52 protein-coding genes (2 of these 52 only partly in view) are annotated in these 57,671 nt (G+C 46.5%); 21 read left to right on the forward strand and 31 right to left on the reverse strand.

The window, feature by feature from the left end; all coding sequences use genetic code 11:
- On the reverse strand, positions 1 to 848 hold the 5' portion of the coding sequence (locus DYB02_RS21735) for a bifunctional metallophosphatase/5'-nucleotidase (RefSeq protein WP_029803792.1). Its footprint begins 718 nt before the window's first position; only the first 848 of its 1,566 coding nucleotides appear in the window; the start codon lies at positions 846 to 848; the stop codon falls past the left edge of the window.
- Positions 849 to 1,126: 278 nt separating this feature from the next.
- On the opposite strand from DYB02_RS21735, the gene DYB02_RS21740 reads away from it, so the two are divergent.
- The gene (locus tag DYB02_RS21740; protein ID WP_029803791.1) at positions 1,127 to 2,197 is read left to right on the forward strand and encodes an NAD(P)H-dependent flavin oxidoreductase; all 1,071 of its coding nucleotides are present in this window, start codon (positions 1,127 to 1,129) and stop codon (positions 2,195 to 2,197) included.
- A gap of 31 nt (positions 2,198 to 2,228) precedes the next feature.
- Here DYB02_RS21740 and DYB02_RS21745 read toward each other — a convergent pair whose 3' ends face one another.
- The 9 genes from DYB02_RS21745 to DYB02_RS21785 all read right to left on the reverse strand — a co-directional run bounded on the left by DYB02_RS21745 (position 2,229) and on the right by DYB02_RS21785 (position 18,472).
- Entirely contained in the window at positions 2,229 to 4,709 is a 2,481-nt protein-coding gene (locus DYB02_RS21745; protein ID WP_029852958.1) for a GH92 family glycosyl hydrolase, read from the reverse strand.
- Positions 4,710 to 4,798: 89 nt separating this feature from the next.
- The gene (locus tag DYB02_RS21750; protein ID WP_029803789.1) at positions 4,799 to 7,255 is read right to left on the reverse strand and encodes a GH92 family glycosyl hydrolase; all 2,457 of its coding nucleotides are present in this window, start codon (positions 7,253 to 7,255) and stop codon (positions 4,799 to 4,801) included.
- Between the two features lie 72 nt (positions 7,256 to 7,327).
- Positions 7,328 to 10,033: a GH92 family glycosyl hydrolase gene (locus tag DYB02_RS21755; protein ID WP_029803788.1), complete on the reverse strand. Its 2,706-nt coding sequence runs from the start codon at positions 10,031 to 10,033 to the stop codon at positions 7,328 to 7,330.
- Positions 10,034 to 10,080: 47 nt separating this feature from the next.
- A complete protein-coding gene (locus DYB02_RS21760) occupies positions 10,081 to 12,501 on the reverse strand; it encodes a GH92 family glycosyl hydrolase (RefSeq protein ID WP_029803787.1) in 2,421 nt (806 codons plus the stop codon).
- 133 nt (positions 12,502 to 12,634) lie between these two features.
- A complete protein-coding gene (locus tag DYB02_RS21765) occupies positions 12,635 to 15,466 on the reverse strand; it encodes a GH92 family glycosyl hydrolase (RefSeq protein WP_029803785.1) in 2,832 nt (943 codons plus the stop codon).
- A 121-nt stretch (positions 15,467 to 15,587) separates the two neighbouring features.
- A complete protein-coding gene (locus DYB02_RS21770; RefSeq protein ID WP_029803783.1) occupies positions 15,588 to 16,988 on the reverse strand; it encodes a PTS fructose transporter subunit IIBC in 1,401 nt (466 codons plus the stop codon).
- An 11-nt stretch (positions 16,989 to 16,999) separates the two neighbouring features.
- Positions 17,000 to 17,440, reverse strand: coding sequence for a PTS sugar transporter subunit IIA (locus DYB02_RS21775; RefSeq protein WP_029803781.1), 441 nt, complete (start codon positions 17,438 to 17,440; stop codon positions 17,000 to 17,002).
- A 218-nt stretch (positions 17,441 to 17,658) separates the two neighbouring features.
- Complete coding sequence (locus DYB02_RS21780) at positions 17,659 to 17,925, reverse strand: hypothetical protein (RefSeq protein ID WP_025500198.1); 267 nt, start codon at positions 17,923 to 17,925, stop codon at positions 17,659 to 17,661.
- Positions 17,926 to 17,992: 67 nt separating this feature from the next.
- The gene (locus DYB02_RS21785; protein ID WP_029803780.1) at positions 17,993 to 18,472 is read right to left on the reverse strand and encodes a peptide-methionine (S)-S-oxide reductase; all 480 of its coding nucleotides are present in this window, start codon (positions 18,470 to 18,472) and stop codon (positions 17,993 to 17,995) included.
- Between the two features lie 181 nt (positions 18,473 to 18,653).
- Here DYB02_RS21785 and DYB02_RS21790 point away from each other — a divergent pair, with 181 nt between their 5' ends.
- Positions 18,654 to 19,043, forward strand: a complete 390-nt coding sequence (locus DYB02_RS21790; RefSeq protein ID WP_025533509.1) for a VOC family protein — start codon at positions 18,654 to 18,656, stop codon at positions 19,041 to 19,043.
- A gap of 91 nt (positions 19,044 to 19,134) precedes the next feature.
- A complete protein-coding gene (locus DYB02_RS21795) occupies positions 19,135 to 19,875 on the forward strand; it encodes a DeoR/GlpR family DNA-binding transcription regulator (RefSeq protein WP_005463954.1) in 741 nt (246 codons plus the stop codon).
- 18 nt (positions 19,876 to 19,893) lie between these two features.
- On the opposite strand, the gene DYB02_RS21800 is transcribed toward DYB02_RS21795, so the two are convergent.
- Positions 19,894 to 20,250 carry a VOC family protein gene (locus tag DYB02_RS21800; RefSeq protein WP_029803777.1) on the reverse strand — a complete coding sequence of 119 codons (357 nt, stop codon included), beginning with the start codon at positions 20,248 to 20,250 and terminating at the stop codon, positions 19,894 to 19,896.
- Between the two features lie 256 nt (positions 20,251 to 20,506).
- Between DYB02_RS21800 and katE1 the strand changes: the two genes are divergently transcribed.
- Both katE1 and DYB02_RS21810 read left to right on the forward strand, forming a co-directional pair.
- Positions 20,507 to 22,021 (forward strand): catalase KatE1, encoded by a 1,515-nt coding sequence (gene katE1, locus DYB02_RS21805; protein ID WP_029803775.1) that lies wholly within the window; start codon positions 20,507 to 20,509, stop codon positions 22,019 to 22,021.
- A 101-nt stretch (positions 22,022 to 22,122) separates the two neighbouring features.
- Complete coding sequence (locus DYB02_RS21810; RefSeq protein WP_005490844.1) at positions 22,123 to 22,590, forward strand: ankyrin repeat domain-containing protein; 468 nt, start codon at positions 22,123 to 22,125, stop codon at positions 22,588 to 22,590.
- Positions 22,591 to 22,708: 118 nt separating this feature from the next.
- Here DYB02_RS21810 and DYB02_RS21815 read toward each other — a convergent pair whose 3' ends face one another.
- Both DYB02_RS21815 and DYB02_RS21820 read right to left on the reverse strand, forming a co-directional pair.
- Positions 22,709 to 23,362 (reverse strand): nicotinamidase, encoded by a 654-nt coding sequence (locus DYB02_RS21815; protein ID WP_017447976.1) that lies wholly within the window; start codon positions 23,360 to 23,362, stop codon positions 22,709 to 22,711.
- A gap of 32 nt (positions 23,363 to 23,394) precedes the next feature.
- Positions 23,395 to 24,120 carry an NUDIX domain-containing protein gene (locus DYB02_RS21820; protein WP_005463941.1) on the reverse strand — a complete coding sequence of 242 codons (726 nt, stop codon included), beginning with the start codon at positions 24,118 to 24,120 and terminating at the stop codon, positions 23,395 to 23,397.
- 299 nt (positions 24,121 to 24,419) lie between these two features.
- Between DYB02_RS21820 and pncB the strand changes: the two genes are divergently transcribed.
- From pncB to DYB02_RS21845, 4 genes are all read left to right on the forward strand, one after another.
- The gene (gene pncB / locus DYB02_RS21825) at positions 24,420 to 25,730 is read left to right on the forward strand and encodes a nicotinate phosphoribosyltransferase (RefSeq protein ID WP_021821357.1); all 1,311 of its coding nucleotides are present in this window, start codon (positions 24,420 to 24,422) and stop codon (positions 25,728 to 25,730) included.
- A 293-nt stretch (positions 25,731 to 26,023) separates the two neighbouring features.
- Complete coding sequence (locus DYB02_RS21830; protein WP_005479882.1) at positions 26,024 to 26,383, forward strand: hypothetical protein; 360 nt, start codon at positions 26,024 to 26,026, stop codon at positions 26,381 to 26,383.
- A gap of 252 nt (positions 26,384 to 26,635) precedes the next feature.
- Entirely contained in the window at positions 26,636 to 27,154 is a 519-nt protein-coding gene (locus DYB02_RS21840) for a glycine zipper 2TM domain-containing protein (RefSeq protein WP_005479777.1), read from the forward strand.
- A 170-nt stretch (positions 27,155 to 27,324) separates the two neighbouring features.
- Positions 27,325 to 28,104, forward strand: coding sequence for a class I SAM-dependent methyltransferase (locus tag DYB02_RS21845; protein ID WP_029803773.1), 780 nt, complete (start codon positions 27,325 to 27,327; stop codon positions 28,102 to 28,104).
- 72 nt (positions 28,105 to 28,176) lie between these two features.
- Here DYB02_RS21845 and DYB02_RS21850 read toward each other — a convergent pair whose 3' ends face one another.
- On the reverse strand, positions 28,177 to 29,085 hold the full coding sequence (locus DYB02_RS21850) for a DMT family transporter (protein ID WP_017447972.1): 909 nt from the start codon (positions 29,083 to 29,085) through the stop codon (positions 28,177 to 28,179).
- 91 nt (positions 29,086 to 29,176) lie between these two features.
- Between DYB02_RS21850 and DYB02_RS21855 the strand changes: the two genes are divergently transcribed.
- From DYB02_RS21855 to DYB02_RS21865, 3 genes are all read left to right on the forward strand, one after another.
- The gene (locus tag DYB02_RS21855) at positions 29,177 to 30,061 is read left to right on the forward strand and encodes a LysR family transcriptional regulator (RefSeq protein WP_005464181.1); all 885 of its coding nucleotides are present in this window, start codon (positions 29,177 to 29,179) and stop codon (positions 30,059 to 30,061) included.
- Positions 30,062 to 30,263: 202 nt separating this feature from the next.
- On the forward strand, positions 30,264 to 30,878 hold the full coding sequence (locus tag DYB02_RS21860) for an outer membrane beta-barrel protein (RefSeq protein WP_005464189.1): 615 nt from the start codon (positions 30,264 to 30,266) through the stop codon (positions 30,876 to 30,878).
- A gap of 158 nt (positions 30,879 to 31,036) precedes the next feature.
- On the forward strand, positions 31,037 to 32,695 hold the full coding sequence (locus DYB02_RS21865; RefSeq protein ID WP_029803772.1) for an ABC transporter substrate-binding protein: 1,659 nt from the start codon (positions 31,037 to 31,039) through the stop codon (positions 32,693 to 32,695).
- 89 nt (positions 32,696 to 32,784) lie between these two features.
- Here the strand turns inward: DYB02_RS21865 and ompV are convergent, their stop codons facing one another.
- Complete coding sequence (gene ompV / locus DYB02_RS21870; protein WP_005464165.1) at positions 32,785 to 33,561, reverse strand: outer membrane protein OmpV; 777 nt, start codon at positions 33,559 to 33,561, stop codon at positions 32,785 to 32,787.
- 216 nt (positions 33,562 to 33,777) lie between these two features.
- Positions 33,778 to 34,302: a copper resistance protein NlpE gene (locus DYB02_RS21880; RefSeq protein ID WP_005464155.1), complete on the reverse strand. Its 525-nt coding sequence runs from the start codon at positions 34,300 to 34,302 to the stop codon at positions 33,778 to 33,780.
- Positions 34,303 to 34,678: 376 nt separating this feature from the next.
- Between DYB02_RS21880 and DYB02_RS21890 the strand changes: the two genes are divergently transcribed.
- From DYB02_RS21890 to nqrM, 3 genes are read left to right on the forward strand one after another with little or no spacing between them, the layout of a single operon-like run.
- Positions 34,679 to 34,969 carry a DUF134 domain-containing protein gene (locus tag DYB02_RS21890; protein WP_005464150.1) on the forward strand — a complete coding sequence of 97 codons (291 nt, stop codon included), beginning with the start codon at positions 34,679 to 34,681 and terminating at the stop codon, positions 34,967 to 34,969.
- Complete coding sequence (locus DYB02_RS21895; RefSeq protein ID WP_005479888.1) at positions 34,966 to 35,466, forward strand: NifB/NifX family molybdenum-iron cluster-binding protein; 501 nt, start codon at positions 34,966 to 34,968, stop codon at positions 35,464 to 35,466. Before DYB02_RS21890 ends, DYB02_RS21895 begins: the two co-directional genes overlap by 4 nt.
- A 1-nt stretch (position 35,467) precedes the next feature.
- The gene (gene nqrM, locus DYB02_RS21900; protein WP_005464141.1) at positions 35,468 to 35,677 is read left to right on the forward strand and encodes a (Na+)-NQR maturation NqrM; all 210 of its coding nucleotides are present in this window, start codon (positions 35,468 to 35,470) and stop codon (positions 35,675 to 35,677) included.
- Here nqrM and DYB02_RS21905 read toward each other — a convergent pair.
- Entirely contained in the window at positions 35,655 to 36,467 is an 813-nt protein-coding gene (locus DYB02_RS21905) for a phosphotransferase family protein (RefSeq protein ID WP_041953242.1), read from the reverse strand. The genes nqrM and DYB02_RS21905 overlap by 23 nt on opposite strands.
- A gap of 187 nt (positions 36,468 to 36,654) precedes the next feature.
- Between DYB02_RS21905 and DYB02_RS21910 the strand changes: the two genes are divergently transcribed.
- Positions 36,655 to 36,849, forward strand: a complete 195-nt coding sequence (locus DYB02_RS21910) for a hypothetical protein (RefSeq protein ID WP_005373920.1) — start codon at positions 36,655 to 36,657, stop codon at positions 36,847 to 36,849.
- A 75-nt stretch (positions 36,850 to 36,924) separates the two neighbouring features.
- Here the strand turns inward: DYB02_RS21910 and fusA are convergent, their stop codons facing one another.
- From fusA to DYB02_RS21945, 5 genes are all read right to left on the reverse strand, one after another.
- On the reverse strand, positions 36,925 to 38,949 hold the full coding sequence (fusA, locus tag DYB02_RS21915) for an elongation factor G (RefSeq protein WP_029804731.1): 2,025 nt from the start codon (positions 38,947 to 38,949) through the stop codon (positions 36,925 to 36,927).
- A gap of 293 nt (positions 38,950 to 39,242) precedes the next feature.
- Positions 39,243 to 40,235, reverse strand: coding sequence for an N-acetyl-D-Glu racemase DgcA (gene dgcA / locus DYB02_RS21925; RefSeq protein WP_029804732.1), 993 nt, complete (start codon positions 40,233 to 40,235; stop codon positions 39,243 to 39,245).
- 50 nt (positions 40,236 to 40,285) lie between these two features.
- On the reverse strand, positions 40,286 to 41,290 hold the full coding sequence (gene dgcN, locus DYB02_RS21930) for an N-acetyltransferase DgcN (protein WP_029804733.1): 1,005 nt from the start codon (positions 41,288 to 41,290) through the stop codon (positions 40,286 to 40,288).
- A 101-nt stretch (positions 41,291 to 41,391) separates the two neighbouring features.
- On the reverse strand, positions 41,392 to 42,273 hold the full coding sequence (locus DYB02_RS21935; protein ID WP_029804734.1) for a LysR family transcriptional regulator: 882 nt from the start codon (positions 42,271 to 42,273) through the stop codon (positions 41,392 to 41,394).
- Between the two features lie 154 nt (positions 42,274 to 42,427).
- The gene (locus DYB02_RS21945; protein WP_029804735.1) at positions 42,428 to 43,636 is read right to left on the reverse strand and encodes an MFS transporter; all 1,209 of its coding nucleotides are present in this window, start codon (positions 43,634 to 43,636) and stop codon (positions 42,428 to 42,430) included.
- Positions 43,637 to 43,836: 200 nt separating this feature from the next.
- On the opposite strand from DYB02_RS21945, the gene soxR reads away from it, so the two are divergent.
- Positions 43,837 to 44,274 carry a redox-sensitive transcriptional activator SoxR gene (gene soxR / locus DYB02_RS21955; RefSeq protein ID WP_005464169.1) on the forward strand — a complete coding sequence of 146 codons (438 nt, stop codon included), beginning with the start codon at positions 43,837 to 43,839 and terminating at the stop codon, positions 44,272 to 44,274.
- Positions 44,275 to 44,277: 3 nt separating this feature from the next.
- Here soxR and DYB02_RS21960 read toward each other — a convergent pair whose 3' ends face one another.
- Positions 44,278 to 44,673, reverse strand: coding sequence for a DUF2391 family protein (locus tag DYB02_RS21960; RefSeq protein WP_005464146.1), 396 nt, complete (start codon positions 44,671 to 44,673; stop codon positions 44,278 to 44,280).
- Positions 44,674 to 44,686: 13 nt separating this feature from the next.
- Positions 44,687 to 45,538: a tetratricopeptide repeat protein gene (locus DYB02_RS21965; RefSeq protein ID WP_005464201.1), complete on the reverse strand. Its 852-nt coding sequence runs from the start codon at positions 45,536 to 45,538 to the stop codon at positions 44,687 to 44,689.
- A gap of 238 nt (positions 45,539 to 45,776) precedes the next feature.
- Between DYB02_RS21965 and DYB02_RS21975 the strand changes: the two genes are divergently transcribed.
- Positions 45,777 to 46,247, forward strand: coding sequence for an ASCH domain-containing protein (locus DYB02_RS21975; RefSeq protein ID WP_029804736.1), 471 nt, complete (start codon positions 45,777 to 45,779; stop codon positions 46,245 to 46,247).
- A gap of 67 nt (positions 46,248 to 46,314) precedes the next feature.
- Here the strand turns inward: DYB02_RS21975 and DYB02_RS21980 are convergent, their stop codons facing one another.
- Positions 46,315 to 46,902, reverse strand: coding sequence for a class I SAM-dependent methyltransferase (locus tag DYB02_RS21980; protein WP_029804737.1), 588 nt, complete (start codon positions 46,900 to 46,902; stop codon positions 46,315 to 46,317).
- A gap of 123 nt (positions 46,903 to 47,025) precedes the next feature.
- Positions 47,026 to 48,543, reverse strand: coding sequence for a phospholipase D family protein (locus DYB02_RS21985; RefSeq protein ID WP_029804738.1), 1,518 nt, complete (start codon positions 48,541 to 48,543; stop codon positions 47,026 to 47,028).
- 741 nt (positions 48,544 to 49,284) lie between these two features.
- Between DYB02_RS21985 and DYB02_RS21995 the strand changes: the two genes are divergently transcribed.
- The 3 genes from DYB02_RS21995 (at position 49,285) to DYB02_RS22005 (ending at position 54,219) form a co-directional block, all read left to right on the forward strand.
- Positions 49,285 to 50,442, forward strand: coding sequence for an efflux RND transporter periplasmic adaptor subunit (locus tag DYB02_RS21995; RefSeq protein WP_029804739.1), 1,158 nt, complete (start codon positions 49,285 to 49,287; stop codon positions 50,440 to 50,442).
- Positions 50,443 to 50,455: 13 nt separating this feature from the next.
- The gene (locus DYB02_RS22000; RefSeq protein ID WP_029804740.1) at positions 50,456 to 53,614 is read left to right on the forward strand and encodes an efflux RND transporter permease subunit; all 3,159 of its coding nucleotides are present in this window, start codon (positions 50,456 to 50,458) and stop codon (positions 53,612 to 53,614) included.
- Between the two features lie 338 nt (positions 53,615 to 53,952).
- Complete coding sequence (locus DYB02_RS22005) at positions 53,953 to 54,219, forward strand: hypothetical protein (protein ID WP_005464185.1); 267 nt, start codon at positions 53,953 to 53,955, stop codon at positions 54,217 to 54,219.
- A gap of 26 nt (positions 54,220 to 54,245) precedes the next feature.
- Here the strand turns inward: DYB02_RS22005 and DYB02_RS25780 are convergent, their stop codons facing one another.
- The 5 genes from DYB02_RS25780 to DYB02_RS22030 all read right to left on the reverse strand — a co-directional run.
- Positions 54,246 to 54,389, reverse strand: a complete 144-nt coding sequence (locus DYB02_RS25780; protein WP_005464162.1) for a hypothetical protein — start codon at positions 54,387 to 54,389, stop codon at positions 54,246 to 54,248.
- 525 nt (positions 54,390 to 54,914) lie between these two features.
- On the reverse strand, positions 54,915 to 55,574 hold the full coding sequence (locus DYB02_RS22015) for an HAD family hydrolase (RefSeq protein WP_029803766.1): 660 nt from the start codon (positions 55,572 to 55,574) through the stop codon (positions 54,915 to 54,917).
- Position 55,575: 1 nt separating this feature from the next.
- Positions 55,576 to 56,595 (reverse strand): ABC transporter ATP-binding protein, encoded by a 1,020-nt coding sequence (locus tag DYB02_RS22020; protein ID WP_029803765.1) that lies wholly within the window; start codon positions 56,593 to 56,595, stop codon positions 55,576 to 55,578.
- Positions 56,595 to 57,380, reverse strand: a complete 786-nt coding sequence (locus DYB02_RS22025; RefSeq protein ID WP_029803763.1) for an ABC transporter permease — start codon at positions 57,378 to 57,380, stop codon at positions 56,595 to 56,597. Before DYB02_RS22025 ends, DYB02_RS22020 begins: the two co-directional genes overlap by 1 nt.
- Before the next feature lie 3 nt (positions 57,381 to 57,383).
- Positions 57,384 to 57,671, reverse strand: partial view of an ABC transporter permease gene (locus tag DYB02_RS22030; protein ID WP_025525367.1) — the final stretch only. Its footprint extends 612 nt past the window's final position; only the last 288 of its 900 coding nucleotides appear in the window; its start codon lies beyond the right edge, outside the window — the gene reads right to left on this strand; the stop codon is at positions 57,384 to 57,386.

A 57,671-nucleotide genomic window follows, 5' to 3' on the forward strand; every position in this document is an offset into this window, starting at 1 on the left:
TATTTACCTTGGCCGAAAGTGAGGCCGATAACTGTGCCCGTTTTTGGATGCACGACAGGCTTCCATAAGCCATGGTCAGAGTGGCCGCCAAAAATCACATCGACCCCTTTTAGCTTGCCTGCCATGTCGTAATCTTCATCAAAGCCGCGTTGCACTTCGGGATCGGCTTCTTTGTCGGTTTGCATTGGTGCCGTTTTATTTTGGTGTGTGAGCACGACAACCATGTCCACTTCGTCGCGGATCTTATCAACCCAGAACTGAGTGGTTTTGATTGGATCGTCGATAGTCAAACCTTTGCGATTACCTTTCCACATAGTGTTGTAGAAGGCATCAACGCCCATTACCCCAATTACACCGACACGAATGCCATCGCGTTCAACAATGGTATATGGCGAAGCAAAAGGCGCATTGTTTTGCTCAAACTTGATGTTGGCATTGAGCACGGGGTAGGCGGCTCTTGGCATGTTCTCTTTCAAGGTTTGCCAGCCGTATTCAAATTCGTGGTTACCGAGCGTTATCGCGTCGTAGCCCATCGCGCTGTACAAATCGAAAGAGAGCTTGCCTTGCGTTTTTTTCGCGAGTGACCCAGTGAAAATGTCCCCCGCATCGAACAAGAAACTGGTCTCCTCTTGCGCGCGGGTTTGTTTGATCAGTGTGGCAAGGTAAGGAATACCGCCAATGCGGCTAATGTCTGGATTCCAAAATGCGTCAACGGGCTCATAAACGCTTTCAATGTCGTTGGTGTGCAGCAACGTGACGTTGCGAATTTCCGCAAAGGAAGAAAATGACACGCCGATAGAGAACGCCGCTAACGCATACAGCAACGGCTTTTTAGAAAATGTCTTCATAGTTGATCCGGTAAAAGTTGAGTAAGAAGTAAGGTTTCGCGAAACAGAGCAACTTTAAAAAAGCACGTAACTCAGGCGATTGAATTGGATCACATAAATTCATGTCAGTAATCGCTAATTGACGCGGAATATCATTTTGAGTGGGCGTTGAGTGCACAGAAATAACAACGCAGTTGGGTGAAAATTAGCCGATATGAGATAGTGGACATATTGATGTGCACTAGTGAAAACTCGCATAAAACAACAAAATTTCAGTTGGACGAACTCAAGGAAGAACGATGAAAAACAACGCATTTAATGCACTTTTGGGGACAGAGTTACCGGTTATTCAAGCCCCAATGGCTGGCGTGCAAGATAGCCAAATGGCCATTGCTGTGAGTAATGTTGGCGGGCTTGGCTCGTTACCTTGTGGAATGCTGAATAAAGACGCCATCGTTAAAGAACTCCAACTTATTCAACAGGCGACCAATCGACCGTTCAACCTCAACTTCTTTTGCCATGAAATGCCGAAATACGACGCTAACAAGCACGAAGAGTGGCAAAAAACGCTGCAACCGTATTTTGCTGAAGTTGGTGCAACCGTACAGGCTCAGCCAAACGCTCCGACAAGGATGCCTTTCAATCATGATATTGCTGACGCGATTGAACCATTTGCACCGCCAGTGATCAGTTTCCACTTTGGTTTGCCTGCCGATGACTTGTTAGCGCGAATTAGAGGCTGGGGAGGGAAGATCCTTTCGACAGCGACCACTGTGGATGAAGCACTGTGGTTGGAAGCAAAAGGCGTTGACGGCATTATTGCTCAAGGCTTGGAGGCTGGTGGACACCGAGGCATGTTTTTATCGGATGATTTATCTGCTCAATTAGGCTTGATGGCGTTGTTATCGCAAATCGTCAAGCGCGTGAATTTACCTGTTATTGCAGCAGGAGGAATTGCCGATAGAAACGGTGTACAAGCCGCGCTGAAGTTAGGAGCAAGTGCCGTGCAGGTTGGCAGCGCCTATTTGTTGTGTGATGAGGCAAAAACCTCGTCTTTACATCGATATGCGATTGCCAGTGAGCGCGCGCAGCATACGGCGGTGACCAATGTTTTCTCGGGCAGACCAGCACGAGGCATTGTGAATCGCGCGATGTCGGAGCTAGGCTACATCTGTGAGTCTGCGCCGAAATTCCCATATGCTTCCATTGAAATGACTCAGTTAAGAGCGCTTATGGAGAAGCAAAACCGAGATGAATTTACGCCGTTGTGGTGCGGACAAAATTCGTCGGGTTGCAAAGAAGTTTCGGCAGCAGAAATGACACTGTCATTAGTGGAAGGGATTGATTTGAGCTTATGTTCCTCAGACTGATTTGGCCTGAGGAACACATTTCAAGTGAAGGTTATTGAGGCGCTTTCATCGCTTCTGATTGATCGCCCGTCATCACGAAGTGCAACTCACCACCCGGTTTGAACTCGGAATGGTCGAAGAAGAAACCGTTATCCAAAGCTTTGCCATTGATGGTGACAGACTTGATGTACATGTTGTCATCGGCGTTGTTCTCTGTGGTGATGGTGAACGTGCCGCCTTTCACCGGAATCACCGCTTTGTCGAATAGTGGACGACCCACAGTGTAAATAGGTTCTGCTGCGTTCACTTGGTAGAAGCCTAATGCAGACATCACATACCAAGCGGACATTGCGCCCACGTCTTCGTTACCAATGACGCCTTCTGGCGCAGCGAAATACATGTCATCCAGAATGTGGTCGACGACTTGTTGTGTCTTCCAAGGTTCTGCGGTCCAGTTGAATAGGTAAGGAATGTGGTGCGAAGGTTCGTTACCAAACGCAACTTGACCAATCAAACCAGACATATCCGGTGTTTCTGTACCTTGGCTTTCTGCGGTGAAGGTTGCTTCTAGGTTCTTCTGGAACTCAGCATCGCCACCCATAATGGTCTTCAAGCCTGCGATGTCATGCGGTACAAACCAAGTCCACTGCCACGCGTTACCTTCGGTGTAGTTGCCTGTCTCGTGTTCCGTACCGTATGGGTCGAATGGCGTCATGAAGGTTTCATCAATCATCACTGGGCGCATAAAGCCCGTCACGCCATGTTCTGCGTATTCCGTTGGGTTGTAATCGAAGTACTTCTTGTAGCCTTTCGAGCGTTCAAGGTATTGCTCTTCCGCTTGAGTATCACCGGCTGCTTTGGCGATTTGCGCGATAGCCCAATCGTAGAACGCGTTTTCTAGACCGTAAGAAACAGACTCAACCGTGTAGTCTTCAAATACTGGCTCACCATCGACACGTTGGATAGCTGGCGTGAAGCCGTTTTTCTCAATGTAATCGATGTGCTTGGTTAAAGTGCGATCCAAGACGCCTTGATCCCAATCGGCTTGCAGTGCTGGGTAGTTCTCATAAGTTGAAGAGTCGATCGCGGCTTTCAGCGCCAGCTCTTTCTCTTGCTGAGTAAACTCTTCTGGGAATTTGGTGATCGCATCCGCAATCACTGCTACCGCTGGATAGCCAACCATGGTGCCTGTCTCGTCACCTAAGTGTTCCCATTTCGGCAGCAAGCCGCTTTCAGTGTACTTCTGAACTAGGTTCTTCGCGTATTGCACCGCGCGGGTTGGCTCAGTGATGGTTTTTAGTGGGTGTAATGCACGTTGGGTATCCCATAGAGAGTAAACCGAGAAGTTTGGTTGCTCTTCTGTTGCTTGACCGTAAGCGATGGAATATTCCCCTTCGCCTTCACGAATCGAGCCTTTGCCCATGCCTCGGAATCTACCATCCACGTCTTGATGCACCATAGGCGCAATTTTGGTGTGGTAAAGCGCAGTGTAGAAGATCTCTTTCTGATCTTCTGTGCCCCCTTCAATTGAGAAGTTGAGTGCTTTTGCCCATTTCTCGCGTGCGTTGTTACGCGCAGTATCGAAAGAGACATTCGCTTCGGCATCGTGGTTGTTTTCTGCACCTTGTGGGTCAACCGCAGATAACGCCACTTGCGCATTCAACTCTTGTGAGCCTTCATCTTCAAATTCGATGTAGGCAGTGACGTCCGCTTTGACACGCTTAACTGGATTACCTTGGTCATCGTAAATCAATTCAGAAACGTGCTCTGCCGTTAGGCCGTCAATAGGCTCACCATTGGCAAGGATGTAAACGTTTTTGATCTTCTTATCGAAAGTCGCATAGAAGAAGATTTTTTGGTTTTTCGCCCAACCAGAGAAGTGCGCTGCATCGCGCTCGCCCGTGATGGTATGACCGTCTTCGCTCACCGTCAGTTTGTTGCGCAGAGAGGTCGAACCCCAATCACTGTTAAGGATGGAGTTGAGGTCTATCTTCAGACGTTGTGGTTGACCTTGTGGGTAGGTGTAGCGGTGGAAGCCGACACGTTCAGACGCTGTAAGCTCAGCTTTGATACCGTTCTCAGCAATCTTCACCGAGTAGTAACCCGCTTCTGCCACTTCTGAGGTTTTGTCCATCTTGACTGAAATCGCTTCGCGGTAGTCGTCGCTGTCTTCGATGTATTTAGCTTTATCTTCGGTAAACGGCAGGAACAGAATGTCACCTAAGCCGCCCATACCCGTGCCAGATAGGTGAGTGTGGGAGAAGCCAAACAGGGTCTTTTTATCGAAGTGGTAACCTGATGAAGAGTGCCAGCCGATCAGCTCGGTATCTGGAGAAAGTTGCACCATGCCTTCTGGCACAACAGGACCCGGGAAGGTGTGTCCGTTAAAGCCTGTCCCAATGAATGGGTCGACGTATTTTAGGTTGGAAGTATCGACGCTTGGTGAGGTGTTATCGTCGTTATCGTTGCAGCCAGCCAAACCAATAACACTTGCAATCACTGCGGTGGCGATAGCGGTTTTCGTAAAGTTCATAATCTTGATTCCTTAGGCAGGAAGCGCGTCACTTCCTGCCACTGAGTTAATCTATCTGCTTATTCTTTAAACACGAATTACATAAAACGTTACTGAGCTTGAAGCGCTTCTTGCTTGTCACCGGTCATGACGAAGTGAAGCTCGCCGCCCGCTTTGATTTCGCTGTGCTTGAAGGTGAAGTTGGCATCCAGCGGTTTGCCGTTGATGGTTACGGACTTCACGTACTTGTTGTGTGGGCTGTTGTTGTCTGCGATGACGTTGAACTCGCCGCCTTCCACTGGAATGGTGATTTCATCAAACATAGGGCGACCGATGGTGTAGACCGGATCCGCAGGCGTCACTTGGTAGAAGCCCATTGCCGACATCAAGTACCAAGAGCTCATCTGACCCACGTCTTCGTTACCAATCAAGCCGGTTGGCTCGCTGGTGTACATCTCTGACATGATGCGGTCTAGGTACTCTTGTGCTTTCCATGGCTCATCCGTTAGTGCGTATAGGTAAGGAATGTGGTGCGATGGTTCGTTACCGTGCATGTACTGGCCGATGTAACCCGTTAGGTCTGGCAGCTCTTCACCTGTGTTTGAAGAACGCGCATTGAATAGCTCGTCCAAGTCTTCACGGAAGGCTTTCTCTGGCGTGGTGTCTTTGCCTTGAGCCAAGTCTGCTTGGTAGATTTCTTGTTTCAGACGGTTGAAATCGTGCATTGGTTGGAACTTCCATTGCCACGCGTTCCCTTCGGTGTAGGCAAACTCGTCCACATAGTAAGGGTCGAATGGTAGCAGTGGGCATTTTTCTTTCATCACACCTGAGCCTTCAGGCCATTCAACCATTTCACACTCATCCAAACGCTCTTCATCAATCGGTTGGTTGAACTCCAAAGGCGGTTTGTTTGGTGATGAGCTTAGCGGGTGGTTTTTCGGACGTAAGAAGCCCGTCTCTGCATCCCAATGGTTAAGCCAGTTGTCGGCACGAGTCATAAATTCTTCTTGCAGTTTTACATCGCCAGCCATGCGCGCGATTTCTGCCATTGCCCAGTCGCCATATGCAAACTCAAGCGTGTAAGATGCACTGTTCCAGTAGCCGTGATGAACAAAGCCGTTTTCTTCGTACACCTTCACTTGCACAACGTTTGCTGCGCCGATGTTGTTGTCTTCCGTCCAATCTGGGAATTCAGACGCCTCGTGGTAACGCACCGTAAACTCAGCCGCTTCTTTGGCTAGTTGTGGGTCGATGTCTAAGCCTTTCGCCATCGCGTCAGCAATGATAGAAACCGCAGGGAAACCGATCATAGTGCCCGTGTAATGGCTGTGCAGTTCCCATTTCGGCAAGATGCCACCGTCTTCGTATTTACGAATCAGGTCGTTGGCAAACTCTTCGGCACGTTCTGGGTCGATAATGGTTTTCAGTGGGTGCGCTGCACGGAAAGTATCCCACATGGAGTACACAGAGTAGTTTGGTGTGTCGCCCGCGTCTTTTTGAATGCGAGTACGCATCGCAGGGTATTGACCGTCGACATCTTGGAAAATCATTGGCGCGATAGAAGCGTGGTAAAGCGCGGTGTAGAAGATCTCTTTCTGATCTTCCGTGCCGCCAGATACCATCATGCGGCTAAGCTCTTGGTGCCATGCGTCGTTGGCTTGAGCGCGCGCAGTATCAAATGACACGTCTTTCGCTTCTGCCTCTAGGTTCTTCTCTGCACCTTCTGTGCCTGTTGGTGACAAGCCTACTTGGATTTCTAGCGGTGTTGATGATGGTGCGAATTCTAGGTAAGCGATGGTTTTAACTGCGTCGATGTTGTCGTTGTTTACATCGATTTCCGTTTCTGCGCCATCAACTAGAGCAATAGCTTTGACGATAGGTTGGTTGAAGGTGGCGTAGAAGTACACATGTTGGTTGTTCGCCCAACCGTTCGAGCTACGTAAACCGCGGATGGTGTAAGCGTCGATGAACTCTAAATCACCCTTCATGGTGCGGTTGTTGAAGTGACCTTTGTTGAGGGTGTGGTCTAAATCGAACTTGATGTGTGGCGTGGTGCCTTCTTTGAAGGTGTAGCGGTGGAAACCAACACGTTGCGTGGTAGTTAGCTCGGCTTTGATTTCGCCTTTGTTCAGTTCAACCGCGTAGTAGCCCGCTTCTGCGGTTTCGTTGTCTTTATCGAAGGTGTTGAAAACGGCGTTTTCTTTCTTGGTGAAAGGCAGAACTAAGATATCACCAAGGTCGGTAATGCCTGTGCCAGAAAGGTGAGTGTGGGAGAAGCCATACACTGGGATTTCAGTCAGCTTGCCGTGGTCGAAGTAACCGGCGGCAGAGCCCCAGCCTTCCATTTCGGTATCAGGAGATAGTTGTACCAAACCGTAAGGCACAACCGCCCCCGGGAAGGTGTGACCGTCTGCGCCCGTACCAATCAATGGGTTGACGTATTGGGTCAGAGTGGTGTCGAGGGATGGTGTACCAGAGTTGCTGTTGTCGTCATCACTGTTACAGCCAGCAAGACCAAACATGGCAGCGAGTATAGCGGTAGAGATAAGGGTTCTTTTTAGTTTCATGTTTATGGTTCCACTGAAGTGAAGTTTTTTAGGGGGCTAGATGCCCCCTTTCGTTATTTGAATGGGTGTCAGCTACAGCGCTTTCATCGCTTCAGATTTGTCTGAAGTCATAACGAAATGCAGCTCACCACCGTCTTTCAAATCGCTGTGCGAGAAGCTGAAGTTGTCACTCAATTGTTTGCCGTTGATGGTCACCGACTTCACGTAGATGCTCTCTTGGCTGTTGTTTTCTGAGGTGATGGTGAATTTACCGTCCGCGACTGGAATCACGGCTTTGTCGAACAGAGGACGACCGATGGTGTAACTTGCTTCGCCCGGTGTGACTTGGTAGAAGCCCAATGCAGACATCACATACCACGCCGACATCTGACCGACGTCTTCGTTACCAATCAGACCTTCATGGGTTGGGTGGTAGAACTCGTTCATCGCTTGATCGACGATTTCTTGTGTCTTCCAAGGTTCTGCCGTCCAGTTGTAGAGGTAAGGCACGTGATGATCTGGCTCGTTACCCATCACGAACTGACCGATGTAGCCAGACATGTCGTGTGATTGGCTTGTATCGGCGTTGGAGTCCGCATTAAACAGCGCATTCAAGTTGGCTAAGAATGCCGCTTTGCCTTGTTCGGTTACGTCTTCAGGAAGAGAGAAGTCAGTACGGTCAATGTGCTCGCCGCCCATCACGTTAGCCAGACCGTTCAAGTTGTGCGGTGCAAACCATGTCCATTGCCATGTATTGCCTTCAGTAAAGTCTTCACCACGGTGCTCGGCGCGGTAAGGCCAGAACACGTCACTTTCGTTGAGTGCTTTGCGGTCTTTACACGCGTTGTAGTCCATACCGTCTGGGATAGACAGCGCCATGTTCTCGTCCAAACATTCGGCTTTCAGGTTGTTTGCCCAAACCTTGCTGCCACTGTTCATGTAAGCCGGACGCATAAAGCCCGTCGCACCCAATGCGTTGCCTTTGGTGTCTTGCAGTTTGCCGTATTGCTCTGGGTTGTAATCGAAGTAGTTCTTGAACGATTCAGAGCGCGCCATGTAGCGGTCGTATTGTTGGTCATTGCCCGCAAGTTTAGCGATCTGAGCGATACACCAGTCGTAGTATGCGTTCTCAAGACCGTAAGACACCGACTCGTTCACAAGCTCGTCGTATTTATCGACTTTCAAGCCCTCCACGTAACCCGGTTTGTCGCCAGAGTCCGGCGCCCATTTGGTGTTAGCTGGAATAAAGCCAACGTCTTCTTGGTAGTCGTTATGACGTGTCATGACCGTGAAGCGTTTGTCACCGTTCCAAGCATCTTGGTAAGGTACCCAGCTCTCTGTTTTATCAAGGTTGAAGTTGACTGTTTCGTCAGCGGCTTTCAGTGCCAAATCAAACTCAGCAGTGGTAAAGGCTTCTGGGTGTTTGACCATTATATCGGCGATAACCGAGACCGCAGGATGACCGACCATTTCACCGGTGTAATCCGAGTGCAGTTCCCATTTTGGCAACACGCCACCCGTTTGGTATTTGTTCAATAGATCGCGTGCGTTTTCAATCGCGCGGTCTTTATCGATGATGGTTTTCAGTGGGTGTGCGGCGCGGAAGGTATCCCACATTGAGTAAACCGAGTAGTTCACTAAGCCATCTTCTGCTTGGTGCACTTTGCCATCCATGCCACGGTATTTGCCATCCACGTCTTGGTATAGGAATGGGGCAACAAACGTACGGTAGAGCGAGGTGTAGAACATGGTTTTGTCAGCTTTGTTGCCGCCTTCCAGTTCAAACTCGCCAAGGATGTTTTCCCAAGCCACGCGGTTTTGTTGTACGACGTTGTCGAAATCCCAGCCGTTGGTGTCCGCTTCTAGGTTTTTCAGTGCGCCGTCAACGCCAGTGCCAGAAATCGCTACTTTGACCACCAATGGCTCATCGCTCTTACCAAAGTTCAAATGCGTCAGGACATCGTTTGCGCGTTTCGCCAAACGTTCTGGGTCAGGTTCTGGTTCGCCCGGCATTGGTTTGTGTTCTGCGTAACCACGGTAATCTTCCAAGCCGACTTCAGTAGCGTCAGTTGGAGTCAGTTTGCTCTCAGAAGCCAGCTTGGTGTACAGGTTCTCTTCGACGATTGGATCAGAGAATTCTGCCGCGAAGAACACGGTTTGCCATTGACCCCATTCGTTTGAGGTACGTGCGCCTACGACGGTGGTGTCGTTAACGCGTTTGTAGTAGATGCTGCGAGAGTGGTTGCCGTATTGCTCCAACAGCTCGTGTTGCAGGTCGATACGTACTTTACGATCTTCACCCGGCTTGAAGGTGTAACGTTGGAACGCCACGCGGTCGGTCGCCGATAGCTCAGCTTTTACGCCGGTTTCTACAAGGTCAACCGAGTAGTAACCAACCTCCGCCACTTCCGAGCTTTTATCCATGGTCACGGCATCAGTATTGAAACCTGTGTATGGCAAGAAGGCGAAGTCGTTTAGGTCGCCTTTACCTGCGCCGGAAATGTGGGTCATTGAGAAGCCAGAAAGCAGGCTGTGCACAGGATCGTATTCAACAGGCGAGCCTTTGCCATTCCAACCGTTTGGATCGAAGTTATCTGGGGACGGTTGAATCATACCTTCTGGCATAACTGGAGACGGGTTGACGTTGCCAAGACCTTTAGTGCCGATCAAGGTATCAACGAATTCCAAAGTAGGGGTAGAGATAACTGGAGTTTCTGGATCAGAGTCGCTGCCACAACCAGCAAGACCAAGCATGGCGGTTAACACTGCAGTAGAGAGTAGGGTTCTTTTTAGTTTCATTGTTTTTATTCCACGAGAAAAGGGGACACGAGGTCCCCTCAAAATCATTATTCGCCTAGGTTGGCTTGCATTGCTTCAGACTTGTCAGCTGTCATCACGAAGTGCAGTTCGCCGCCTGCTTTGAATTCGCTGTGCTGGAAGGTGTTGTACACATCCAGAGGCTTGCCGTTGATGGTCACTTCTTTGATGTACATGTTGTCTGGACCGTTGTTTTCAGCCGTTACCGTGAAGGTGCCAGAGCCAATGTCTACCGTCGCTTTGTCGAAGATTGGACGACCGATGCTGTAGGTTGGATCGGTTGGCGAGATTTGGTAGAAGCCCAGTGCTGACATCAAGTACCACGCCGACATTTGACCTACGTCTTCGTTACCGATGATGCCGTCTGGTGTCGGTTTGTAGAATTGGTCGTAAACTTGGTCTAGGTATTCCTGCGCCTTGTAAGACTCTTCAGTACGGTTGTACAAGTAGATGACGTGGTGCGAAGGTTCGTTTCCGTGAATGTACTGACCGATGTAGCCTGTCATATCTTGGTGCGCTTCGCCGCCATTTGGATCGGCAGTAAATAGGTTGTTCAGCTTGTCGTTCAGACCTTGCGTGCCGCCCATGATTTCAGTCAGCTTGTCTAAGTCTTGCATGAACGCCCATTGCCATTGCCACGCGTTACCTTCTGTGTAGTAGAACGCGTCAGACTTGTAAGGGTCGAAGTCAGTTGAAGCGTATTTCAGCGCACATGGGTCGCCTTCTTTCAGTTCTGTCGGTACGAAGAAGCCCGTGCCGTCTGCGTTACCTGCTTCTGCATCCCAGTGTTTCAAAGAGTTGTAAGAACGAGCTTTGAACTCTTCATACGCGTCCATATCGCCAGCGGCTTTCGCCATTTCTGCGATCGTCCAATCGTAGAATGAGAATTCCAACGAGTACGACACTGAGTTCCAGTTCGGGTAACGAACACACTGTTCTTTCTCGTGGTAGTTCAACTGACCTGCCATGAGTGAGCTTAGGATGTCGTCATGAATCTGTGGGTATTCATGCGGAGTGTAACGTGCTGATTTCACTGATGCGGTGTAAGCTTGCTCTGCATCAATCAAGCCTTTGGTTACCGCATCGCCCAGAATCGCTGCCGATGGGTAGCCGATCATGGTGCCGGTTTCTGAGCCGTGACCTTCCCATTTCGGCAATAGACCAAACTCGTCGTTGGATTTACGAATCAAGTCTTTCACGTATAGCGTTGCTTGGTCTGGGTCGATGATAGTCCACATTGGGTGAACCGCGCGGAACGTATCCCAGGTTGAGTAAATCGAGTAGTTTGGTGTGTCGCCATCTTTCAGTGTGCGCACTGTGCCAAGCATATCCACGTATTGACCATCCACATCGTAGAACTCGATTGGCGCGATCATCATGTGGTACATGCCGGTGTAGAAGTTGGTTTTCTCTGCGTCTGTGCCGCCTTCGACTTTGATTTTTGCTAGCTTCTCAGCCCACGCGTATTCTGCGTCTTCTTTTACTTTTGCTAGGTCGAAACTTGGTGCTTCCGCTTCTAAGTTTTTCTGTGCGCCTTGCCAGTTAACTGGAGAGATACCCACGCGGATTTCAATTGGCTCTTCGCCTGTGCCGAAGTTTAGGTAAGCGGTCAGATCATCGCCTGAGTAAACCGCCCCATTACGCATTTCGCGCGTTGGTTCTAGGTCTTGTTCACCCAACATTGCTTTGGCGATTGGTTGGTTGAATTTCGCGTAGAAGAAGATGTCCTGACCTTGGTGATCTTGCCCTTGGAACCAGCCAGTTGAGGTTTTACAACCGCGAATGGTGTATTCGTCCACCACTTCTACTTTGTTCTTCAAAGACTTGCCGTTGTTGTTCATTAGGGTATGACCTAAATCGAACTTCACGTTGCGGTCTGCGCCTTCAGCAAAGGTGTATTTGTGCAAGCCAACGCGTTTGGTTGCGCTCAGTTCTACTTCGATTTGACCTTGGTTTAGCTTGGTTTTGTAGTAGCCTGCGCTTGCTTCTTCATTGGCTTTGTCGAACGAGTTCAGTTGTGTGTTCGCCATGTCTGCGTATGGCAGAACCAAGATGTCGCCTAAGTCCGTTGCGCCTGTACCTGAAAGGTGAGTATGGGAGAAGCCGTACAGCGGAACGTCAGTGTTAACTACTTCGCCAGTTTCGTAGTTGGATGAATCCCAGTAGCCAGATGCCGAGTGCCAAGGGTTAAGACCCGATTCGTGGTCTGTGTTAGAGCCGATGAAAGTATCTGGAGACAGTTGAACCATACCTGCCGGTACAGTCGCGCCCGGGAATGTATGACCAGAAGCTGCTGTACCGATCATAGGATCGACGTATTTCAATACCGCAAGATCAACAATTGGATCACCCGGCAGTGAAGAGGAAGAATCGTTGTCGCTGTTGCAGCCAGCCAAGCCACCCGTCAGACCAACCAGGATAGCCAAAGAGATAAGATTACGTTTAAACATGTGCATACCGTTTTGTCGTTATTCGTATATAAAAAGTGTTTATAAGAGACTGTTTATAAAGGACTGCTTATAAAATTTGCTTGTAGGGGTAGCCGGGAGATGCGCTCCCCCGGCTGAGTTGTCACTATTGGGATTAACGAGAACCTGAAGGCATCTCGTCTTCATGCAAGAACTCACCGATGCCTTGTGCTGGTGGAAGATCTTGCTCTAGAGAGCCCCAACGTTGATTTGGTTTGTCGCCCATCACGAACTCCAACTCACCGCCGTACATGATTTCGTTATGAGTTAGGTAAGTGCGGTTGAAGTCTTTGCCGTTGTAGCGAGCCGATTGAATGAAGATGTTTTCGCGGCTAACGTTCTTCGCGGTCACCGTGAACTTCTGGTTGTTGCCGACATCGATAGACGCGCTTTCAAACAGCGGAGTGCCGATTTCGTAGATGCCAGAAGAAGCGTTCACTGGGTAGAAGCCAAGTGCACGGAACACGAACCACGCAGAGAGCGTACCGAAGTCGTCGTTACCACAAATGCCGTCAGCGGTGTTCTTGTAGCAAATGTTGGTTGCTGCGGCGATAGCTGCCTGACCTTTCCAAGGTTGACCTACGTAGTTGTACAGGTACGGTACGTGGATATCTGGTTCGTTACCTTGAACGTGCTGACCAACGTTACCTGTGTTGAACACTGGGAATTGGTTGTCACCTGCGTTGCGGTCTGGGTAGGTTGACCAGTACTCATCCAAGCGTGCTGCGAACAAGTCACCGCGTTCTGCTTCAGGGTTTTGTGTCTTGTCGAAGCGTGTCATCAGATCAATCAAACCATGAATGTCGTGCTGAACACTGAACGAGTATTGCCAGCCGTTAGACTCAGAGAATGCCCAGTTAAACATGTCTGGACGCCAGTCTTTACCCACCGCACGACCGGTGATTGGGTCTACCCAACCTGCATCGATAAACTCGCCATCGTAGTCACGGGCTTTGAACCAACCTTGGTATTGCTTACCACCGAAGTCGAATTGCGCTTGCCAGTTTTTAGAACGGTTAGCGAACTCGGTGTAGCGTGGATCTTCTTCACCAAATACTTCTTTGATCGATTGCGCGATTGCCCAGTCGTTCATTGAGTATTCAAGCGAGTAAGATGCTGTCCAAGAGTCTTTAAATGGTGAGTGACCGCCGTAAGAATCTGGTGGAGTGTCGTGCAATTGCGCTGGCACGTAACCTTGTTCTTCGTACTCTTTGATCCATGCTACGCCTTGGCTCGTTGCGGCGCGCGCGTCAGTGATCATCGCTTCAACCAAGCGCTCTTTGACGTCTTTGCGCTCTGCTTCTGTGAAGCCAAGGTCGATCATGCGTTTTTCTAGTGAGCCTTTCGACAGCACATCATGAATCACAGGCGTTGAGTGCATGCCCATCATCATGCCGGTTTCGTTGCCTTTGAATGTCCACTCAGGCAGGCGACCTTTGCGCACGTTGCCTTTGTCATCCACCCATTCTTCTTCGGCGTAAGACAACATAGACAGCACCACGTCTGCTAGGCGGTCTGGCTCAAGAATCGAAGACAGCGGTTGAACCGCGCGGTAGGTATCCCACAACGAGAAAGTGTCGTAGCGCGTGAAGTCTGCTTTGCCATCTTTGTTTGCATCGGCTGTGCGGATTGACTCTTTCAGCGTATCAATCTTATCGCCCCAAGGTGTGTTGCCATCTGGGTAAGCGTTGCGACCTTGGTGAACTTGGCGGTAGCGACCATCTAAGTCAGAGTGAATGGTTTGACCTAGGTACGAGTGGTACATCGCGGTGTAGAACGTCTGTTTGTAATCTTCGTCGCCAGAGACTTGGATCTTGCCGAGTTCGTCTTCCCATTTCTTCGTTGCCGCTTTACGTACTTGGTCGAAGTTCATGCCCGCAACTTCTGTCATGTTAAGAGAAGCACCTGATTTGCCGTTCTCGCCGATCTCAACGTTTGATAGCGCCAATTTTGCTTCAACCGTTAAGCCGTCTTTTGAGGTATCGAACTCAACGTAAGCGCGTGCGTATTGGTACTTGCCGCGTGTCTCGTTACCGATTTCCGTAATGCCTTCTGGCACGTCCATGTAACGACCTTGCTCTTTATCATAGTAAGCAAAGCGAACGTTTTTGATTGGTTGGTCGAATTCCATCACGAAGAATTCTTTTTGGCTTGGTGCCCAACCATCAGAGAAACGGTGACCTTCTAGACGGTTATTGTCTTTGTCCCATTTCAAGTAAGAATCTGATGTGTAGTCCCAGTTAATTTTGAAGCCAGTGTTAACGATGATTTCTGACTTCTCATCACGAGGGAAGGTGTAGCGGTGCACACCAACGCGATCAGACGCCGTCAACTCAGCTTTGATGTCGTAATCCAATAGATCGACTTTGTAGTAACCTGCCGTCGCTTGCTCGTCACGATGTTGGAAGCGAGACGCTTCTAGGTTTAGCGTTGCCGAACCTTCATCAATCATGTAATCCGAACGCGAGTTGATTGGCATGACGAGAATGTCGTTCAAGTCGCCAGCACCTGCTCCGGAAAGGTGGGTATGAGAGAAACCGGAAGTACGTGCGTCGTGGTAGTAGTAGCCTGAAATGTATTCCCAGCCGTTAGAACCGTTATTTGGAGAAAGCTGCACCATGCCGTGTGGTGTGGTTGCACCAGGGTAGGTGTTGCCTAGGTTACCTGTGCCGATAAATGGGTTGACGTAGCGTGTTACGTCCATATCGGCGAAATCTACCGGGATGTGAACGCCCATGTCGATTTCAGGTGTTTCTGGGTTTGGCTTGTCATCACAGTCGCCATCGCCAACTGGAGGACATACTGGCTTGCCGCCGTCAGGAATATCCGGCAGCGCAGGGTTGGTATCACCGCCTTCATAAATGTTGGTTGTGTCGTCGTTACAGCCAGTCAGACCGACTAGACCACTGAGAACTGCGCAAGCGAGTAGGGAAGGTTTGAATTTCATTTTTAAAGCCTTGTAAATTGTAGGTTTATGTAGTTGTTGAAAACAGAGGTATTACTAAAACTTAAAAACTTGAAATAGAGCCCTTTGGGGGAAAGGGCTCTTAGGGGGAGGAGCTTAAGGTTTAAGCTTTCACAAGAGTCGCTGCGTTACGCATCGCTTCTTTCGTTGAACACTCAACAACGTTTGCTTTTGCAAAGCGGTAAGCGTCTTTTACTTGGATATCGTGAGCTAGAATAACCAGCTTCGCGTTTGCTACATCTAGGTCTGTGATGCGGTTCTGGATACCGTTTTGACCTTGAGTTTCTACTTTGATTTTCAGACCTGCTGCCGCACCTGCTTTCTCTAGTGCTTTCGCTGCCATGAATGTGTGTGCTACGCCTGATGGGCAACATGTTACTGCTACGATGTCGTACTCGCCTTCGCCTGCTGCTGGAGCCGCTTGAGCTTGTGCAGGTGCTGCTTCAACGATTTCGTCTTCTGCTTCTTCTTCAGCAACTGGTTTCCAGAAGCCAACGATAACTGCTGTTGTTAGTGAGCCTAGTGCGATACCTACAACGTACATTGGGATGTTGCTTGATACAGGTGCTGTGATTAGACCGCCCCATGGTGCGTGTAGTAGTACGTCTGTTAGGAAACCGAACACACAGCCAACGATACCACCAGCAACGATTGAAGGAAGAACGCGTACAGGGTCGTTTGCTGCGAATGGGATAGCACCTTCAGAGATACCGATAGAACCCATGATTGCTGCTGCTTTACCTGCTTCTTGCTCTTGCTTAGTGAACTTCTTCTTGAATAGGAATGTTGCTAGTGCCATACCTAGAGGAGGCGTACAGATTGCGATACCAACACCACCCATTAGCCATGGTTGAGTATCAACTTGAGTTTGAGCGAATAGCGTTGCTACTTTGTTGATTGGACCGCCCATATCGAATGCAGTCATACCACCAAGAATCGTACCTAGAACCACTTTAGAAGCGCCAGCCATAGAAGCTAGGAATTCGTTCATCGAAGCCATGAAGATCTTGATTGGCTCACCGATACCCCATAGAACGATACCTGCAGAGATAAGCGTACCTAGTAGAGGGTAGATGAAGTAAGCGCCCAACGCAGTCATGTTAGCAGAAAGAGGGATCTTCTTAAGTTGGAATACCACACCACCTGCGATGAAACCCGCTACGATACAACCAAGGAAGCCGCCGCCCATGTCAGCCATGATGCCAGAAGAGATCATAGCTGGCGCTAGTGCTGGTTTGTCTGCAATTGAATAACCAATGAAGCCACCAAGAATAATTGGGAACAGCACCAGACCTTTAATACCGATATTAGAAATATCCGCCAATAAACCGTCCGCAGGAACCGCACCTTTACCTGATGCCATTACCGCCAGCGCCAGAAGTACACCACCCGCAACGATAAATGGAAGCATGTGAGAAGTACCGAATAAAAGGTGACCTTTCATGGTACTGAGTAGTTTTTTGAAATCGCTATTATTAGTAGCTTGAGCTGTGATTGTACTCATAATTTCACGCCTTATGAATTAATTAAAATATTTAGTATTTGGTTTTTGTCTTTTGCGTTATGAATATCTTCAATAAACTCTTCGCTAAATTTTCCGAATAATTCTTGAAGAACATAAATATGGTGGTCGGCACCGTTATCTGGTGAAGCAATCATGAAGAATACGGTCGGTTTGACTCCCTCTTCGTCGCCATACTCGATGCCTTCGCGCTTTACGCCAACAGCGATTGCAGGCTCTGTGACCGCTTTGCTTTTTGCGTGTGGGTAGGCGATGCCGTCCATTGAAGTCACGCTTAATGTTTCACGTGCTTCTATGTCGGTTAAAAAAGCCTCTTTGCTGCTGATTCGATTATTTTCGAATAGCATTTGCGCTAGCTCTTCAAAGACTTCTTTTTTATTATTTGCTTGAAGGTTGCCTTTAATTAAATTGACGTTTGTTAGTTCTGTAATCATTTTGTGACTCATTGGTACTGAAGTAATGAGTCAAATTTAATTAATGAAGTGGTTTTCGGAAATAGTAAAAAAAATACAATAACTATACTTTTGTATCACCCAAGCTTAAGTGTGATAGCCGTCATTAATAACGCGGAATGTTATAAAATTTATTATGTGATTTATATTCCAGTTATTTTGAAATTAATAATGAAGCTTGAAAATAAACGAGAAGGGAATCAAATATGATTCAATTTTGCTATAAAAAAGAGGCTTTGTGCTAAATCTCCTCCAATAACCCTTTTAATAGCTCTATTTTCTATCTCTTTGAGAAAAGACATAAAGCGAGCTGCACTCTTGTTTTGAGCGCTTGTCGGGTTAAATGGTACAGGTTGCTCGTTGGCGATAGATTTATCACCACGCTCCTTCGTCGCGGAATGGAATGGTGGCTTAGGAGAGCTGATTGTGAACTTAGCTCTTTCCTCCCCTTGATACGAATTGGTCAATGTAAGCTCCGAACTAGAATCCAAAGGGAGGTTAGGAAGGGGTTTTATGCTGAACTTGGCTAATCCACTAAGATGGATTTTTGTACTTATGCAGCAAATCTAACGGGATGTGGCAGTAATCGTTTGGGAAACGAGTGAGCCTATCTTGATGCTCTTCGTCGCTTGGCACGTAGTTTGTGAGCGGCAGCACTTCTACAGCGATCTGATCGGCATCTGGTCTTTCTGCGATAAAAGCTTTAGCAATGGCCAGGTGTTGTTCGTTTTGACTATAAACACCGGTACGGTACTTTTCACCAACATCGTCCCCTTGCTTGTTGATGCTATATGGGTCGATGATTTCAAAGAAATAGCCCATTAAGGTTTCAACCGACACTTGGCTTGGATCAAACTCGGTGCGAACGCATTCTGCGTAGCCATCGTATTCAGATTGAGTGTTATCCGTCTTGCCATTTGCACGTCCAGCTTCGGTGCTGATTACGCCCGGAAGGTAGCGCATAAATTCTTGTACGCCCCAAAGGCAGCCGCCTGCGAAGTAAATTTCTTCCATCATTCTGTCCTGAAAAACTTTGCGACATTATGGACATCACCGTCATGCAAACACAACTCCTACCATAAAACAGGAACAATGTTGCAGTGATTTGCTCTCTTTTTCATTCAAGTCGTCCTCGTTAGATTTGATGCCAATGCCAGCAATTATTGAATCACAAATACTTACGAAGAGAGCCAATATGAAAATAGAACATGTCGCGATTTGGACAGAGCGTTTGGAAGAGCTGAAAGGCTTTTATGAGAAATATTTTAACGCCGTATCCAATGATAAATACCACAATCCGAAGAAGCACTTTTCGTCTTACTTTCTTTCGTTTGAAAGTGGTGCTCGATTGGAGTTGATGTCGATGGAAGGAGTGACCGCCTGTGAAAACTCTCACTCGATGCAAGTAACAGGGTTGGCACACTTTGCCTTCGCATTAGGATCAGAGCAGGCCGTTGACCAAATAACCAAAACCTTGGTGGAAGATGGTTATCAAAGGATTGACGGGCCGAGATACACTGGCGATGGTTATTACGAAAGCTGCGTATTAGATCCAGATGGCAACCGTATTGAGCTTACCGTTTAACGTGACTTAGCTTATTGCCCCTGTTCACAGGCTGCTTTCATATGAAAGTATTCGGGCGTATACTGCAAGCTCATCAATAAGGAGCGAGCCTGTGAACCCAAGACAAAATGAAATCCTGCAATTAGTGAATGACCGTAAACGCGTTCAAGTCACGGAGCTTTCTGACATCATCGGCGTGTCGGGCGTGACCATCAGGCAGGATTTGAATTTTCTTGAGCAACAGGGCTACTTAAAGCGTGTTCACGGCGCTGCTACCGCACTGCAAAGTGATGATATAGATACCCGCTTAGAAGTGCGTTTTGATATTAAACAAACACTTGCTAACAAAGCCGCGGATTTGGTCGCACCGAATGAGACGGTGCTGATTGAAGGGGGCAGTGCAAATGCGCTATTGGCTCGTACGTTAGCCGAGCGTGGCGACGTGACTATCATTACGCCATCGGCCTACATTGCGCATCTTATCCGCAATACATCGGCCAACATTATCTTGTTGGGTGGCGTGTATCAGCACCAAGGCGAAAGCCTCGTTGGCCCGCTCACCAAACTCTGTATTGAAAACATTCATTTCAGCACGGCTTTCTTAGGTATTGACGGCTTCCATCAAGATACTGGCTTTACTAGCCGAGATATGATGCGTGCCGACATTGCAGAGGCCATTCTGGCAAAGAAAAGACGCAATATCGTACTGACGGATTCCAGCAAGTTTGGTCAGATTTATCCTTCGTCGATTGGCAAGACAAACGAAATCTCAGTGTTGTTAACTGACAAAGCCGCTCCGAAAAGCGACCTCGAACAGTTGAAAAAACTCGGCGTTGAAGTGGTGTTGGGTTAACAACACAATACCGCTGATTCAGTGACTTTCTGACCACACTGCAAACTCGTTTCCGCTTGGCTCTGTGAAGTGGAAACGACACCCGCCCGGAAACTCGAAAATAGGGCGGATGATTTGCCCGCCAAACTTCGCTACTTTTTCTAACGTGGCATGAATATCAGAGCTATAGAACACCAATAGTGCTGCGCCGTTTGAGGTTTGACTGACTTGTTCTGCCGAATAAAATCCGCCATCCAAACCTTGGCCAGAAAAAGCCGCGTAGTCAGGGCCGTAGTCGACAAATTGCCAACCAAAAACGTGCTCAAAAAACGCCTTAGTGGCACCGGTATTGGGCGTACCAAATTCAACGTAGTTCAATTTTTCATGTTGATGCATGCGATATCCTTTCTGCTTGGTGGTGTTCATTCAGTGTAATCACTCTCGCCACGAGATTCTCATGCTTTTGGTTTGTTTTTTTATCTAAATAGATGAAAAAGGAAAACTTTCATCGTTTATCCCTATCAAATCTATCGCCAATTCCCATTAAACAAATGGAATCTTTGAAGATATATTCTTCGTGGGCAGAAAAGAGCTTTTGAATATCCATTTACCACTCGTGGACTAAATGGTTAGCACGCATTGGAGAGCAACCATGCAGATGTCAAAAAGCTTTTTATTAATTACAGTTGGCTTAGCCAGCACATCTCTACAGGCGCAAACCCTGACAAGAGATAACGGTGCACCAGTCGGTGACAACCAAAATTCAATCACAGCAGGTGAAAACGGCAGCGTATTGCTGCAAGACGTTCACCTGATCCAAAAATTGCAACGTTTTGCCAGAGAACGTATCCCTGAGCGAGTTGTACACGCTCGTGGCACGGGTGCGCACGGTGAATTTGTTGCGTCTGGCGATTTTAGTGATTTAACGGTATCCGCTCCTTTCACTGAAAAGGGAAAGGTGACTCCTGTTTTCGTTCGTTTTTCGACCGTTATTCACTCAAAAGGATCGCCAGAGACGCTGCGTGATCCACGAGGTTTTGCAACTAAATTTTATACTGAACAGGGTAACTGGGATCTGGTAGGGAATAACCTGCCTGTGTTCTTCATCCGTGATTCGATCAAGTTTCCGGATATGGTGCACTCTTTGAAACCGTCACCAGTGAACAACGTTCAGGATCCAAACCGATTCTTTGACTTTTTTAGCCATGAACCAAGTGCGACTCACATGCTGACTTGGGTGTACAGCAATCTTGGCACGCCAGCGAGCTATCGCACAATGGATGGCTTTGGCGTTCACGCTTACAAGTGGATCAACCAACAAGGTGATGTGAACTATGTGAAGTTCCAATGGAAGAGCCAACAAGGCATTAAGAGCCTTCGGCCTAATGAAGTGACGGAAATGCAGGGTAAAGACTTCAATCACCTTACGACTGATTTGTACGCCGAAATAGGTCGCGGAAACTACCCTAAGTGGGATCTGTACGTGAAGGTGTTGTCGCCAGAAGCGTTAAGCAAGTTGGATTACAACGGCCTTGATGCAACCAAAGTGTGGTTGAATGTACCGGATCGCAAAGTGGGCACCATGACGCTTAATCGTCTGCCGGAAAACTTCTTTTTAGACACCGAACAGTCGGCATTCGCACCTTCAAACCTGATCCCAGGCATTGAGCCATCGGAAGACCGTTTGTTGCAAGGCCGTTTGTTTGCGTACGCTGACACTCAGCTTTACCGCTTAGGCGCGAACTTGTTCCAGCTGCCAGTGAACCGTCCGTTAACGTCTGTTCGTAATCACAATCAAAATGGTTTGAGCAATAACGCGCAGCTGAGCAATGGGGACGTAAATTATGAACCAAGCCGCAAGCTTAACTTGGCTGAAGACAATCAGTTTAAAGCGGTAGAAACCAAGCTCGTCGGTACGGTTCAGCAAAAAGCGATCAGTAAACCACGAGATTTCTATCAAGCTGGCGTGTTGTACCGCAGCATGAATGAACAAGACAGAAGCGATCTGATTGCTAACCTAGCGGGCGACCTGAATAAGGTAATGGATAAAGACATCAAAGCGACGATGGTGAGCTATTTCTATCGTGCAGACAAAGAATACGGTTCGCGTCTTGCTGAAGCGACCGATACCAATCTCTCGCAAGTGAAAAACAAAGCGATGATGTAAGGCGTAAAGTTTTGGCCTGCGGGAGAAGTATCTGCTCTTTTCTGCCCGAAAATCAGGGCTCCCGTAGGCCATTTTCTGTCATTTTTAATGAGGATGGGTGAATGAAAAACGTATTCTTGCTCAGCTCTGTACTATTTTCTTTGGGTTTATCTTTTAGCTTGTTTGCCTCTCAAGACAAACTCGAAACTCAATATCAATCCTTAGTAGAGCTCTTTTTTGATGCTGCGCGCATTGGTAACAATGAAGTGGTTGAAACCTTTGTATCGCAAGGTTTCCCGATTGATCAGCGCAACAACGAAAGTTACACCGCGCTAATGGTGGCAGCATATCAGGGTAATAAAGACACGGTACGGTTACTGCTCGACTCTGGAGCGAATGCCTGTTTACAAGACAAGCGTGGTAACACGGCCCTGATGGGGGCGCTGATTAAGCGCGAAATTAGTATAGCGAAAGACTTGTATCAAGCGGAATGTTCGCCCGATTTGCGCAACAAAGCCGGACTCGACTTGAAGACGTTTGCAGAGATTTATGGCCAGTCGGAAGTGTTGAAATCTCTTCAGAATAAATAGAGCACAAACAGATCAAGAAAAACCAAGCAAGCAAATGATGAGTAAGACGCGATCCCAAAATAAGCAAATAAAAACGGCCCAGAAATCAGGGCCGTTTTTACACAAGGAAACCGGTTAATTACGCGAAGCGCTCAACAATAATGTCATCGGCATTTGCAACAAACAGTGCGCCTTTTTCTTTCATCTCTGCGATCACGCTGTCGACCGTATCTGGCAGAACGGCGCGAGTTGCAGCTAGATTCACAATCACCTTAAAGCCGAGATCTAACGCTTGCATAACGGATTTCTTGACGCAGAAATCGAGCGCTAGTCCACCAACTACGACGGTATCTATTTTATTGCATTTCAGAAACTCATTTGCGCCCGTAGTTTTGGTGTCAGCCACGTCATGGAAGAAGATACCGTAAGGATGCGCGTCCGGATCCATCCCTTTATTGACTTGGAAATCGTAGTCAAGCACTGGAGGTAACCCATCCAGAAGCTCTACGCCTGTTGTGCCAAGCACACAGTGGCGATTCCATTTTACGTCGACATTTGGCAAGCCAACGGGCTCTAGCATGTTCGCGGGCGTTTCTGCATCCCAAGCGGCTTTTGGTGGGTGCAAGTCACGGCTTACTAGCTTCAAGCGACCTTTCGCATGGTTTTTTAGTAGCTCCGGCACGATGTCCAATGCGCCTGCTACAGGTAATTCATCTGGACAAAGCTCACTAAAGCCTTTCTCTGGATCAACGTCGATCACGGCTGTAGTTTGATAGTTAACTCGAACAGTCATGGCAGACTCCTTGTCTGTCTGATTGTTTGCGTTTAGCCACGCAAACAGTTTTGAAAAAAGGTCACTTCATCGCTTGTCAGCGTGTACACCATGGCTGGCTTACCGCCTTTGCCTTTGTTGGTGGACGCGACTTTGTTGGTCGGCTTCAACACACCTGAGTCGATCAAACGGCGTTTTATGGTCATGCGGCTGATGTCGATGCCAAATTCTTGATATGCAGAAATGATGTCTGCGACCAAAAATTCTTTATCGAGTGCGAACAGCAGCACTGATGTGTACTCAATCGAAGCACGCAGTTTCTGCCATGCTTTCTCGATGGTTTTTTGGTGATCAAACGCTAGGGTTTCTTCTCCATTGAGGATCGCCTGCAATGGGAACCATTTGAGCTGACACTCGGGCACGCCAGCATTGTTGATTTGCTCGACGTTGTTGCGGTCAACTAATGCGTAATGGGTGATGTTTAAGCTCCAATCTTCCGGATCGCGCTTAGGATCACCGTCGATAAATGCTTCGCTGAAGTGACGAGGATAGGTATGAATCTTCTCGCGGCAAATGCGTCGGCGCGCCGCTTCAAAGTTTTCATCTGCCGGACGTCCGCCTTCGCTGGTCAAGTCTTTATCAAAGACAAACCCGCCCGGTAATGCCCAGACACCATGGTAAGGCCGATTCGGATTTGAACGTTTAATCAGCAACACTTCCAATCCTTTATCGGCACAGCCAGATAGCCTGAATGGAATAATGTCGACAGTTACGATCATGGTTGGGTCCTAATATTGATTTGTAAGTAATCTAGCGCATAACAAGTGGTCAATCAATGGGTAAGTAACGAGTTGTTAGAAACATTGTCGACGCTGTTAACGAAATCGATTGAGCATAACAATGCGTATAAATCTGACTTATTCACAATCAATGCTGAATTTTTAAACGGAAAAACCATATAAAAAAGAGTGGTTAGTAACAAAAGTTGACAAACTAAAGATGGGTGTTTATTGTTTACGCAAATTAGTTAGTAACAAAAAGTTATATACCCACGGAAGGGCATGTAGAAGGGCTCCGAATGACGACCACACTATTTTCTTCTCGCATCATTCAAAGTGCATTGGACTTTGATGTGTACAAAGTAAACATGATGAGTGCAGTTGCCGCACTTTATCCTGATGCGATGGTGTCATACAAATTCATCGTGCGTAGCGAAGAAGATCTGTCGGAATTGCTGCCAGAGGTAAAGGCAGAAGTTCTTAAACTTCAAGATGTTCGCTTTACTGAAGATGAAATTGCGTACATGAAGCGCGTTGCGCCGTACCTAAAGCCCGAGTTTGTCGAGGCGTTACGTCACTTCCGTTTTAACCCGCAAAGCGATGTCTCTTTCCATAACAAAACCATGTCGGATGGCTCAAGCCAGTTACGCATTACAATCAATGGTTTGTGGAAGGAAACCATTCTGTACGAAACCATCATCATGAGCATTGTGTCGGAAGTTCGCAGCCGTCAACGTTGGTCAGATATCCCGTTCGAGCAGTTCCAAACCGTATTGGAAGACAAAGTTCGCTATTTGAAAGCCGAACTAGAACGTCGCAACATTACTAACTTCAAATTCGCAGATATGTCGACGCGTCGCCGTTTCTCTTTTCAAGCGCAGCGCACCATGTTGGAGTACTTAAGCAAGGAATTGCCGCAATGCTTGACGGGAACCAGTAATTACCATTTAGCGAGAGAGTTAGATCTTACCCCAATTGGCACGGTTGCTCACGAGTGGTTTATGGGCCATCAAGCGTTAGTAAACGTACGTGATTCGCAGAAAATTGCCCTGCAACGTTGGCAAAAAATGTTTAATGGCGCACTGGGTATCGCACTGACGGATACCATCGGAATCGATGCATTTCTCAAAGACTTCGATGAAGAGTTGAGTAATGCGTACGTTGGCGTTCGTCACGACAGCGGTTGCCCATTCACTTGGGGCGAAAAGATGATTGCGCACTATGAGTCGCTTGGCATCGACCCGATGACGAAGACACTAGTCTTTACGGATGGTTTGAACTTCGAGCAAGCGCTAGACATTTGTGAGCATTTCCAAGGTCGTGTACAAGTGAGCTTCGGTATCGGTACGTCGCTGGCAAATGACATGGGTAATTACGTTAACGATCAAGGCGAGGCATATCAGCCGCTTTCCATCGTGATTAAAATGGTGACTTGTAATGGCTCTCCAGTCGCTAAGATCAGTGACGAGCCAGAAAAGGCAATGTGTGAAGACATTTTCTTTTTGATGAATCTTAAACGTCGTTTTGAACAACCGCTTGATTTAAATGAATGTCGTAAGCTCATTGATCGCCTCGAAAGCGAAGGGCAGAACTACCTTATCGATGCGTAAACTCCACTCGTTTTAGCTCCTTTCTTAATAATCACCCTCTATCGTTTCGATAAATTTATATCGGTAAACGAAGAGGGTGATTTCGTTATAGTAAGTCTTATATCAATCTTTGCTCCCTTGCGTTTTTTGACTCGCTAGAGACTATGATTGATAGATACTCCCAACGTTGCGGCATTGTGGAAAGTGTTCTTTCGCAGAGCACTCACTTAGCCTGATCACATAGTTTATCTATGCGTTTATCTGCTTTTTCATGACTTTGGGCTTCACGTAATAGCTTGAATCAGGAGTCAAAAATGAATTTAGTTGTACATTTGCAAAAGAAAGCGATAAGAAAACACGGCTATGAGATGGCAACACGCCAAGCCTGGAAATGCGGTATTAAAGCGAATCTCGTGCGACGTGTCATTGGCTTGTTTAAAGGCCAAATCGTCTGTGTGGTAGAAGGGTGCCGCGCCGAGTTATCTTCAGTTGTTAACAATCAACTGCATGATGAAGAGAAGCAAGGCCGCTACGTATTTGTCGGCGGCGTGTGCTGGGAACCAAACAACATCATCGCCCCTGGTTTTCCGGATTTTATGTTCATGCATGTTCGCAATTTGAGTCATCGTCATAAGTACCTCACTGACGACGAGCTGTTTTTGAGTTTGGCGTAACTCAAATGTCTTTAGTGATGGTTTTGCCCAAGTGCAAACCATCACCTCCCACAGTGAATAGCGCAAAACAATAAACCTCAGTGATGTGAATTGGCCTCAATTAACCTCTTGCTGAGATTGTTCTGACGCTCTCTTTATAAAACACCGTTTTTTTACTCCGTAATGACAGAGGCTTTGTTTTCGCCTGATGTGAATTTCTCTTCGCGATTTACTATACCGTTCATCAAAGCAAACCATACTGGGATGTAAATCATGAATATGAAATCTATCGCAATTGCAACGGCAGTTGTTGCTGTACTAGCTGGCTGTAAAGACAAAACGCCACCAGCGCCAACTCAAGCAAACATTACTTTGGTGGAAGCGGTCACTGAAACTGTGAAAAATCCTCACCAAGTATGTAAAGACGTGGTAGTGACTCAGCAAGTTGAGCCAACAGATGACAACAAAATCATCGGTACGGTAGGCGGCGCGGCAGCTGGTGCAGCACTAGGCAACCAAATTGGTGGTGGCTCTGGTAAAGTCATCGCAACCGCAGCAGGCACGATTGCAGGCGCATTGACGGGTCGTAAGATTCAAGAAAATGTGCAGAAGGGCGATGTAATTACGACCACGAAGAAGCAGTGTCACACCGAATACACGACTTCTGAGAAGGTGGTAGGTTACGACGTAACGTATGAAGTGGCTGGTGCACCAACCACAGTTCGTATGGCAAGCAAACCTGCGACGAAAACTTTCCCAATTCAAGATGGCAAAGTGGTTCTGCCACAATAATCTACGCTTGAATTGAGTGATAAAGACAAGCCCTTTGGTCTGATAGATGAAAGGGCTTTTTTGCATTCATCGTATTTTCATTTTTTTGCTCGCAAGAATGTGTAGCTAGAACCCGCTTAAATTTCTCTGCTCGATACAATAGAACCTTTGAAAATACACACGGAATCAGCATGGAAGATTTTTACCTAAACAGTCGAGGTTTGGCGGGTTATTTTGAGGCACAATGGTTCGATAAATTTGTGGAAGATAAGCAGGTTGATGCGATCACCAGTGAGTCGAAACTTGTTCCACTTTCTTTTGCTAAATCATCCCATTGTTCGCAAGTGGCTGATTTTATTACTCAAGCGGTATCGAAGAATGGAAAACCGCCTCATGCTTTACTTGAGGCTGGCGCTGCGTTAGGTAGAAACTATTATGAGTTAGTTCAGCGATTAGATAGCCTAAAACAAGCAACGCTTGTTGAGCCGTCAGGTATGTTGTTGAATGGATTGAAACAGTTGTTGGTGGAAGAACAACAGGTCGAGCTGACTTATATTCATGGGCTCAACACGTTCAAAACTGTTGAGGTAGATAATCGAGAGTTAGTGCAAAATTGCGCACACGTCGATTTAGAGTTGATTAATCAACCGTTAGAGAAACACACCGTCTCTAAGTTTTATGACTTGGTGGTGTGTTTAAACGTGCTGGATCAGTGTGAATCGCCATTAAGAGTTATTAACGCGTTGAAACAAGCGACGCAAATCGGTGGCGTACTTGTTGTTTCCTGCACATATCAATGGAATGCTAAGCATATTAAGGATCGGGCAGAAGCAGTCGATGACATCAAAGCGTATTTTGGTGAAGACTGGCGTTTTGTTTCTGAAGCCGAGCACGAATATAGAATGCGATTCAATGAACGTTATGCCATGCAGTTTTTATCTCACGTGGTTGCCTACGTAAGAACAACCTAGCGGCTTATTCGATTCTCGATACCAACAAAAAAACCGAGCACAGAAAGCTCGGTTTTTGTTTTGTAGGCTTTATTAAGCAACGTGTGCTTGTTGCTGCTCGTGCTCCTTTTGAGCCTGAAGCTGAGCATGTTCTTTCTGCTTGCGACGCTCGCGTTTCGATAGCCAGATCAGTGGCACCACGATCATCACCGTACCGATGGCCATGAAAATATCTGGTATTTCACCAAACCAAATAAAGCCAACGACAACCGCACCAATCAAACCGCTGTATTCTGCACTCGCGATTTTGTTGCTATCGATAGAACGATACGCCAGTACGCAAGTCGCCGCATAGATCATAATGAACAAACTGGACCCTGCCGCGACAGGGAACGCGTCCCATTGCCAAGGTTGATCCTCTATGAGCACCAACAGCAACGCAACCGGAATACCGGCCAAGTTGGTCATCAGCAAGGTTTGCATCACTGATTGGTTTTTTGGCAACTTACGAATCAACAGATTGTTAATGGCTAACGTTAACGCGACCACAAACGCTGAGATTGCTGCCCAATCAATTTGATCCGGGCGAATAATCACCAAGACCCCTGCAAATCCCATTACCGCCGCAGCGACCGATTGTTTAGATAGCTGTTCACCGAAAAAAATCGCAGCGAGAGGGAGCATGATCAATGGCGCGGCATAAAAGATAGCGTTCGCAGTTGCGAGCGGCAAAGATGAGATCGCCATGACCATAAATACCGCGCCCAACAGCCACACGTGAGCACGAACCGCATGCCATTTAAATCCTTCCATAAAGTTTGTTTGTTTTGCTAACAAACAAACAGGAAGGAGGAACATAACCGCTGATATTTGTCGAAAAAAGACAAACTGAAACATCGGCACTTCATTCGCGACACTTTTGATCAAAGAGTCCGAAAGCACCGCAATAAGATTCCCGACAATTAATAGCAGCATTGCTGCCCCGACAGATGTGACTTTCACATTTTTCTCCTCATTCTTTGCCAAAGATTAGGTGATGTCATAGGATGAAGTGAAGTGATATTTATTAGTTTAAGTATGAGATTTTTAGATAATGAAATTGCCACCATTGCGAGCGGTTCACTGTTTTGAAGTTGTTGCGAGAAATCTGAGTTTCTCTCTTGCTGCCGAGGAGCTTAATGTGACGCAAAGTGCGGTGAGCCATCAGATTCGCTTACTTGAAGATTATTTGGGCGAATCGCTTTTTATTCGCCAAGGTCGCAAGCTTTCACTATCGGATACGGGCGCGCGGTATTTAGAAGACATCAGCCCGGCTATTAGTTCAATTGCGATGGCGAGCCAAAAGGTGAGAGAAGGGGATAAAGGCAGTATTCGGCTAGCGATTTACAGCTCGTTGGCGGTGAAGTGGTTGATCCCACGTTTGGCAGACTTTAAGCGCTTGTATCCTGAAATCGACCTCACACTCAATATGGTCGCGGGCGATCCAGAGCAAACGGACAGCGTGGGCGACTGCTTTATTACTGTGCAAAAACCGAAACGAAACTATATGGCGGTTAAGCTTTATGCTGAAACGCTGTACCCAGTTTGTAGCCATAAAATTTGGAAAGAAATCCAAGACCAATCTATCCCCGACGCACTGTGGCAATATCCCATTCTCTCGACAGATTCTATTTATCGTGAACGAGGGAAAGATTGGGCCGAATGGTGCAAAGCGGGTGGTTACACTTTACCAAATGATGTCGATGTTCAGCATTTTAGCCACATGCTCTTGGCGATCGAGGCTGCAAGGTATGATCAAGGCATCGCGTTTGCCAATGACTTCATGTTGAACGAGCGAGATAAAGCACAAGACTTGGTTTACATCCCATCTCATGGTTTAGAAACCGGCGACAGTTTTTATTTTGTGCACAAGAAGAACCGAGCAAAGCAGGCCGAGATCGTCAAACTGACCAACTGGTTAAAGCAGCAGTGTCTGTAATTAAGATTAAATATTCTTAATTAAGATTAAATATTCTTAATTAAGAAGGAAAATAGAAAAGTTGTGTCTAATTATTTCGTGTTTTATTGAGTTTTTATTCACTAACATCTCGCTCGGTTTAACGCCAAGCGAGATGGATAACGCGACATGCTTAAGGAAGGGCGATACACAAACTCAATAATAAAACAGGCAGTGAAATACAATGTTAAAGAAAACATGGCTAACAGCAGCCCTTCTAGCAACTTGTTCTATGGCAAACGCCGCTCCTTACATTGGTGCATCGATCGGTAAAGCAACGTTTGATGATATCAGTGGTTCTATCAAATCAAATACCTACAACGCAAGCGAGAAACTTGAAGTTAAAGACAACGAAAGTCTGTCTGGAAAAGTTTTTGGTGGTTACACATTCAACGAGTACATCTCTCTTGAAGGTGCGATCGGTGGTTATGACGCTCTGGACGGCTCTGTCGTTACCGTTGGTGATATGAAGTTTTTGGCTATCCAACCTAAATTAACGCTGCCAATTGGTGACCGTTTCAATCTTTTCGCAAAAGCGGGCCTTTCTTACTTCAACGCGGAGTTTAAAGTAAGCAATTCTGTGCTAACTGGTGACGAAGGCCACACGACGTTTTCTGAAACGACAGTAACCGGACTTTACGGCTTAGGTGCTGAGTTCGCGATCACAAAAAATCTAGCACTACAGGTTGAATGGGAATACATGAAACCTGAGTTAGACGTAGCGAAACTAGGCAGTGAAAAAGTCACCGTTGAAGCTGAAATCAGCGCGTTCTCTGTCGGTATGAGCTACCGTTTCTAAGCATTTTTATTCAAGTTCTTTGGGCTTAACCCAAGCGGTGTGCTGTTGTTTGTTCAGTTAAGCCCTCAGTTTGAATTCATATAGATATGACACAGGAAGTTTGGTCACTAAGCTTCCTGTGTTATTTTTGGTTTTTAGAAAAACGCTCAGGAAGCACTGTGAACGATGTAAATCTTAGATATTTAGATTTTCTGCTCAAACATTTTGAACCGCATAAGCATCATTTAGTGACGCTTAGCGAACTCGAATCTGTGATTTGCACGTCCAGACGTAACGTTTCCATTGTGATGAAAAAGCTGGCGGCTTACGGTTGGGTGGATTGGCAACCGGCGATTGGGCGAAGCAACCCAAGCCGCTTGAGTATCACCATTACTTTGCAACAAGCGATGACCGAGTTTTTGGTGGAAGAGCTTGCCAGAGGCAGAATGAATTCGATAACAAAGCTTATCGATTGGTTCGGCCAAACTGCGGTTCGTTCGCTTACGATTGCATCGGAAAAAGTGAACGAGCTGAATGAGTCTAAAAACGCCATTCTTATTTCTTCTTATCCGTGGGTTTCAAATATCGATCCCGCAGAAACCTTCCGTCATACCGAATTACACGTAGTCAAAAGTGTTTATGATGGGCTGCTAACACAAAACTCCAATGGTGGCATTGAGCCCGCTTTAGCGCATGAATGGAAAATGGAAGAAAACGTCATGACGTTATGGTTAAGGCCAGGCATTTTTCGTCATGATGGTGAGCTTCTGAGCATAGACGATGTGGTTTGGAGTTTAGAAAGACTCAAGCAAATTAAAGGGCCGGTTTATGAGCTCTGGCAATGCATTGAAACCGTTACAACCGAAACATCGAACTGCTTGAAGATAGTGCTCAAACGCGCAAACCAATTCTTTCCATACATGTTAGCCACGCCACATGCCTCAATATTGTGTCGAGACACGGCCTCTTTTGGCTCGGGTTATTCATATCATATCGGTACTGGGCCATTTCGAATCAGCAGTTGGAACAAAGAGAGCATCACGCTGCAAGCGCACAAAGAGTATTTTTCTGCACGCGCGCTTTTGGATCAAATCACGCTTTCTCACGGCGATGTTCAAAACTTGAATATGCTGAGTTTCAATCAAGTCTCGGATCATGTTGAGATTGAAAAAATCAGCGCACTTTCCTATCTCACTTATCGTGAGAGGCGAGATTCGCAACTGACGAAACAAGAGTGGTGCCAGCTTGCCAACTATATTAATCAGCAAAAGCGGCACCATGAGCCACAAAGTGCCGTCGACAGTATTCAGTTATCGCCTCTTGAGCCTAGTTGTAGCGCTGAGACAGCGCCAACGTTACAAGGCAAAGTCGTGCTTGCTGAACCGATATGGACTATCCCGAACCTGATGCGACATTCTGAATGGTTGCACGAGGTGATTCGTAGCACGGGGCTAGAGTTAGAGGTCATCAAAGTGGAAGACATTAGTTTTCCCGAGTCAGTTTCACACTTGGCGGATTTATTGTTCATTGAAGAGGTCATGGAAGCGCCATTTGAATATGGGGTCTTCGAATGGCTATCGGTGGCGACTGGTTTACGTTTTAGTTTCGAACAAAACCAGATGGAGCGTCACCGCGAGCAGCTTCAAGAAGCCATTGCTTATGAACAACCGATTTCTCATTTGCTGGGTATTGAAGAAGCGCTACGCGCGCAATATGTCTATTTGCCTTTGTTCATTGGCTACGAAGAAGTGACAAAAACTCAACAAGTTCGGGGCGTGCAAGTTAAGAATACAGGCTATAGCGACTTACACCGACTTTGGCTTGCTCACAGTAGTTAGCCCGTTTGATGCCAATCGCATCATCATATTCTAGAAAGCAAAAAGCCATCAGTACGATGGCTTTTTTAGATTTCAAATTAAAATCTGAGTTAGAAGTTGTAAGACACGCTTGCGCCAACAACCCATTGGTTTGCGCTATCTACAACAGATGAATCACTGATACCACTGCCTAGGCGAGTGTATTGAGTCGTTTGGTTGATTTGCCAGTTGTCATTAATTGGCATAACCAGCTTGTAGCCCAGACCGTAGCTTACAGTTGCATCACCTTTGTATGCTTTGCGGTTTGCCGTCGCTTCACGGTCTTTGATGCCAAAGTAGTAATCTACGTAGTCTTCACTTTGATAAGTTAGGTTAGCAAAAGGAACAAAATCAACACTACCGAAGTTCATGATGTGGAAGTACGTCGCGCCCGCTAAGTAACCTTTGTATGCGCCGCTGATGTCGTGTTGTAGGTATGTCGAGATGACGTTGTGCTCATCTAGAGTGAAATCGGTATTTAGACCTAAATCAACCGCTAAACGACGTTTTTGTGTGCCTTTCAAGCTCTTTGCTACATCGCCATCACGAATAATGCCGCTGCCTACCACGTATGCGCTCATGTTTATCAGATCGTTGGTTTCACCCAAGAAGCGGTAGTTGATGCCGCCCAAATCTGCGTTGAAGTCTTCACCGTGGTAACCACCGTTTAGGATTGGTGCAGTATTGTGTTTTTGATCTTTAAATAGATCACTACCTTGAGCTACGCCCACTTCCGCAACCCAACCACCTTGGTTGTTGTAGATGTTGCCGTTACGGATGTATGTGTCACCTGCCGTTGCGGTGCCAGCTGCTGCCAAAGTTAGTAGTGCAATAAGTGTCTTGTTCATTTGTATTTCCTGTACCGTTTATTTTATTTTGAACAGTGTACAAAATGGTGTTGTAAGCCTCTATCAGCAAAGCGTATGGAAATGTATGGCTTTCGGTGATTTCGCTTTTTGCGTAATGACAAAACAGTATGGTTGGGGGAAGGGAAGGTTGGGGAGAACAAAAAAACCGAGCTTGGGGAGTCTCGGTTTTCAGCATCTATCAGGTCAGAGTGACGATTATTGTTGCTTTGTTAGGTTGTAAAACGAAGCTAATTCGCCAGTTGCTTTCTCACCGTTCATGTCTAGCATCATAAGCATGTTCTCGCCTACGAAGTATTGGTTTGGTGCGTCTTCGTCGGTCAGCGTTACGATGCTGCCGTTTTCATCCCAAGTGAAGTGGCCTTCTGATTTGAACTTGCCATCTTCTTTGTCTTGGTAGTTTTGCTCAAGCACGTAGCTGCCATCTTGATTTAGCGTCAGAGTTACGTCGATGCCTGCGCAATCAGCACATGGTAGTGTGCCTTTGTAAACGCCATTCCAATCTAGCGCGTTTTTCGCGTTGTGCTCTGAGTCTACAAACGTTTCTGTGGTGATCACTTGTTCTTCTTCCACTGGTACTGCATCGACAGGCAGTTCAGTGTCAGTGACTTCCATTTCTACTGCTTGAGGAGTTTCAACTGCACTTGTTTCTACTGGTTTCTCGTCTTGACAGCCTGCAAGAATAATTACCGCACCAGTTAACGCCAACATTGTCTTTTTCATTTTATCCCTCTTTAAATCAAGATTTTGTATGCCATTAATATTAGCCCTGTTTCCGACGTTTACGTCATAACAAAGCAATAGAATGATCTATCTGTGTCAATAAAACCGGTGTTTTTGGCGCTATCCAAGCGTCGCGCCATGACTTGGAGATAAAGTAGTCAGAATCATCAAACGCATGTAAATGCTTGAATTGTAGAACTGAGTATTGAGCGGGCTTTAAGCAAGTGGCAATTGAAGATTCGTTGTGGTGTGAAAACAGCCAGCATCTTATTAAATACGATTTTTGCAAACTTAGATTATTAGCATATGCCAAAAATGTTATTGGCATATGCCATAATTTGGGCGTAACGTAGCACAGTGTTTGAGAGGGACGATAATGGCAAGACCAAAAATAGAAAGAAGAATATGCGGCCGTGCAGCGCACCATTGTTTCAAGCCCAATGGCGTGCCATTCCATCAGTTGGAGCAAGTCGCCATATTGCCAGAAGAACTTGAAGCACTGCGCTTGGCTGATTTAGAGGGACTCAGCCAACAACAAGCCGCAGATCAAATGGGCATATCTAGACAAACTTTTGGCAACACAGTAAAAAGTGCGCGGTTCAAGGTCGCAAAAAGTTTAGTTGAAGGTCATGCATTAGTTTTTCCGAATGAGGAGTCAAACTTATGATTTATGCTATTCCTAATGATGGTGAGCGGGTGGCAAACCATTTTGTCAAAGCGCCTTACATCGCTATTTATTCTGATACTGACGGAATGCTTAAAAACCTAGCAAACATCGCTGCAATGCCCCAAGCTGGCTGCAAAGCGAAGTCCCAGCTTATTCAATCTTTACAAGACTACAATGTAGAAGCTGTGCTGGTGCGCAACATCGGCGAGCGCGCATTAGAAAAGCTTTTGCACAGTGGCAAACAAGTGTTCAGACTTTCAACGCGCAGCTCATTGGAAGATGTACTTGCCGTTCCGAGAGAGCCACTGACAGACGCATCGCAAGGTCGTCCATCAACCAATCATCAGAAAAAAGGTGGGTGCGGATCATGTGGCTGCGGCGGTAAAAAAGCCAAACCTTCGTTGCTAGCACGTCCTAAACAGGCTGCTGCATTATTCGCCGCAAAATCGAGCCCAGCTATACTTAGCGTAAAGGCGTCGATTAAAAAGGCAGGTTAGTATGGTTTGGTTGTTTACCTTTCTTGGTTTTCTCGCGATTATTTTGTTGATGTCACTTGGGGTTATCTTTCATAACAAGCGTATTCAAGGAAGTTGCGGCGGTTTAAACAACGTCGGTGTCGACAAAGTATGCAACTGCGAAACCACATGCGCAGAGCCTGAGCGTCACTTGTATCAAATCTCAGAGCCTAACTCATCACCTGAGCGCTAAGGCTTTTGGCCCATTGCGGCAAGGTTTGTCGAAACCAGTCCAAATATTTGCTGGTCTGCGGATTTTTTCTGGAGACCAGTATGTTGACTACCTCGACGACGATCCACGCTTTTGCTAATCCGATATCGCGCGCCAATTCTGTTGTTTCACCTTTCTCGGCGCACTTTATATACCTGCCTGCCACCTTCAAGTAATCATCAAATGTGCCCATGCCTTCGATGAGCGGCGCTAAATCTATCGCGACATGCCCTGTAGAAAAGCGCTCCCAGTCGAACAGCACTAGCTCGCCATTTTCGCGCTGTCCCCAGTTTCCAGCATTCGAGTCTCCGGAGATCAAGTTCTGTCCATCGAAAAGGTGCGCCGATCGTTGTTGGAGGTTGTGGAAGAACTGTTTTGTCTCTGAGCCCAGTTCAAGTGTAGCGAGTGCTTGTTGAGTCGCTTGTGGTGTCCACTGGTGGCGGTGATAAATACCATCTGATGTTGGTGGAAGTTGGTGCAGTTTGACGAGTTGTTCAATGACTCGATCATCTTCAAGTAAGAATGCTTGCTCGACTGCGTGGGGAACGTATTCAATGTGCAGAACGTTTTTCTGGTCGTCGAATTGAATCAAGCGCGGTACGTGTATTCCAAGCGCGTTAAACTGTTCGGCATAGCGTTGATAAAACGCCACTTCTATTTGAGTAGGGTTACGTTTTTCTATTACTTGGACTCCATCTTTTTCGATGAGAAAAACTTTGGCACTGCCCATTTGGTTGAGTTCTTGTTGCGACACCGGACTTCCTGTCTTCATGTAGAGAAATCTCACCTTAATCGCTGTACTCACGTTTGCCAATAGCCACGACAAAGTGCCTCAAAAATATTAAATGCAACTGTTTAAATATGATTTTGTCGTTGGTGTCTAAATTTTACACAGTTACGCCTGTACTCCGATAAATTCGTTCTACGCTTACTATTCGTCTTAATAAAGGAGAACCAAAATGGCTGTAATGAAGCAGGATATTCCAAATCGTGTAACGGTTTACCATGACAATATCGACCAAGAACAAGAGCTGAAAAATGCGATGCTGCCAGAGAAACCGCGCTACTTTAACGGTGCTCCGACTTACAAAGCGAACAGCATCGAAGAGTTTGAAAGCAAAATCAGTCAGATAGGTTTGTCTCTCGATAAATAATTTTTCTTTTACCTAAAAGCGCCCTCAAAATGAGGGCGCTTTTTTATTTATATGATTGATTTGAATCGTAAGGAATTAACCTTGTTGTGTACTGCCTTGGCAGACTTGTTTCTGCACTGCTGGTGGCGCGGGCTCGTAATGGCTTAAGGTCATACTAAAGCTGCCTTCACCACCAGTGATGGAGCGTAATCGACGAGCGTAATCTTGCAGCTCGTTTACTGGTGACTTGGCTCTGAGTAAGGTGAAGCTACTGTCGATTGGCTCGGTGCCTTCGATCAAGCCTCGGTTTCCAGATAAATCTCCAGAAACATCGCCAACGTTCGCGGTTGGGATGTGCAGTTCCATCTGGACAATGGGTTCTAGCACAATAGGATCGGCGTTGTTAATCGCATCTAAAAAGGCTTTCTTACCTGCGATGACAAACGCTATTTCTTTCGAATCGACGGAGTGATATTTACCGTCATAAACGGTGACTTCCACATCCTTAATTGGGTTGCCAGAAATCGCGCCTTCCTCTAACGCTTGCAAAATACCTTTTTCAACAGCAGGAATGAGCGCGGTTGGAATGGCGCCACCCACCACTTTGTTGATGAACTTAAATCCGGCACCACGTTCGAGTGGACGAACCTTCAATTGCACTTCACCAAATTGGCCTGCACCGCCACTTTGTTTTTTGTGTCGATAATGCCCTTCGGCAGGTTTGGTGATGGTTTCAAAGTATTCAACGCTTGGTTGGCAGGTTTCGACGTCCAGTTTGTACACGTTCGCCATCTTTTCTAATGCGACTTTGAGGTGAAACTCCCCTTGGCCGCTGATGATGGTTTCGTTGGTGCGAGCGCGATGTTCGATGCGCAGCGAAGGATCTTCACTGGCAATTTTATTCAGCACATCTCCTAATTTTTGCTCATCTCCACGCTTAAGAGGCTTCAAGCACAAAGAATACATGGAGTCAGGAAGGTCCAACGTTTTGAGTTGAACACCATCTTCTTCGTGAGAGTCATGAACGATTGAATCGAATTCGAGATCATCCACTTTGGCTAAAACGCAGAAGTCGCCTGCTAGCGCGCGAGGGATCTCGGTTCTATCTTTGCCCTGCAGTTGATATAAGTGCCCAACTTTAAATGCCTTGTTGCTTTCGCCAATATAAAGCTGGCTGCCTGCATTGATTTCACCCTGATACACACGTAAGTAGGCAAGTTTACCCATGTATGGGTCGACGCTGACTTTGTACACGTGTGCGACGGTGTGTTCTAAGGTTTCGCAATTTACTTTGATTTTTTTGCCGTTCTTTTCCAGTAGAGGAGGGTTACCCTCGTTTGGCATGGGCATGATCTCCGCCAAGGTGCGCAGCAGCAGCTCGACGCCCGCACCGGTTTGTGCTGAGACAAAACAGACCGGAATCACATGTCCAGTTCTCAGTGCTTCTTCAAATGGATCATGCAGTTGCTCTGCGGTGAGTTCGGAGCCTTGTTCCAGATACAGTTCCATCAGTTCTTCATCGACTTCGATAACTTGGTCAATTAAGGTCTCATGAGCTTCATCTACCGTTGCAAGTAAGGTTTCTCGTCCCAATTCTGGTTCGAAATAACAGTCAACTACAGATCCCCCGTCAGCCGAAGGTAAGTTGATCGGCAAGCAGTGGTCCCCAAAATGCTCAACGATGTTCTCCATCAATCTCTCTAACTGATTACCGTGGTTATCGAGCTTATTGATGATGATCATCTGACATTTTTGCTGCTCTTTTGCAAAGGTGAATAAGCGATCGGAAGTTTGGTTTAGTGGTGTTTGAGGGTCGATGACAAGGGCGGATGTTTCAACGGCAGGAAAAACGCTGATCGTACGGCCAAGTAACTCGTTTTGTCCCGGAGTGTCGATGATATTGAGCCGGTGTTTATTCCAGCGCAGTGCGACTGGCGTTGCTTCAATACTGTGTTGATATTGGATGGATTGAGGGTCGAAGTCGGTAACGGTATCGCCTTTTTCTACGCTGCCTAAATGGTGCGTGGCATCGCAGGTGAAGAGCAGTTTTTCTATCAGCGTGGTTTTACCGGTCCCGGTTTGGCCGACAAAAGCGATATTGCGTATTTTGTTGATAGGCATAGAGCCTCCTTGCAAGATGGCATGAAAAACCTACGAATTGCTAGGAAGTGGGTTGCTATAGAAACCCACGCACTGCATTGGAGTAGGGCGGGATTACCGCCTATTCGTCTTCCATGTCATTTTCCGGATGACTCGATGCATAAGACCACCTTCTTGGACTACTGTAATCTTAGCATGCCGTAATAACCGTATAATTTATGTGACTTATTTCATGGTGGGGCTGATTGTTTTTTAATCGAGATCATAAACTCAGAGGTTCTGACTTTTCGATAAAAACCTCGGGATTGTTTAGGCTACTTGGAAAGAACGATTTCGCCGTCGCTATAAACTAAGCTAGGCGTTACATCTTGTCCGAGCAACACCGGGCCATCAAGATCGACAACGCTTGCCTGAGCAGCAATGGGTAACGCAGCACGCATCGCCAGCGAAGTCCCCAACATACAACCGGACATGAGGCTAAAACCGAGTTTTTTTGCATCGTCGGCCAGCAATAATGCTTCACTGAGCCCGCCTGTTTTATCTAGCTTAATATTCACCATCTCGTATTTTCCAAGCAGTTGATGCAATTGCTCTCTGGTGTGACAACTTTCATCGGCGCAAAGTGGAATGGGGTGCGGAATGCTGGCGAGTACGTCGTCGCAGTCTTGTGGCAACGGTTGCTCGATCATGGTGATATTAAACGGTTCGAGTTGAGCAAATACCGTCGCGAGGTCGAGGCTTTGCCATGCTTCATTCGCATCTAAAACAATTTGCGCGTGCGGCGCGGCATCGCGTACTGCTGCAACGCGCTCAATCACGTTTTCACCATCCAGTTTTACCTTTAGCAGTTTTGCGCCTTGGCTAAGGTAAGCTTGCGCCTGTTTGGCCATCGCTTGCGGCGTGTCGATAGAAACCGTCATCGCCGTCACAATCGCCTCGGGTAACGTAAAGAGGTCGTGAACCTGCTGCTTGTGGCTCAAAAGCGCGTGAAGATGCCAAAGGGCGCAATCCAATGCATTTCTTGCCGCTCCTGCGGGCAATAACGATTGAAGCTGGCTTTTGAGAGCCATCACATCAGCTTCGCCTTTGGCGTACAAACTTTGCAGTTCATGCGCGGCGTGAGAAATCGCCTTAATTACCGATTCAACCGATTCACCATAACGTGGGTATGGTGTGCATTCTCCTTGGGCGATCATGTCTCGATGTTCAATTGTCACGCGGACTACGTGGCACTCTGTCCGACTGCCGCGAGATATGCGAAATGGTGTCGCCATGGCAATCGTGACAGGTTCTACATGAATTTTCATCTCACTAGTTTTCCCTAAACCGCAGTTATTTTCTAAACCGTAAATGTTTCCTAAATCGTAAGGATCTTATCTGCAACCGCATCAACGCCAAAACGCACAGGGTCGGTGACGGGCACCTGATATTTGTCGCTCCAATCCTGGCATAACTGGGCAGCATCTTCTTCGCTGATCGCCGAAGTGTTTAAGCAAATACCCACTAATTGAGCTTTTGGATTTGTTAGGCGAGCAGCGGCCAGATTTGCTTCTATCGTTTGTTCAATGGTTGGCAAGCTCGCATGTGGTAAGTTGCGGATGTGCGGGCGACCAATCTCATGGCACAGTACCAGAGCGTCCGCTTGTGCGCCGTGAAGTAAGCCCAAACTTACGCCAGCAAACGAAGGGTTAAATAACGAACCTTGCCCTTCGATGATGTCCCAATCGTGGTCAGTGAAGTCGGGGCTGATCGTTTCTACTGCGCCGGAGATAAAATCGGCAACTACGGCATCAATTGAAATGCCACTGCCTGCGATGAGAATTCCAGTTTGACCCGTTGCTTTGAACTCTGCGCGACAGTTTTTACGCTTTAATGTGTGTTCAATGGCGAGGGCAGAGTACATTTTGCCAACGGAGCAATCTGTTCCTACAGTAAGTACTCGCTTGCCTGCGCGAGCTTTGCCATTGCCGACCTTGAGCGGGGCATCATAATGGCGAACATCATACAGTTTGGTTAATCCGCGTTGTTCTAGATCGGCAAGAGGAGCAAATTCCGCCAAACGTTGGTGCATGCCCGATGCAATTTCAAATCCCATTTCTGCTGCTTCAAGTAAGGTTGCTTGCCAAGCTTCGGGAATGACTCCCCCCGGGTTTGCTGTGCCAAGGACCAGCGTTTTTGCTCCTTGCTGCTGCGCTTGTTGTAGTGTCATGTCGGTTAAACCAAGCGATACGGTTTCTGGCGTCAGGCGGATTTGGCCAAGACAAATCTCAGGTCGCCATTGGTAAATGCCACGCGCGGTTTTTGCTGCGAGTGGATCGGTTACATCGCCAAGAAAGAGTAGGTAAGGTTGAGCAATTTGCATGATGGTTCCCTTCGTCATCGTTATTGCTCATTAATGTAGCCAGACTGATTTAGGAAACCGAATGCTTATTTGTTAGGCAGGTATAACTTCAAGTTATACCTTTAAACCATCTGTTGTTTTAGGGCGGTGATAAATTGCTTTGTCGCAATGGATTGAGGCGTGTGCTCTGCGAATAAAATAGAGACAGAGAAGGACATGTTTGGCTCCAAAGCATGCACGGAGGCGGCATTATCTTGGCGATATTGTTTTGCAGTCCATGGGTCTACAATGGCGAACCCTGCTTGGTGTTTCACCAGTTCAGCCGCCGCGGAGTAGCTGCGTACAGTGATGGCATGTTGATAATGCTCGTCACGCGCCGATAAGGTTTGATGCAGCAATAAGCCCAGAGGATCTCGGCTATCTAAACCGATAATAGGTAAATCGTGACTGATGAGTTCTTCTAAAATGACGGTTTTTTCTTCGAGTATCACTGCGCTTTTAGGGGCGATTAGCGCCAAGTTTTCTTTCAATAACACGTGCCCCATGATCGCTGGTGGTGTTTCTTCACCAAAAGCGATAGCGACATCCAATTCATGTTTCAGTAATCCTGAGCACAGCTCATCGCGATTGGCCGTTAAGAGCTCAAAGGAGATGCCGTGCTCTTTCGACAACAACGCGACAGTCGGCGCTAACAAGTGCGCGGCCAAAACAGGCGGGGCACCGACTCGTAAATGTTGAGCTCCCTGTTTGACTTTGTTGGTCAGAGAGCGAAATTGTCCGAGTTGTTGATAGACTTTTTCTGCCTCTGGCAATAAGGCTTTGGCTTCTTGAGTGGGAACGAGGCGACCTTTTACGCGTTCAAATAAAGCGAAGCCCAGTTGTTGCTCTGTATGGGCGAGAACTCGAGTGACATTGGGCTGGGAAACGTGCAGTAAGCGAGCCGCGCCAGACACCGTTCCTGCTTGCATAATGGCGTAAAAGACTTCCAATTGTCTTAAGTTCACGGCGATTTCCCTCTGCTCATATTGGTCACCTCAGAATACCTAACCTTGCTGATGAGCGATAGAGGCAAAAGTGCTGGCGTAAAAAATAGGAAGAGGATGTTGGTTGCCTTCTTATCTCGCTTTTTCAATTTCTCAACTTCTCAATTTCTATGCTTCACTTTACTGCTGCATGAAGGGGCAGGTCGTTAAACGGCTCGACGTCTCGGCTGAGTAATCCCATCAAAACCACTGCTAACACCATGACAACAGCTGCTATTGCAAAACCGTATTGTGTTAGCTCGTAATGACTTAACATCGCGATTAACACGTAACTGAGAGATTGAATGGTGGTGGCAAACATGCTGATGCCGCCATCGACGCGACCTCGTTGATGAACCGCTACGGTGTGATGCATCCAGTTGACTCTCGCAATGCGATTTAGCGCGTTAAACACACCAAACAGAGCCGTAAACAATAAGATGGTCAGTGGGCTTATCGCAAAACTCATTCCGATAAACGCTATAGATACCATGACCATCGAAGCAAACATAATGTGGCTATGGGAGGCGCGACTCAGCACTTTGGTGACAATGAAACCTGTTAGTAACGAGCCGAGACCAAAACTGATGTTGAACCCTGCAAACCAATCGCCAGAGATGCCTTGTTCAGAAAACCAAATCGGCACCAGTTTGCTCAAATACGTCAATGTAGGATAAGAGAGGCAAGAGAGCAGAATAAAGCCATAAAATCGGGGTTCGAGACGGAATATTTGTTTGCTCTCTTTGAGTTGTGCGATGAAAGCTACGGATTTTGATGCCCTCAATTGTTGGGTATACGGCGTCAGAATATAAAACATCGCCGCCAAAGCGGATGCGCTGGCCGCAAACAAAGCAAACTCTTTCATGCCCCACATTTCAAGCAAAACAATACCCAACGCGCCAGCTCCAAGGGTTGTGGATTGCATTACAATTTCTTGCTGACCCGAAATTTTTGCGTATTCGTGATGCTGATAATTTTCTTGGGTGAAGGCGTTGTTGGTCGTCCATGCAAAGTTACTCGAAACCCAATACACCAATTGCGCAAAAGCCAACAGCCAGTGGGATTCAAACCCTAACCAATAAGCAATGAACACCACCAAAGCCATGCCCGATTGAATCCATTGATTGAGCACGAGGAGTGCTTTTCGTGAGTGTCGGTCCACTAAAGTGGAAAAGAAAGGCGTTGTCAGAAAAGAAATCGCGGTGCAGCTCAGAGAAACTAAAGCGACGAATGTGCCCATTTTGGGCTCGGAAAGCATGACCCATGGCAGTGCCATCATGAACAAGCCAGAGGATATACTGTCGAAGAAGCGGCCTGCTAAGTACGGCTGAGTTTTATTTTTCATTATGTTTGCCTCAAATTCCCAATGGATTTCAAAACGTTGGCTTCTAGCGGTGCTGTGTTTGTCAACCAAGTTATGCGTCCTGAACGCAATATTTCGAGACCGTCTGGGTTTAGCGTTATTTAAGATGGTGTAACTTTAGAACCTCAAGTAAACTTGAGGTAAAGCTTTTTTTAACAAAATAGAAACACGGGAAGTCAAGGATGGAAATCAGCGTAGGAGAAGTGGCAAAACGTTCTGGAGTGAAAGTCTCTGCCCTGCATTTTTATGAACAAAAAGGACTGATTTCGAGTTGGAGAAATCAAGGCAATCAGCGCCGCTACCACCGTAGCGTTTTGCGCCGTGTCGCGGTGATTAAAGCGGCTCAGCAAGTTGGGTTATCGTTAGAAGAAATTAAACATGCGCTAGATGAGCTGCCGAAACATCAAGCTCCGAACAAAGAGCAATGGGAAGTCATGGCGAGCCATTGGCATGAACAGTTAGAACAAAAGATTCAAAAGCTCAAAGCCTTGCAAAACGATTTGGGTGGATGCATTGGCTGCGGATGTTTGTCGTTAGAAACCTGCGCACTGCGAAACCCAGAAGATGTGTTAGGCAAAGATCACTCAGGTTCTAATTTGACCTTAGAAGAAGGGGCGTAAGCGTTATTCTTTGTCGAAACTGTCCACCACAATCGCGCCCATCGACGCTGGCATTGTGATGACGATAACGCGTTTTATCGCAACGATCGGGTCTGTAAAGAGCGGCAACTTGTCGAGACAAAATAGCACCAAAGCTACCACGATAGCGGCGATGGAATAGGCGATCACAACGCGAAATACAAAGATGGGGATGCGTTTTCTAATGTGGCTTTGAAATACGCTTTGATAAGCGAAAAAGCTGAGAAAAATCACAGAAAGGCTTAACAACATGAGCAGGTTTATCATGGGTAAGCTTTCACCCAATCGCCATGCTTCTTCCGAAAAAGAGATAGGCACAGCAAGGGCAAAAGCGCCCACTAATACTTGGCTGGCATCTTCAAGATTAAAGTGGCTGCTCATGTTGTAGGTTCCGTTATTCGTTGTTATTGCTCAGTTGCAACAGCTTCTCGAATCGCTCGTTACCGTGCAGCAATTCAAGATCGCGTTCTTCTGCCAACAAATCGCGAATTGAAGGGCTGTAGTCAATGGCGCGTTCCAGATCTTCAATCGCTTGTTCCTCAATCCCTAATCGAGAGTACGCACAAGCGCGTTGGTAAAGCGCAGGGCCATTGGTGTAATCAACCTCGAGCACTCGGTTACATATGCTTAGCGCCCAATGGTATTCGTTTATTTCCATGGCCGCATCGGCTTTGTAAGTCAATGCTTCAAGGTCACCAGGTCGAATTACCAAGATTTCGTCATAAATCTCAATACGTTGTTCCGGCGTTTGCGAACTTTGAGCACGTAACCACAAGTTGTGGATTTCGTTGATCTTTTCAATCTCTTTGTTGTTTTCACTGATGATGCGAGTTTTGCGTTTTAAATCTCGCTCCAGCGCAACAAATTTCTTTTCATATTCTTGAGCGATTTTTTCCAATCGCTTGTCCGCCATTTCTTTTGTGTTGTGTTTAAACTCGCGCAGCGACTGCCAACCTACAAAGGCGATCAATGATGCCACGCCCGCGATGATGTAGAAGAAGTACGTTACCGTCACATTTGCGTAGTTCAGCGATTTATCCGCCACCGTTAATTCACGATCGGTGATCTCGGTGATCATTCGCTTTTCAAGGCTTTGGTAATCCTGACGTAAGGATTTAAGTTCATCTAAAATATAGCGTTCCATTAACGGTCTATCTAATAGATCTGATTCAGAATATTTTTCTTCGGATGCCAGAGTCGGGAGAGAAAGAATCAGGGAGAAGAAGAGGGCAATAAATAAGCGCATAAAACGTCCTTTTGCATGAAGAGTACAGATAGACCCTGCAACCATAGCAAATCGAACAAACGTTTAGCAAAGTTATTACAAAAGAAATGCTTGTCACGCTTTTGCGCAACTTTTATGGCTCAAGACAAAAGTGGAAGCAGAAAGACGGGTTTGTGAACGGTAAATTCTTTGGTCAGTTGTTCTTTGTTTTACAACTGGTTATGCTCGTCCTTAATTCTTTCTCAAGTGTGATAAGTGCATGGACGCAAAAGCAAAAAACTACTTAAATCGGTATTTTGATGCGCTCTCCCCAGAGCAGAAAAGTGCTATTCCATCAGTCAGTGCTGACTACTATTGTGCCGATGAATACAACGCGAATGTGTGCGCCGAACTCGTTCGTATTGGGCAGAAAACGGCATCGTGCAGTATGGAGCTGTGGTACAGCGAGCACGGGGAGCCGATGCCAGAGGTCGGGCATTTGCAAGTCGTCACCAATTGGGACGGTGAGCCTGTTTGTGTGATTCAAATTACGGACGTGAGCACTTGTCGATATGATGAAGTCACCGTAGAGTTTGCCTACGCAGAAGGCGAAGGTGATAGAACGTTGAACTGGTGGCGTGACGCGCATGCTGCATTTTTTAAAGCCGAGTGCGATGAGTTGAACATCGATTGGCATGAGCAACGTTTGCTGGTTCTAGAACGCTTTAAAGTGGTTTATCCATTTGAATAATCAGTGTTGAGTGACTACAAAACAGCACCGAGTTTGGTGCTGTTTTTGTTTTTTTCCTGCGTTCAGATTAACGTTTCACTGCCGTGACGCTGAATACATGCCAATGTTTAGGCGTCCCGACTATGGTGGTGCCATCTTCATCTCTTTCATGCATGGAGACGATGTCATAGCCTTCAAAACATTGCTCGACTTGCTGGCGAGTGAGTGAGGTTAGATGAGCATGCGAGTTTGAATCAACCCAAGAGTCGTTTACGCCTAAAAAGTCTCCGCAGAAAACACCACCTGATGGCAAAGAAGAATCGATTTGATTCCACACGTTTTCAAAGTGCGCTTTTGGACAAAAGAACAGACTGGCGCTAGCAATAAATAGGGTGCACTTAGGGTAATCAAAATCGCTGAAACACGCTTGCGAGATGGAGAAGTTCGGCTGTTCAGAAAAACGCGTCTCACAGGTTTTTATTGCATCTGAGTTGCTGTCGAATGCGTGAACACGAAAGCCTTGTGCGAGAAGAAAATTGGAGTCTCTCCCTGTACCGCAGCCAGCGTCAACGGCAATTTTCTCTGCTAATGTGTGAAATTGTAGGGCTTTTTCTACATTGACCCTGTGTGGTTGTTGAGCGACTTTTTGATAGTACGGATCCCATGAAACTGACATTGAATTTCCTTTTCGTTATAAAAAACGCCATTCAAATCTGAATAGCGTTTTTGCTGTCTTTGAAGCTAGCCTACACAACTCTATTTTTTGCGGCGCTAACGGAATGTAGAGAATGTGACCGAGTTAAAGTTGATCTTCTATTGGCAAAATGCCAGAGAACCAAGCGCCTAATCGGCGAAAAACGCCTGCTTCGGGTTCCGAATCATATTCCTCACCAGTTTTGGTGTTTGTCCAAACAATGTCTCCGTCACGTAGAGTGAGTCGATAAGCGTTGTCTTTCAGTTGGCTGGGTAATTTTGCCAAAAACGTTTGCACGTATTCCGGTTGTTCAATCACAACGGCCATTTCGGTATTCAAAGCCGCAGATCGAGGGTCCCAGTTCATAGAGCCGACGAACAGTGTTTCGTCATCAATCGTCATTGCCTTTGCGTGTAAGCTCGCGCGGCTACTACCTGTTAAGCTCCATTTACTCTTGAGCTTCGCGCTGGATTTCACTTCCCAAAGTTTGATGCCGGATTCGAGCAAATCTTCACGATATTTGGCGTACCAGCCATGAACGGCAAAGACGTCATTCGACGCAAGGCTGTTGGTTACGATGGTGATGTCGACACCTCGCTTAGCTGCATTCGTCAGAGCTTTTGTGCCAGCTTCTGTTGGGATGAAATAAGGCGAGATGAGCACGAAAGAGTGCTCAACACTTTTTAGTAGCTCGGTTAAGTTTCCGACTAACTGGCTATCGTGTGTCGTGACTTTATCTGGCAAATCGAACCAAACTTGTCCATCACCCCAGTACAAGTTCAGTTTGCCTTGTTTGAGGTCTTGATACATATCCAAGGCGGTAAAATCGTATCGGCCAGAAGAGAACTTTTCTTGCAAGTTTAGTTTGGTGACTTGTTTTTGAATCGCGGCATTGGAGACGCTTTGAGATTCTGGCGATATCCACTCCATCGGCACGGCGTGTACGCTGTTCCAATAAAGATCAAACTGATCCGCCGTTTGCTGCACGGCTTCCCCGTAGAGCAGTAAATCGAAGTCGCCGAACTCTACTTCTGATTCAAAAGAGAAATACTCGTTACCAATATTTCGTCCACCGACAATCGCAGAGACACTGTCAGCAATCAGCGATTTATTGTGCATTCGGCGGTTCAGACGTTCGAAGTCACTGGTTAACGCAAAGATTCGTGCAGAGCGGTATTGATGAGGATTGAACAGGCGTATCTCAATATTGGGGTGCGCATTTAGAGCCGCCATGACGTTGTCGTTGCGTTTTTGCATGTCATCAAGCAGCAGTCGGATTCTGACGCCTCGTTTTGCTGCTTCGTACAAACGCCAAGTGATCAGCTGGCTGGTTTCGTCACCGCGATAAATATAGTACTGAAGATCCAAGCTTTTTTGTGCGGACTCGATGAGAGAAGTACGAGCAAGAAGGGCATCGTGTCCTTGGTTGAGCGGGTAAAAGCCAGTGATGGTTTTAGGATCTTCGCCATAAGCTTCAAAGTAATGAGCCAGAACCGAATCTTGTTGATAGCCGAAATGGAAAGTTGTGGATTTCTCACTTGGCTGATTTGATTCGATTGATGAGCATGCTGAAAGCACTGAGAACATGGATGCGAAAATGAATTTGGAGAGCGTATGTAACAATGCACATTTCCTTGTCTTACAAAACCTTACTGTATTGAAGTATAGACATAAGTGCTTTCAACGTGCAGTTATCGCGGTTAAAGAACGAGTGTTTAGTCAAGTAAATCCATGAAGTGAGATCATACTGCGGGAAGAAAGCGGTATTGGGCGCGTTTTTCTCCTAATTTCAGTTTATTTTTATGGCGCACAAAATCATTTATTTTACTTATGTTTCTTGTTGTATTGGTCATTATCACTAATATATGGCGATAATAACCAATAGCGCTCTGTAATAAATCAATTGAAATATATAACCATATGAATTTATTGAGGTAAATGTTTGGCACAGCGTTTGCCTAGAGACAAAAGAAGTAAGTCAGCACAACTTGCGGAACTGGTTAATTTTTTGTTAAGTTTATTAACTTTGAATAGACGGTTATTTGTGGCTAGTCACCACAGAAAAACGCAGCTCTCTTACTTTACTTGAAATTGGCCTCAGCAAGCAGGCAACGAACACGGGTTCCTTGCCTTGAACTGCATGATTTCGTTTCAAGTTAGTTGAATGATGTAACGGCCACACACCATGTTGTTAGTCGCTACAGAAGTACAAATATCTTCGTCTATTTCAGATGCAATGAACTCACCGATTGCTCACAGGGAGTACTTGCTAACTCATTGAGCATTATGCTTTTTGATGTCGCATTTAGGTTGAAAAACCAACACGAGCATTCGGCTGAATACAACAATAAAAAAGGATTTTTGATGTTAGCAAAACCCATAGTACGTTGGCTTTTACCCTTCGTTGTCGTCGGCGGATCTTACGCTGGATATGCCGCGATTGCAGCGACAGCACCGGAGAAAGAGTCAACAAAAGAAACCATAACCGAACACACAGTTCGAGCCTCCTCTCTTTTTCCTACTGACCATAAAGTCGTGATTACCAGCCATGGCGAATTGGTTCCATTCGAAAAAACACACCTTTCTGCTCAAGTCAGCGGTGAAGTGATCAGTTGGCACCCTAATTTTGTAACCGGTGGCATCGTGAAGCGTGGGGAAGTGCTATTCACGATAGAAAGCGATAATTATGAAGCGGCCGTACTTCAAGCTGAAGCGGGTCTGGCTAGCGCTCGTGCATCGTTAATTGAAGAACAAGCAAAAGCGGAAGTGGCGAAACGCCAAGCGAAAAAACTTAGCGACAAGCAAGTCACCGATCTGTACTTGCGTAAACCTCAGGTGCTTAGCGCGCAAGCGCAAGTGAAGTCTGCTCAAGCCGCTCTCAAACGTGCAAATCGCGACTTGGAAAACTGCCGAGTGGTTGCGCCATACGATGCTTTAGTGGTCGAGCGTGATGTCGGTGTGGGGCAGTTTGTGACGTCGGGATCTCGTGTCGCAACTTTGAATAACATCGAAGTGGCGGAAGTGCATGTTCCAATTGCTGGTTTTGATAGTGCGTTTTTGCCGGAGTCAATCAAAGAGCTGACAGCAACTGTAACTCAGCAAGGCATTCTCTCGACTACACGTGAAGGTAAAGTCGTTCGCGATTTGGGAATGATTGATAGCGCCACACGCATGATCAATATGGTGATTCAGGTTGAAGACCCTTATGGCATCGATAACCAGCAACCGCCAATCAAATTTGGTTCTTACGTCGAAGTCAGCTTTACGGGCAAAGAGCTCAAGCACATCTATCGTCTTCCACAAGAATTAGTGAAAAACCGCACGGTTTGGGTCGTCAACGATGAAAATCAACTTCAGCCGCGCACTGTCACAGTATTAAGAGCGGAGGGAGAATTCATGTTGGTAGGTGAAGGTTTGGAACAAAGTGACCAATTGGTTCTGACTCTTCCTGAATACCCGCAAAAAGGCATGGCGGTTCAAATTGCAAAAAAGAATGACGACTCCGAAACCGTCGTACAGTAAGTAGGAGTTTGTCATGGAAGATACGAATCAAAAGGGCATCATTGCCTATTTTGCCAATAACCCTGTGGCTGCCAACCTGTTGATGGTGTTTATCATCATCATGGGTATCGTGAGTTACATGTTTATCCAGCGTCAGATGTTCCCGAATATCGAAGTGAACTACATCGACGTTCGCGCGACTTATCCAGGTGCGTCTCCTCAAGAAATTGAAGAGAGTATTTTGGTCAAAGTGGAAGAGTCGATCAAAGACGTTACTGGCATTAAAAAAGTGGTGTCGCGAGCTTCTCGTGGCAGTGCTTATATTTCTATCGAAGTTGATGTCAACGCGGATATCAAGCGAGTGCTTGATGATGTGAATCAGCGCATCGATACTATTTCTAACCTGCCTCTTGGCATGGAGCCCATCAATGTCTATCAGGTTGAATGGCGACAAGACGTGATAGAAATGGGGCTAGTGGGGGACAGGCCTCTTGAAGAGCTTAAGCCGATTGCGAAGCAGATTGAAGATGAGCTTCTGCAGCTTAATAACGTCATGTTGGTGTATTTAAGTGCGCCAGAGGAAGAGATTGCGATTGAAGTCGATCCCCTCGTGCTGCGTAAGTATGACCTAACGTTGAATGACGTAAGCAATGCCATTCGTCGTTACTCTGCGAACTTCTCGGCAGGCGAAGTCAAAACAAACTCTGGGATGATTGCGGTTCGAATCGAGAACCAATATTACCGTGGAGATGAGTTTAGAAATATTCCCGTTAAGCTAGGTGCCAATGGTGCCAAGGTATTGTTGCAAGACATTGCCACCATCAAAGATGGTTTTACCGAAGAAGAGCGCTACTTCGAGTATTCGGGTCAAAATGCTATCTACATGTCAGTCGAAGCGACGCGCGATCAAAACATCATTCCGGTTGCTCAGTCAGTTCGTGACTACATCGAAGCCAAAAACAAAACTTTGCCGAGTGATGTTCAGCTAAAAATTCTGGTCGACATGACGTATTACCTAAATGGTCGTCTCGACATGATGCTGAAAAACTTGCTGCAAGGCGCGGTACTTGTCGCGATCATGTTGACGATTTTCCTACGTTTCCGTTTGGCGATGTGGGTAATGATCGGCTTACCAGTGTGTTTCCTGGGTGCGGTGATGATGATGCCAGCTTTGGGTATTACAGTGAACATCGTCTCGCTGTTCGCTTTCATCATGGTGCTCGGAATTGTGGTGGATGACGCCATCGTCATGGGAGAAAGTGCGTACAGTGAAATTGAAGAAAAGGGCGGCGGTGTCGAGAACGTGGTACGCGGTGTCAAACGCGTTGCTACGCCAGCGACATTTGGTGTTCTGACAACGATTGCTGTATTCGCACCATTCTTGCTTTCGAGTGGTATTGATAGCGCTTTCTTTTACGGCATTGCTGGTGTCGTGATTCTGTGTTTGATCTTCAGTTTGATTGAATCAAAGTTGATCCTACCAGCGCACTTGGCACATACCCATTTTAAACCAGTCAAACCTGGTGGATGGCGAGATCGTTTCAACCAACGTTTCTTCGGCTTTGTTAACGGCACTTATCGTAACTTCGTGAAAGCTTGTACGCATTGGCGTTGGACGGTATTTGCTGTGTTCTGTGGTTTATTGCTGATCAGTGCTGCATTGGTTAAATCCAACTATGTGCGTGTTATCCCTAACCCGAAAGTACCGACCGATTACCCTGCGATTACTATTGAAATGAATGACACGGTTTCCAGTGAGCAAACCATTGAAGCGTTGAAAACCATCGAGCGTGTCATGCAAGAGGTCGAGTCTCAAACTATTGCTGATCATGGGCAAGGTATGATTCGCGATGTGCTTTCTTACAATCGAAGCCGCACCGAAGGACGAGTGTTAGTACCGCTTGTCGATGAGGAAATTCGTCCGTTCAATACCTTTGAACTTGCTCGACGCTGGCGTGAGGCGATGCCTGTTATTCCGGGGATGAAGAGTATCAAGATCCGCGAACAAAGTGCAGGTGGTGGCGATCGTGATGAGTTTGGCTACTTACTGTTTGGCTCCAACATCAATGAACTTAATCAAGCAGGACGTTACTTGATTGAACGTTTGCAGCAAGAAGAAGGGTTGTTCGATATCTCGTCATCCATTGATTCAGGCAGCAAAGAAGTACTTCTTTCTCTTGCGCCTGTTGCGTACGATCTTGGTCTTGACTTGACCATGATTGCGCAACAAGTCGGCGGAAGTTTTTACGGCGGAGAAGCACAGCGTTTGATTCGCGACGGTGAAGAGATCAAAGTCATGGTTCGCTATCCTCAACTGACTCGTGAAGCGTTTTCTTCATTGCGTTACGCTGTCATTACTACGCCAGCAGGCAAGAAAGTGATGCTGGGCGATGTCGTGAATATCAGTGAGCAGCCTGGGGTTAGCACAATTCGTCGCGAAGGTGGTTATCAAACCGTTTATGTGTACGGCTCTATTGATGAAGAACTCGTTGAGCCACAAGAAATTGTGAAAATCATCGACGATAGTATTTTGCCTGATATGAAGAAGCTGCACCCAAGTGTCAAAACAGAGCTGGGTGGTGACATCGAAGAGCAAGCCGCGCAACGCAACGAACAAATCATGTTCTTTGTGGCAGGGATGATCATTGTTTATATCTTGCTTGCCGTACCATTGAAGAGCTATACCCAGCCTCTTATCGTGATGTCCGTTATACCGTTTAGTCTAACAGGGGCGATTTGGGGACATTTCTGGTTGGGGCTAGACATTAGCATGATGTCGACATTCGGTTTGATCGCAGCCGCAGGTGTGGTGATTAACGACTCGCTGGTGATGACCGATTATGTGAACCAAGTCCGAGAAAAAGGAATGAGCATCAAGCAGGCGGTGGTTGAGGCTGGTTGTGCGCGTTTCCGAGCGATTACGCTGACATCCATCACGACCTTTGCGGGTGTATTGCCTATTATGTTCGAAACCAGTCTGCAAGCACGTTTCGTAATACCAATGGCTGTCGCTTTGGGCTTTGCTGTGCTGTATGCCACAGTCCTGACGTTGGTGTTAGTGCCTTGTCTGTATCTAATGCTTGAAGATATTAAAAACATCTTTCGAGCGATTAAGCGCTTCTTCCGGCGTGTCAGTGGTCGTTTTAGAAAAGCGTCAGTATCTTCAGATATTTCTGCGAATACATCGAACTAGCATCTCTTTTCTTAATAATAAATAGCAGCCTTCGGGCTGCTTTTTTTATGCCGAGGATTTAGGCCTGAATGACTTTAGATGAATGTTTGAGGCACACGTTTTGAGCCGATAACTGTGAGGAGAAATGGCGCTCTATACTATAGATTAACTGAATGAAATTGACTGTTGGATTTGCTTGGTTAATTTAACACTTGGGGTGCGAAATTTACCATGCTGATATAAATATAAAAACGAACATTTAATTAAGTTATTGAATTTAAAGGGCTAAAAAGTTGGCATCGTATGTGCAATATATAAATTGTAACCAAAATGAACTGCTAATCCTCAAGGAGCTTATTATGAAAAGCGTAATTCTATCTACTCTAGGTCTTATTGTTGTAACTTCATCGCCAATCGCTGCTGCTAACACTTTAGACAGAGAAGAGTGGAGCTCAGATTTACGTCAGGACTTTTCTGAAATGAAGCATGAAGCTGTAGCAGATATTCAGCAAATGAACATAGACGCAATTGATGCGCGTGATGCTCGAATCGTGAAAAACATCAAAGATGAGCAGGCACAGCTGGTAAAGGTGAAGTGCCGCAAAGACGAAGCGAGCAAGTCATAACCTCCGATTGTGAACAATCAATAAAATTAAAATGATGTATCCAATACGAGTTCGACGCTAGTTAGCAGTAGGCGTTGACCTTGTTGCTCTACTTGCCAGCCTTTCAGGCTGGCCTTTTTGTATTTACCGCCTAATAAATGGCCGCCAGACAGAAAGAAAAAAGCCCGCAAAGAATTTCCTCTGCGGGCGTAAAAAGGGCACCAAATTGGGTGTCTATTCATTTTGGAGGTGGTCGAACGTCCATATAAAACTGACAATAGGCTTGGTGAAAGGCTTACCACCAGCGCGACCAACGGAGCTAAAGTTAACATTGTTGTAATCATTGTTAAAATGTTAATTCTTCAATCAATGATTTCATTATCGTTAGTCTGGATTGTGAATATGTTGTTCGACTGTACGCGCAGTGTGCATAAACTCAGTTTTTGATAACCAATTGACTCATAAATTAAGTTTTGCTTATTTGTTTTTGTTATATAAATTCGCTCTCAGTATGTTCTCAATCTTTCATATCTCAGATTAAGGTGACATAAAGCCCTTGCATTTGTTAATGATGTGTTTTGTTTTAGCGCGAGAGCAGCAGCGTGTGTGAGTGGTAGGTTGTGCTCTTAGGTGCGATGGAAATTAAAGCCAAGAAAGTAAAAGAGCAGCCTATTTCGCTCTTTTACTTTGTTAAGATTCGCTTAAGATGTTGGCGACTAACCCCAAGACAAAACCGTCCAATTGGCGTTATTTGCGCGTGCTTTTAATTGTGGGCAAGGATTCACCAAATATGCGTAATCTGCGTATTCGCACAAAGGTAAATCATTGATGGAGTCGGTGTAAAAGTGAACTTCTGAATAAGATTCTGGCTGAGCATCTAACCATGCTTTCAAGCGTATAACTTTGCCTTCTCGATAACTCGGAACGCCTGCAATTTCAGCGCTGTAGCTGCCGTGCTTCTCAACCAAATCAATTCCTAATGCGACGGGAATTCCTAATCGATGGCCGACCGCTTCGACTAAGAATGTCACGCTCGCAGAGATGATAACCATATCGATGTCATCGCGATCCAACTGTGCTATCAACGTTTTGGATTGCTCAAACTGCTTAGGCAGGATGTGGTGCTCTACACACTCTTCTACCAACGTATGGACGTGTGCAACGGGCATGTCAGCCAATGGTGCCATACAGAATTCTAAGTAGTCCTCCATGTCCATTTTGCCTTCTGCGTACAAGGCCATTAAACGCTGATCTTCCTCGATGAAGTTTGGTTGCGTTGCTATGCCTTTTTCAACCAAAAATGCGTTCCAAATCATCGCACAGTCGGCGTTGATTAGAGTTTCATCCATATCAAAGACGTACAAAGGTTTGGACATGTTAGGCTCTCACTGGTTGAATTTCGTTAAGGTTAAACAATAGCTCTAGTTGACTGCCGTTAGCTAGCAATCGTTCGGATGAACGGTTGAGCAAATCGACCGTAAGATCGCACTCTTCGACGCATACTTGGTAGCGAATTACATTGCCAAGCAGTTGGTGGTTTTTGATGGTTCCCATCTGCGGTGCAGAAATATGGTTTCCGTATTGGCGACCATGCTCTTTCACGTAGATGGACTCTGGACGAATTGCCACCTTCCATTCGGTATCGATATTAAAGAGTTGTTTGGCTTTGTTAGCATCGACCAAGTTGTAATGCCCCATAAACTCAGCCACAAATTCATTGGCAGGGTGAGTGTAGATCGCTTCTGGTGTGCCGGCTTGAACAATTTCCCCTTTGTTCATCAAAAAGATGCGATCAGACATTATCATCGCTTCTTCTTGGTCATGAGTCACAAAGATGGTAGTTAGGTTCATCTCTTCTTGTATGTCTCGGATCTGTTGGCGAAGATGCTTACGGATCTTTGCATCCAGTGCCGAAAGCGGCTCATCAAGTAAAAGAATACGAGGTTTAACCACGAGCGCTCGGGCTAACGCCACACGCTGACGTTGGCCTCCTGAAAGTTGGTGTGGGTAGTGTTTTTCTTTGCCTTTTAAGTCAACTAACTCTATCACTTTTGTCACTTCGCGTTGAATTTCATCAGAGGCGAGTTTCTTCATTTTCAAGCCAAAGGCGATGTTGCCCTCAACCGTCATGTTTGGAAACAGCGCGTAAGACTGAAAAACCATACCGATGCCCCTTTCTTGTGGCACTTGGTGGGTGATCTCTTCGCCATTTACCCAAATGTCGCCACCATCAACCGGATTTAAACCCGCAAGACTGCGAAGTAGGGTGGATTTACCACAGCCACTAGGCCCTAAAAGCGTGATGAACTCGCCTTGTTCGATAGCGAATTGAATGTCTTCAAATACCGTATTATCACCAAAACGTTTGGTAAGGTTTTTTGCGGTTACGTAACTCATTATTTGACTCCTCGGCTGAAACGACTTGCCAACCAAGTCAGTAAGAAAATAAACAGGAAATAGGTCATCACGAGCGCAGATGTGAAGTGGCCGCTGGTTTGACGCATGTTGTACAAGTAGATTTGTAGGGTTTCGTAGCGAGTGCCGACCAAAATATTGGCGAACACGAACTCTCCTAGTAAGAATGAGAAGGAGAGGAACAACGATGCCATTAAACCTTTCTTTAAATTGGGCAAAATGATCAACAAAAAAGCTTTGGTCGTACTTGCGCCAAGCAAGTGCGCTGCGTCCGTCAAATCATGTAAATTGATGGCTTCAAAGCTGTTGGAAATGGCGCGATACATAAATGGCAATGCGATGGTGAAGTAAGTACCCACTAAAATCCAGGGTGTACCGATGAGGGAAATTTCGCTGTCAGCATAGAGTTGAAGAAGGCCGACAGACGAAACCACTGGTGGTACTGCAAATGGCAGCAAAATCAGGATATTCATCAGCTTGTCGAGTTTCGGAAAGTAGTAAAACACCACGAAAATCGCAGGCAGTACGAGAACAACACTCAGTGCTAGTGCTGAAAGGCCAATAAAGAGCGAGCGACCAAACGCCTGTAAGAAGCGAGGATCCGTAAGCAGTTTAATGTACCAGTCAAAAGTGAAACCATCAGGTAGAATCGTTGCGCCCCAGCGAGAAGAAATCGAGTAAATGAACGTCGCTAGAATCGGGATCAGCATGATTCCGACGATGGTGTAAACGACGCTTTTATGGAATCGAGAATTTACGTCTTGCATGGTTTACTTCCTGCTTTTCTTAGCTGCGTAACTTTTGGCAATCAGCCACTGGTTAATCACCGTAATAAACGCCAACAGCGCCATTAAGATGACCGAGATGGCGGCCGCTAAATTTGGCTCTAGGAACAAATCACCAGAGACCAAACTGGCAATACGAATGGTAATGACGTTGTAGTTACCAGAAGTGAGCGCATAGACGCTGGCATACGCGCCGATCGCATTGGCGATCAAAATAATGAAAGTGCCAAATAGAGCAGGAGAAAGCACAGGCAAAGCCACTTTCGCCCAATA

Origin of the sequence: Vibrio parahaemolyticus (genome assembly GCF_900460535.1) — a bacterium.
Lineage (GTDB): Bacteria > Pseudomonadota > Gammaproteobacteria > Enterobacterales > Vibrionaceae > Vibrio > Vibrio parahaemolyticus.

What these genes read in the sequence shown, in the direction of transcription:
- DYB02_RS21740 (WP_029803791.1), top strand. Translation starts at nt 1,127, where the DNA reads ATGAAAAACAACGCATTTAATGCACTTTTGGGGACAGAGTTACCGGTT.
- DYB02_RS21745 (WP_029852958.1), bottom strand. Translation starts at nt 4,709, where the DNA reads ATGAACTTTACGAAAACCGCTATCGCCACCGCAGTGATTGCAAGTGTT.
- DYB02_RS21750 (WP_029803789.1), bottom strand. Translation starts at nt 7,255, where the DNA reads ATGAAACTAAAAAGAACCCTTATCTCTACCGCTATACTCGCTGCCATG.
- DYB02_RS21755 (WP_029803788.1), bottom strand. Translation starts at nt 10,033, where the DNA reads ATGAAACTAAAAAGAACCCTACTCTCTACTGCAGTGTTAACCGCCATG.
- DYB02_RS21760 (WP_029803787.1), bottom strand. Translation starts at nt 12,501, where the DNA reads ATGTTTAAACGTAATCTTATCTCTTTGGCTATCCTGGTTGGTCTGACG.
- DYB02_RS21765 (WP_029803785.1), bottom strand. Translation starts at nt 15,466, where the DNA reads ATGAAATTCAAACCTTCCCTACTCGCTTGCGCAGTTCTCAGTGGTCTA.
- DYB02_RS21770 (WP_029803783.1), bottom strand. Translation starts at nt 16,988, where the DNA reads ATGAGTACAATCACAGCTCAAGCTACTAATAATAGCGATTTCAAAAAA.
- DYB02_RS21775 (WP_029803781.1), bottom strand. Translation starts at nt 17,440, where the DNA reads ATGATTACAGAACTAACAAACGTCAATTTAATTAAAGGCAACCTTCAA.
- DYB02_RS21785 (WP_029803780.1), bottom strand. Translation starts at nt 18,472, where the DNA reads ATGGAAGAAATTTACTTCGCAGGCGGCTGCCTTTGGGGCGTACAAGAA.
- DYB02_RS21790 (WP_025533509.1), top strand. Translation starts at nt 18,654, where the DNA reads ATGAAAATAGAACATGTCGCGATTTGGACAGAGCGTTTGGAAGAGCTG.
- DYB02_RS21800 (WP_029803777.1), bottom strand. Translation starts at nt 20,250, where the DNA reads ATGCATCAACATGAAAAATTGAACTACGTTGAATTTGGTACGCCCAAT.
- katE1 (WP_029803775.1), top strand. Translation starts at nt 20,507, where the DNA reads ATGCAGATGTCAAAAAGCTTTTTATTAATTACAGTTGGCTTAGCCAGC.
- DYB02_RS21810 (WP_005490844.1), top strand. Translation starts at nt 22,123, where the DNA reads ATGAAAAACGTATTCTTGCTCAGCTCTGTACTATTTTCTTTGGGTTTA.
- DYB02_RS21815 (WP_017447976.1), bottom strand. Translation starts at nt 23,362, where the DNA reads ATGACTGTTCGAGTTAACTATCAAACTACAGCCGTGATCGACGTTGAT.
- DYB02_RS21820 (WP_005463941.1), bottom strand. Translation starts at nt 24,120, where the DNA reads ATGATCGTAACTGTCGACATTATTCCATTCAGGCTATCTGGCTGTGCC.
- pncB (WP_021821357.1), top strand. Translation starts at nt 24,420, where the DNA reads ATGACGACCACACTATTTTCTTCTCGCATCATTCAAAGTGCATTGGAC.
- DYB02_RS21830 (WP_005479882.1), top strand. Translation starts at nt 26,024, where the DNA reads ATGAATTTAGTTGTACATTTGCAAAAGAAAGCGATAAGAAAACACGGC.
- DYB02_RS21840 (WP_005479777.1), top strand. Translation starts at nt 26,636, where the DNA reads ATGAATATGAAATCTATCGCAATTGCAACGGCAGTTGTTGCTGTACTA.
- DYB02_RS21845 (WP_029803773.1), top strand. Translation starts at nt 27,325, where the DNA reads ATGGAAGATTTTTACCTAAACAGTCGAGGTTTGGCGGGTTATTTTGAG.
- DYB02_RS21855 (WP_005464181.1), top strand. Translation starts at nt 29,177, where the DNA reads ATGAAATTGCCACCATTGCGAGCGGTTCACTGTTTTGAAGTTGTTGCG.
- DYB02_RS21860 (WP_005464189.1), top strand. Translation starts at nt 30,264, where the DNA reads ATGTTAAAGAAAACATGGCTAACAGCAGCCCTTCTAGCAACTTGTTCT.
- ompV (WP_005464165.1), bottom strand. Translation starts at nt 33,561, where the DNA reads ATGAACAAGACACTTATTGCACTACTAACTTTGGCAGCAGCTGGCACC.
- DYB02_RS21880 (WP_005464155.1), bottom strand. Translation starts at nt 34,302, where the DNA reads ATGAAAAAGACAATGTTGGCGTTAACTGGTGCGGTAATTATTCTTGCA.
- DYB02_RS21890 (WP_005464150.1), top strand. Translation starts at nt 34,679, where the DNA reads ATGGCAAGACCAAAAATAGAAAGAAGAATATGCGGCCGTGCAGCGCAC.
- DYB02_RS21895 (WP_005479888.1), top strand. Translation starts at nt 34,966, where the DNA reads ATGATTTATGCTATTCCTAATGATGGTGAGCGGGTGGCAAACCATTTT.
- nqrM (WP_005464141.1), top strand. Translation starts at nt 35,468, where the DNA reads ATGGTTTGGTTGTTTACCTTTCTTGGTTTTCTCGCGATTATTTTGTTG.
- DYB02_RS21905 (WP_041953242.1), bottom strand. Translation starts at nt 36,467, where the DNA reads ATGAAGACAGGAAGTCCGGTGTCGCAACAAGAACTCAACCAAATGGGC.
- DYB02_RS21910 (WP_005373920.1), top strand. Translation starts at nt 36,655, where the DNA reads ATGGCTGTAATGAAGCAGGATATTCCAAATCGTGTAACGGTTTACCAT.
- fusA (WP_029804731.1), bottom strand. Translation starts at nt 38,949, where the DNA reads ATGCCTATCAACAAAATACGCAATATCGCTTTTGTCGGCCAAACCGGG.
- dgcA (WP_029804732.1), bottom strand. Translation starts at nt 40,235, where the DNA reads ATGAAAATTCATGTAGAACCTGTCACGATTGCCATGGCGACACCATTT.
- dgcN (WP_029804733.1), bottom strand. Translation starts at nt 41,290, where the DNA reads ATGCAAATTGCTCAACCTTACCTACTCTTTCTTGGCGATGTAACCGAT.
- DYB02_RS21945 (WP_029804735.1), bottom strand. Translation starts at nt 43,636, where the DNA reads ATGAAAAATAAAACTCAGCCGTACTTAGCAGGCCGCTTCTTCGACAGT.
- soxR (WP_005464169.1), top strand. Translation starts at nt 43,837, where the DNA reads ATGGAAATCAGCGTAGGAGAAGTGGCAAAACGTTCTGGAGTGAAAGTC.
- DYB02_RS21960 (WP_005464146.1), bottom strand. Translation starts at nt 44,673, where the DNA reads ATGAGCAGCCACTTTAATCTTGAAGATGCCAGCCAAGTATTAGTGGGC.
- DYB02_RS21965 (WP_005464201.1), bottom strand. Translation starts at nt 45,538, where the DNA reads ATGCGCTTATTTATTGCCCTCTTCTTCTCCCTGATTCTTTCTCTCCCG.
- DYB02_RS21975 (WP_029804736.1), top strand. Translation starts at nt 45,777, where the DNA reads ATGGACGCAAAAGCAAAAAACTACTTAAATCGGTATTTTGATGCGCTC.
- DYB02_RS21980 (WP_029804737.1), bottom strand. Translation starts at nt 46,902, where the DNA reads ATGTCAGTTTCATGGGATCCGTACTATCAAAAAGTCGCTCAACAACCA.
- DYB02_RS21995 (WP_029804739.1), top strand. Translation starts at nt 49,285, where the DNA reads ATGTTAGCAAAACCCATAGTACGTTGGCTTTTACCCTTCGTTGTCGTC.
- DYB02_RS22000 (WP_029804740.1), top strand. Translation starts at nt 50,456, where the DNA reads ATGGAAGATACGAATCAAAAGGGCATCATTGCCTATTTTGCCAATAAC.
- DYB02_RS22005 (WP_005464185.1), top strand. Translation starts at nt 53,953, where the DNA reads ATGAAAAGCGTAATTCTATCTACTCTAGGTCTTATTGTTGTAACTTCA.
- DYB02_RS22015 (WP_029803766.1), bottom strand. Translation starts at nt 55,574, where the DNA reads ATGTCCAAACCTTTGTACGTCTTTGATATGGATGAAACTCTAATCAAC.
- DYB02_RS22020 (WP_029803765.1), bottom strand. Translation starts at nt 56,595, where the DNA reads ATGAGTTACGTAACCGCAAAAAACCTTACCAAACGTTTTGGTGATAAT.
- DYB02_RS22025 (WP_029803763.1), bottom strand. Translation starts at nt 57,380, where the DNA reads ATGCAAGACGTAAATTCTCGATTCCATAAAAGCGTCGTTTACACCATC.